The following is a 57,671-nucleotide window of genomic DNA, read 5'->3' as shown; positions in this document are numbered from 1 at the left end:
GGGTCCCAGCGGTGGATCTGGTAGAGGTCGACGTGGTCGACGCCGAGTCGGCGCAGGCTGTTGTCGAGCGCGGTGGTCAGCCAGCGGCGCGAACCGCCGCGATGGTTGCGCTCCTCGCCCATCGGCATGCTCGCCTTCGTGGCCAGCACGATGTCGTCGCGGCGGCCCGCGATGGCCTTACCGACCAGTTCCTCGGATTCGCCCTGGCCGTACATGTCGGCGGTATCGATGAGGTTGATGCCGCCGTCGATGGCGACGTCGATCATGGCGGTGACCTCGTCCTGCGTGGACTTTCCCAGCTTGCCGAAGTTCATCGCGCCGAGCACGAGCGTGCTGACCTGAACGCCGGTACGACCCAGAGTGCGGTACTGCATGGCGGTTCCTCCCAGATGAGCTTGGTTCGGCTCGCCGATTCTGGCATCCTCAACCAAGCGGAACGATGTTCCGCTAATCAACATACGGAACACTGTTCCGTTTGCCAAGAGGGAGGTTTCGCGACCGTGGTCGACAACCCGGCCGAGGCACCGCGCAAACGCGCCGACGCCCGGCGCAATCAGCAAGCGCTACTCGACGCGGCCGCGGCCGCCTTCATCGCCTCGGGCGTCGATGTCCCCGTCCGCGAGATCGCCACCCAGGCAGGCGTCGGTGTAGGCACCATCTACCGCCACTTCCCCACCCGAGCCGACCTCATCGTCGCCGTCTACCGCCACCAGGTCGAAGCGTGCGCCGAAGCGGGCCCCGCCCTCCTGTCCACCCACAGCTCCCCCCACGCCGCACTCGGCGAATGGATAACCCTCTTCGCCGACTTCCTCACCACCAAACACGGCCTGGCAGAAGCACTTCAGTCCGACGCCACCACCTTCGAAACCCTGCACACCTACTTCCTCGACCGCCTGGTCCCCACCTGCGCCGCCCTGCTCACCGCCGCCACCACCGCAGGCGAAATCCACCCCGGCACCGACCCCTACGAACTCCTCCGCGCCGTCGGCAACCTCTGCGTCGGCGGCAACACTCCCCGCTACAACGCGCGCCGCATGGTCGCCCTGCTCATCGCGGGGCTGAGCGCGAAGTAGACGCAACGAAACGAGCCCTGGACCGTCCGCGCTCTTCGCGACTTGCGGTCCACTGTCACAGCTGGGGGTCGGCCGGGCGGGTGATGTCGTCCAGCTCTGCCAAGTCCTCATTTGTGAGAGACAGGCCGGCGCCTGCGACGTTCGCACGCAGGTGAGGCACCTTCGATGTGCCGGGGATGAGCAGAATGTTCGGCGAACGCCGCAGCAGCCAGGCAAGCGCGACCGACATCGACGTCGCCCCCAGGCGGCGGGCGACTGCCGAGAGCGCCGAGGACTGCAGCGGACTGAACCCGCCGAGCGGGAAGAACGGCACGTACGCGATGCCCTCGGTTGCGAGCCGGTCGATGAGCTCATCGTCGTGGCGGTGGGCGAGGTTGTACATGTTCTGCACACACACGATCGGGGCGATGCTCTGCGCTTCGGCGACCTGCTCGGTGGTGATGTTGCTGACCCCGAGGTGGCGGATCAGACCGTCCTGCTGGAGCTCGACGAGAGTCTCGAACGCCTCGGCGAGCGAACCCGGCTGCGGCCCTTCGGCGTCGCCCATCCGCATGTTGACCAGGTCGAGCACCTCGACCCCGAGCGCCTGAAGGTTCTCGTGGACCTGCTTGCGCAGGTCTTCGGGTCGCCGGGCTACCGGCCAGCCACCCTGTGCGTCACGGTTCGCGCCCACCTTGGTCACTATGCGCAGTGACCCGGGATAGGGGTGAAGCGCCTCTCGGATCAGCTCGTTGGTTATCCGCGGCCCGTAGGCGTCGCTGGTGTCGATGTGGGTGATCCCCAGCTCGACCGCCGTACGCAGCACGGCCAGCGCGCCGTCGTGATCGGCCGGCGGGCCCATGACCCACGGGCCAGCGAGCTGCATGGCACCGTAGCCGAACCGGGTGACCGTCAGGTCGCCGAGGGTCCAGGTTCCTCCGGGAAGAAGAGTCGAAGTTGTGCTCAACGTGGTGCCCTTCGTAGGTCGCTGGAGGGTGGCGCTTTCCACCCCCCGTGGACCAGTATCGGAGAGTGACTTCCCGTGAGGAAGTAGGCACTCTAGAGTGCGTAACCCACCAGAAGGAAGGCACGATCCGTGACTACGACGGCGGCTCAGAAGAAGGCGCAGGCAAAGGTGGAGTACAACGCGTTCCTGGCGGTATGCCCCAGCCGCCAACTACTCGACCGAATTTCCGACAAGTGGGTCGTCCTGATCCTCTGCGCGCTCGGCGGCGACGGCTCGCCCGTTCCCGGTACAGCAGGCTCGCCCGAGGCGATGCGCTACTCCGAGATTTCTCGTCTCCTGGTCGGGGTCAGCCAAAAGATGCTGACCCAAACACTGCGATCGCTGGAACGTGACGGCTTACTCACTCGCACCGTGACGCCGACCGTCCCGGTCACCGTCACCTACGAGTTGACCGATCTCGGTCTCTCGCTCCACCACATGACGCGCGGCCTCAGGACCTGGGCCCAGACGCACATGACCGAGGTGCTCGCCAACCGCGAAAACCACGACACTCTGGTCAGGTCGCGATTGCCTGTGGCCGAGTGAACAGCCGCAGTGATTCCTCGACGACGGCGTCGCGGGTTCGACCCTCGGGGTCGGCGTCCGGGCGTAGCCAGATCGAGGCGTGGTTCAAGATGCCGTGCAGGCAGTGCAGCGCGACCGACGGATCCGGGCAATCGAACTCGCCCGACGTAATACCGCCGTCGATGACCTCCCGGAAGATCCGATCGTGGCGCCGACGCATGGTCTTGATGGATTCGCTGTGCTGCTCGGGCCACGGTGCGGGGAACGAGAACAGCTTGCCCACTTCGGGATACAGCACCGTCAGGACACGCAACTGCTCGGCGATGAGCGCGCGTAGCTGCTCGGTCGCGGACAGTGCCGAGGCACTGTCGAGGGCCTCGCCCAGGTGCGTGAGCACGTCGGCGGTCAGTTTCTCCAATGCGGCCGAGACCAGCGCGTCCTTGCTCGGAAAATAGTGGTAGAGAGTGGCTTTCGCGATATCGGAGCGCTCGGCGACGTCCTCGAACCGCATCCCCTGGTAACCGACGCCGGACAGGATCTGCAACGCGGCGACGATCATCTCCGCTTTGCGTCGATCGCGCCGCCGCTCCGCGCGCCCGGCAGGCGCGACGCTCTCGTCCGTGCTCGAAGTCATCACCCGATCCTATCGAGGTGACGTCGAAGGGCCTACCGCGTTTCGCGCAGATAGACCGAGAGGTCGATTGGTCGACCCACTGCAGCCTTCGACCACGGAAGAGCTCGCCTTCCACCAACCGCTTGGACGGCAATTCGACTTGATCGATCAAAACTCGACCGATAGGTTGGGAACCGTGAAGGATATGACTGTTCCCGCGTCCGCCTACTTTCAGCGAGTCGGCGCCCACCGCTTCGTGCCGACAGTTCACGCCAGCGGCGCCTGGGACACCGCCGAGCAGCACTTCAGCCCTCTTGGCGGCCTGATCGTCCACGAGATCCAGCGCACGCGAACACACGAACAACGTCCCCCGCTGGTGATGAGCCGTATCAGCTTCGACATCCTGGGCAGGATCGCGTTCGATGAATTCGAGATCACTGTCCGCACGATCCGCCCCGGGCGCACCATCGAACTGGTCGAGGCGACAGTCGCCATCGCCGGTCGCGACGTCGTCTCCGCGCGTGCCTGGATGCTGAGCAGCCAGGACAGTGACAGTGTCGCGGGCGGGGAGCCTGACCGACTCCCGGCACCCGAGTCGCTGCCGTCGTGGCCGCTGACCTCGATATGGCCCGGCGGGTACATCGCCTCGGTGGATACCCGCCCCGTCGGCGTGCCCCAGCCCGGACGGACCACCGCGTGGGTGCACTCATCGGTGGGCTTGGTCGCCGCGGAATCGGCCGATCCGCTCGCGACGTTCATCGCGCTGGTCGATACCGCCAACGGGATCGCGGTAAGGCAGGAACCCACCAAGTGGATGTTCCCCAACCTGGACCTGACCATCCACCTCTACCGGCAACCCGAAGGCACCTGGACCGGCCTCGATACCACCGTGACGTTCGGCCAGGCGGGGCAAGGATTGACCAGCACGGTCCTGCACGACACCCATGGCCCGGTGGGAGTAGCCCAGCAAATACTGACCGTTCGCCCACAGCAATAACCGCACCGCCAGCGATCCTCGATCTGTCCGGCCCTGGCGGTGACCTGTCCCGAATCCGCTGGAACGACCTGCAATTCGAAGATTCCTACGATCCCGACGAGGTCATGGGCCAGTGCGGCAAACTGAGCGACCTACTGGCAGTCGCTTTCACCCGAAACTACCCCGACAGCAGAATTCGATACATTCTCCTGCACCCGGGCCTGACATCAACCGCCTTCACGGGTGAATACGACGCCGCCAGTGCGGCATTGGTCGCCCGCATGCGAGAACGGGGCCAGCCCGTCGCAGCAGCCCTACACCGAATTCTCCACCACCTCGACAACCGCCCCACTGACCGCGTTCATGCAGGACAACCCGGTAGATATCCACGGCGAGCCCTTCGCCCCCGAGGCCGCCGACCGACTGTCCACCTACACCGAAAAGCTGTTGAACCACGCCCGGCAAATACAGACAAACGGCAGTTCAGAGGGGGTAAGTGGGGCGGGTGGGGCTCGAACCCACGACCAGCGGATTATGAGTCCGCGGCTCTAACCGACTGAGCTACCGCCCCTCGCCGCGGGGGTCTCCGCGGGCGAGTCGCATGGTACCCGGCCGAGTGCGGGGTTGACCACTTGGCGCGGTGGTCGTGTCGCGTCGGCTGGGTGATGTGGGGTGGCTGGGTACAGGAACGGCGATCGGGGTCGCAGCTTCCGAGGAAGACGCGGTGCCCGATCGCCGTTGTGGTGCTACACCCGGGGGTAGGGGTTACGAGCTGTTCGCTCGCTGGCCTCCCCGTGCTCGAACCTCGCGTTCGCGACGTTCGATGCTGCCCCCTGGGTTGCTGGCCAACTTGATCACTCCTATTACCAACAACAGAACCGCAGCGATCACTGCGACGATAATCAGTCCCTGCACGGAACATAACTTAACGTGTATTCCGTTGCGGCGCACAATAAGTTACAATGACGCGCCGACCGTCAATAAGGTACGACCGAGGGCGGAGCGGCTTTCGATAGCGGCATGAGCCTGCCGCACCTGGTCGATCGGGAAGGTTTGCCCGATCACCACTTCCAGCGAACCTTCGACTACCGCCGCCTGAGCGCGGGAAGTGATGCCGACCCAGTCGACATCGTCGCCGACGACGTCGAACAGGCCGAGCACCGTGACAGCGCGTGCTACTGCGGCATCGGTGTCTCCGTCCGCGAATTCTCCTGCGGCAGCACCATATCCGAGGAAGAGTCCGTTGTCGGCGGCGGCGGTCAACGCCGCACCGCCGAGCCGGCCACCCGCTCCGTCGAAGACGATGGCCACTCCCCCACCCGTGATCTCGCGAACTTGCTCCGCCCAGCCCTCGGCGGAGTAGTCGACCACCGCGGTAGCACCCAATCGTGTTGCGAGCGCGAGCTTTTCCGACCCGCGCGCCGCGGCGACAACGTGCGCGCCCGCTGCGATCGACAGCTGGATGAGCAGCGTGCCGAGGCCACCCGCGGCAGCGGTGTTCAGCACCCACGAATTCGGTTGTACCGCAGCCCTGTCGAAGATCGCCAGGGCGGTGCGGCCGTCGTGGGCGAGGCCGACGGCCTGCTCGGTGGTCAATCCGTCGGGGATCTCGGTCAACGTGGCGGCCTTGGCAAGGGATTTCTCGGCATAGCCGCCGATGGGCAGGCCCCCGCCGATGCCGCTGGCCGCGGTCTGGGTGACGACGCGCTTGCCGAGCCAGCTCGGATCGACCTCGGCACCGACCGCGCTGACCACACCGCCGATCGCGCCACCGGGGACGTAGGGCAGGCTCAGCGGGAAGTAGTCCTGACCCCACCCACTACGCAGCCGGGTGTCGAGGAACATCACGTCGGCGACCTCGACGTCGACGACCACTTCGACCGAATCCGGTTGTGGTGTGGGGAATTCCAGCACCTCCATGACTTCTGGCCCACCGAATTCCTTGACCTGCACTGCACGCATGGCGACTCCTTCGTGGCGTTGACCGAACAAAGTCAAGGATGAAACCTCGAGTCGAGTTCAGGTCAAGTGCACTGGGACGTAGATCACGCGATCACGAGCCACCCCCGCGGCTGCTACTGCTCCCACCCACCCCCATCGCCGGTGGCCTTACAGTGAATTGTGGCGTTCTCTTTCCTCCGGCCCGGCAGACGGCAAGTCGACCTCTCCACCGTCGACCGCACCGTCGCCGCCCTGCGTTTCCCCGAAGCGATCTTCAAGACCTCACCCTGGCAACCTCGCGATCTCGTGGAAACCGGTCTGCGCCAATGGTTGCGGTGCTGCGGTGCCGCCATTCGCGACGACCAGGTGATCGGTATGCCCTCGCACGCGGTCGACGAGGCGTGGCACGGCTTCATCCTGTGCACCCAGCTCTACGCGAACTTCTGTGAGCAGGCTTACGGACGGTTTCTGCACCATTTCCCCGAGGGCGTCGGGGAGAGTACACAGAATCACAGCACCATGGCCGAACAACTGGGCCGCACCGTGGTCGCCTGGTCGCTGGTGGCGCAACCGGACGAAGAGTGCGTGCTGTGGGACCTGGACCGGAAGGTCGGCGTCGAGGACCCGTGGGGCGTGGACGCCCGGCACGTTGCCGCCGTGACGGAGCAACTGCGCCGGGCGTAGCCGACTCAGACCAGCTTCATCCGGCGGGCGGCGAACCGCACCGCGCCGGGTGCGATCCGGTTGAACCGGTACTGCACCCACGATTCCGGCGTCACCGGCACGATCTCACGCCCGGTCCGCACGGCCTTCACGATCTGCGCCGCCACCCGGTCGGGGGTGTAGCCGCGGCGCTCGTACAGCTTGTCGAACTTCTGCTGCGCGGCTGCCTCTTCCTGCGCGGAGACACCCGAGATACGGGTGGTGGCAACGATATTCGTGTGCACGATGCCCGGACACACGGTCGACACCGAGACGCCGCGCTCGGCCAGTTCGGCACGCAGGCAGTCGGAGAACATGAACACCGCCGACTTGCTGGTGGCATAGGCCGCCATATCGCGCTGCGGACTGTAGGCGGCCATGCTGGACAGGTTCACGATGTGCCCGCCGAGCCCACGATCGGCCATCGCCGCACCAAATGCCCGGCAGCCGTTGACGACACCGCCGAGGTTGATCCGCAGGACGCGGTCGAACTCCTCCGACGGCGTGTCGAGGAACCCGCCTGCCTGACCGACACCGGCATTGTTGACCAGTACATCGGGCACGCCGTGCGCGGCGATCACCGTGTCGGCATGCGCGCGCACCGCGTCCTCGTTCGACACATCCAGCGGATAGGAGTGCGCCACACCACCTTCCGAGGCCACGAGCTCCGCGGTGGCCTTGGCGGCGAGCTCGTTGACATCGGAGACCACCACTTCGGCACCGAGCCGCGCGAATGCCAGCGCGGTCTCCCGGCCGATGCCACTGCCCGCACCGGTGACGACCACCAGCTTGTTCTCGAATTCCCGCTGCGCGGTACCTACTTCGGCCCTGGCGAGCCCACGCGATACCGCGGCCCCGTCGAGCGCGTCGATCAGCTCGGTGGTCGCGGTGGCGAGGAGTTCCGGGTGGGAGAACGGCATCCAGTGCCCGGCGGGGACGTCGCGACGCCACAGCCGGTCGGTCCACTTGGCCGAATCGTCGTACCCGGCGGGCCGCACGGCGACATCGCGGCCCGCGACGATCAACTGCACCGGCACCTCGGTGCGACGCTCACGCGGCGAGAGCATGCGCGCCACGATGTTGGCGCGATAGATGAGCAGCCCGTCGACCATGTCGCGGCGGAACGTCGGGCCGAGCTTCACATTGGCGGCCGGGGTGTCGTTCATGATGGAAACCGCGCGCTGCCAGACCTTTTCGGTGCCGATGGCGTTGAACGTGGCACGCGGCAGCCCGGGGGTCATGAAGAAGAAGGTGTAGGCCGAGGAGGCGAGCTGGGTCATCGGCTGCCACACATTGCGCAGGGTCGGGCGGGAGAGCCGGTCGCGCACCCAGCTGGACAGGTGGTCGAGGTTGGGGCCGGAAACCGAGGTGAAGGAGGCGACACGCTCGGTGGCCTGCGGCTCGCACACCGCTTCCCACACCTGCACCGAGCCCCAGTCGTGGGCGAGTACGTGCACGGGGCGGTCCGGGCTCACCACGTCGATCACGGCGTAGAAGTCGCGGGCGAGTTCGTCGAGGCGGAAGTCGTCGGTGCGCTGGGTGCGGGTGGATTCACCGTGCCCACGGGTGTCGTAGGCGACCACGTGGAAGCGCTCGGTGAGCAGCGGAACCACCCGGTCCCACAGGTGATGAGTGTCGGGCCAGCCGTGCACGAGCACGATGGTGTCGGCGGCCGGGTCGCCGTATTCGAACACGGCGATGTCGAAATCGCCGTTGCGAACGGTGCGCTGGTTCACGGGCTGCGGGCTGTCGTTCGTCATGATCTGTCGGACTCCCTGTCCACTGAGTTGTCCCCGAGGAAATTCACAGGTCGAGCACCAATCGCTCACCGCGGGAACGCGATACACACGCGAGCATGGCACCTTCGGCATGGTCGGCATCGGAGAGCACGGTCTCGCGATGGTCTGGTTCGCCCGACCTGACCCGCACCACACAGGTGCCGCAGAAGCCCTGCCTGCACGAATAGGGCTGGTCGGGGCGCGAATCGAGAATGGTGTCGAGCACGGTGCGGTCGGCGTCGACGGTGACTACCGCACCGCTGGAGGCGAATTCGATCTCGAACGGTGTGCCGTCGACGACCGGCGGTGGGGAGAACCGCTCGAAATGCAGTTCCACTTCGGGCATCTCGCGCACCGCGGCGACGATCGCCGTGGTCATCGGAGTGGGGCCGCACGCGTAGACGGCGGTGCCAGGGCCGACGCCGCCCAGCAGATCCGCCGCGGCGGGCAGACCGTGTTCGTCATCGGTGCGCACGACGACATTCGCACCGAAACTCTCGATCTCGGCCAGGAACGGGATGGTGTCGCGGCTGCGCCCGCTGTAGACCAGCGTCCACGGCACACCGAGTCGGTGCGCGAGCCTGGCCATCGGCAGGATCGGCGTGATGCCGATGCCACCGGCGACGAAATGCAGTCGCTGCGAAGGTGATCCGTGCCCCGGCACCGCGAACGGGAAGGCATTGCGTGGCCCGCGAACCACCAATCGGCTGCCGACCGGTAGTGCGTCGTGCACCTCGATCGAGCCGCCGCCACCGCCGGGAATGCGACGCACCGCGACCCGGTAGGCGCGCTCGTCGGCGGGGTCGCCGCACAGCGAGTACTGCCGCAACCGGCCCGACGGCAATTCGAGGTCGAGGTGCGCGCCGGCCCACCAGCGCGGCAGGACCCGGCCGTCGGGCGACTCGAGGCGCAGGCTCACCACGTCCTGGTCGTGCGCTTCGATCCGGCGTTCGGTCACCACCACGGGCAGGCGGCGGTCGTCGACGCGCGGTCGCAGATCATTGCGGTTGACCAGCGCGGTCCAGCGCAGCCGCGCGGTCGCGACGGCGTCGAGAATCCTGATCGCCGGGTCGTGCCGCCGCTTTCCGTAGAGGTCGGCCGGGAAGTCGCGAGTGGTCACGACGCGGCCGCGCGGGCACCCGGCGAAGCGGCCAGGTAGGCGATGGCCTGCGCCGTGGAGCCGACGGATTGTGGGTTGTACCCGGGCTGGAAGGTCGACAGCGCACTCGCCAGCAACGACGGAACGCCGGGCAGCGCACCACGCCACATCGCAGCGAACACCCCGGCGAGCACCCGCAGGTAGCCGTGATCGGGCAGCTGCGGATCCTGCCGCACGAGGAACCGCGCCCCACGCACCAGCACGACCAGGAAGATCGGGAACACCAGCGTCATCGCCGCGCAGCGGCGCACGTACCCGACACCGAAGTATTCCGCCACGTCATGGGCGACATTGCGATGCTCGACCTCCTCGGCGCCGTGCCAGCGGAACAGATCGACCATCCGCGGGTCGGCGCCGAACTTCTCCAGGTCGGCATTGAGAATCCAGTCGCCGAGCCAGGCGAAGAAGTGTTCGAGGCAGGCGATGAAGGCGAGCCGTTCCACCAGCATCTGCCGGCCTGCGCGATCGTCGCCGCCGCGCGCGCCGAGCGAGATGCGGAACAGGTATTCCATCTGCCGCAGGTAGGGGCTCGCGTCGACGCCGTGCGCGGTGAAGACGTCGTCGAGCACCTTGCCGTGGGTCTGCGCGTGCATGGACTCCTGGCCGATGAAGCCGAGCATGTCCTCGCGCAGCTTCTCGTCCTTGACGTAGGGCAATGCCTCGCGATAGGTCTCGATGAACATGCGCTCGCCCTCTGGCAGCAGCATGTTCAGCGCACTGATCAGATGACTGGCGAACGGCTCATCGGACATCCACTGCAGCTCTACGCCCGACCAGTCGAAGTCGACATTGCGCGCCTGCAATGCCACCACGCCCGGATCTACGTCCGAACTTTCTCTTCCCCAAGGAAATAACTTCATCGGTACTCCTCGATCAACCGAGCACGATCCTCCGTGCACCAGGCCGCAACGTTGCGTCCTGCTCGGTAGAACCGATGATACAACTAACCATAACTTTACGTAACACCTAAATCTGTCACTTCGCTGCACCGAAGATCGCCAGCGCGACCGGCGCCGCCACCAGCAACGCGCAGATCACGGCATTGACCGCCTTGTACTCGGCCAGAATCCCGACGTATTCGCGCAGGATGGCGCTGGGCAGGTAGTAGCGCGCGGTCGGCGCGCCGACGGCCTGGGCGTCGAGCCCGACCGACCGGGCGAGCAGCGCGGTCCGCAGCACATGAAAATTGCTGGTGACCAGCAGGATGCGGCTCCCGATCCCGCGTCGGGCGAGCAGTTCCCGGCTGAACAGCAGGTTCTCTCGGGTGGTCGTCGAGCGGTCCTCCCGCAGGATCTCTTCGTCGGGGACGCCGTGTTCGACCAGGTAGGCGGCCATCGCGGTGCTTTCGGAGACCTTCTCGTCGGACCCCTTGCCACCGCTGGTGACCAGCAGCTGCGACGGCCCGTGCGCGCGATCGGTGTGCCAGATGCCCAGCGCGCGGTCGAGCCTGCTCGCCAGCAGCGGCGGGACCCGGTCACCGAGCAGGCCGGAGCCGTGCACCACGATCGCGACGGCGTCGTCGGTGCGGGTCACCCAGCTGTAGACGACCGAATAGAGCAGGAACGCGACCAGCACGAAGCCGAGGTAGGCGGCGACGAGCACGACCGCGAGCAGCAACACCCCGAACACCATCCACTCGGCGATCACCGCCATCACCAGCAGCACGTACGGGATCAGCAATGCCACACCGAGCCCGAAGGAGAGCAGGTTCGCCGGGCGCACGCCCTCGCGGCGCAACATCACCACACCGTTGAGCATCAGCAGCCCCGCCAGCACCAGCACCAGCAGCGGCGACAACGCGAGCGCGAAGAAGACCAGAATTTCGGGGCCGGCCCCCTCGGCGCCCGAGCCGATCAGCGCGGCGCCCACACACAGAATTCCGAGCAGCAGCAACACCGCGTTGCCGAATCGGCGCCGCTCCTGACGGAAGCACAGCACGAACACACCGAGCAGAACGACACCGATCGCCAGCAAGATCACCTGGCCCACCCTAACGGCGGCGCCGACGACGTCGCCGCGTCATCCACCGAGCCCTCGGCGGACTCGACGACTTGTCAGGAATGCGCGCCATCGCGTGGTCGGGTTCCAGCCACGGTCCCGCCCTCGGGTCAGCGGGTAACACGCGAAGCCGATCAACGCCGCCCCCGCGTGGCCCACATCGGTGAACGTGCGGTCCAGGAAGACCGGTGGCACACAGACCGCCAGGACGCCGAGGACATACAGCGCGCGCCACGGAAGCAGCACCCGGTAGGCCAGCACGGCCGCGACTCCGGCCAGCCCGTAACTGACGCCCACGTCGAGCGCGAACGCCGCCCGCTCCGGGGCTCTGTCGTGCCGAATCGCCCAGAGCAACACGCCTTGGCTGAGATAGGTGGCGCCGACATGCGCGAGGACTACCACGACCAACCACCGCAGGGAGCCGAGCCATCGTTCGGCGTTCGCGTGCACGAGGCTGAACAGCACGGCGTAGACCAGCCACCCGCCGCCGTCGGTCCAGAACGCGCTGCCGATCAGCACGCGGATCGGGTCGTCACCGAGACGATCGAGGTTGGTGGAGCGATGCCCGAGCCAGATTCTGGCTTCCTCGGGTGAGAGCCGCAGCTGGATCGCGGTGGTCACGCCGAGCGCTGCCAGCCACAGGTACGTCCCCGGGGCGCTGCGGATCCACCGCCACACCGCCGCGGCGGCCGCCCGCACGCTGCCCGAGGCGCTCACCACGCCAGTGTGCCAGTCACCGATCACGGTTCCGGGCATCCTCGCCGGGCGGTTGTTTCCCCGGCCGATCGCCGGGTAGGCGGCAAGCAGAGCCGTCCACCGACCCGGGAACAGGAGCAGGGCTATGCCCCAGCAAGCATGGAGTGCCAAACGCGAACGCCAGTACGAAGACATCAAGAAATCCGAGCGCGACCGTGGCCGTAGCGAGGAAAGGGCCGAGGAGATCGCCGCGCGTACGGTCAACAAGACGCGCGCCGAGCACGGCGAGACGAAGGGGTCGGGCAAGTCATCGCGATCCGGCGGTTCCGCGCAGCGGCGTGGCGGTCAACAAGCCAAGGGCAGCGGCAAGACCCGTGATCAGCTCTACGAGGAAGCCCGTCGCCGCAATATCGACGGCCGCTCCAAGATGAACAAGCAGGAACTGGCGACTGCCCTCGGCCGCGGCTGAACCCACCGCGAAAGGTTCGCCATGCGGCTCGGCAGCAGCGAACTCGAGCCGCGCTCGCAGATCTGAGGAGCAAGTGCGCCGGGCGCGGGTGAGTGGGAGGCCGAAATGACCATGTATGTCGGCACTTCCGGCTGGCAGTACCGCGACTGGCGCGGCGTGCTGTACCCGGCGGGGTTGCCGATCAGGCGGTGGCTCGAGCATTACGCGCAGGGGTTCGCGACCGTCGAGTCGAACAACGCGTTCTATCGATTGCCGAGCCGGGAGAACTTCGCGGCCTGGCGCGAACGCACACCCGACCACTTCGTGATCGCGGTGAAGGCGAGCCGCTATCTCACTCATATCAAGCGGTTACGTGAGCCGGCCGAACCGGTGACGCGGCTGCTCGACCATGCCGCTGGCCTGGGTGATCGGCTCGGCCCGATCCTGCTCCAGTTGCCACCGACCCTGCGCTCGGACCCGGATCTGCTCGACGACTGCCTGCGCTGTTTCCCGGCCTCGGTGCGGGTGACGGTGGAACCGCGCCACGATTCGTGGTGGACCGACGAGGTGCGATCCGTTCTGACGTCTCACAACGCGGCCCTGACCTGGGCTGACCGAGATTCCAGGCCGATCACGCCACTGTGGCGGACCGCCGGCTGGGCGTATCTGCGACTGCACGCGGGCCGCGCCGCTCCCCTGCCGTCCTACGGCAAGCAGGCGTTGAGCGGGTGGGCCCATCGGCTGCTCGACACCTGGTCCGCCGATGACGACAGCTACGTCTACTTCAACAACGACCACGGCGGTGCGGCGGTGGGTGACGCCGTCGCCTTCGCCCATCTCGCGGCGGGCGAAGGCGCCGACGTCACCCGGGTGCCCGACTTACCGATCAGCGAACCGACGGCGTCGTGACCCCACGGTGAGCCGTGATCACCAGCCGGGATCGGTGTCGAGGGGGACGTTGATCCAGCTCGGGCGCGCCGGGTCCAGCTCGAGGTGCTGGGTCCGCAGGCCGCTCTCGTTCAGCAACGGGCGCAAAGGGATTCCGCTGGGGAAGTTGCTCGCGAAGACATCGACGCGCAGGCGGTGACCCGGCAGCAGGACACCGTCGGTGGCACGGATGCCGATGTCGATCGTCGTCGGCTCGCCGGGCACGATCGGCTGACGGGTGTCCAGGGTGAGGTACGGATACGGGTCGGTGTAATCGCCGTTCGGCGAGCGGGTCGCCTTGGGCTCGTCGACCGTGCGCAACGACGCCACCAGCTGGCCCTGCGACCAGACCGTCGAAGTACCGTCGGGTGCTACATCATTGACGGTCACCGTCCAGTAGCCGTCGGTCGCGTCGAGCACGGTGTTCAGATGCGCGGCGATCGACCCGGAGATCCTCGTCGGCTGCGATACCGGCGCCGAGGTGAAGGTGAGCGCGGCACCCTCGCTGATCCGGGCATCCTTCGAACAGACATCGGGAAGCGGAACCAGTCCGGCTGTGCCCTGCGCGGCATCACGCGAGCAGATGGTGGTCAGGCTCGGGTCCACCGAGAGACGCTGTGCGGCACCGGGAGCGGTACGCAGGCTGCCGTCGTGGCGGGCGCCCGGCGCGGTGCCGGAGGAGGCAGCGTCGAGATACATCCGCCGGTGCTGCATGCCCGGTCGAGGGAAGGCGACGTCGGTGGTCCACTGATCACTTCCCTGCTGCCACAACGTGACCGGGTCGTAGCGGTCGATGCCGTTGTCGATCCCCTTGAGCCACTTGTCGAACCACGCGCGTTGCAACGATTCCAGGGGCGCCGGCGCACCCGGCTGCCCCAGGCCCGAGCTCAGCGTCCCGTGATAGACATCGTCCATCACGAGCTTCTTCTGCTCGGCGGGCACGTTCACCGCGTTGTAGATGCGCGGGGTGGAGTAGGTGAAGATGTCGTGCCAGCCGCCGTAGAGGAAGGTCGGCACCTGCACCTGTTCGGGCGAGCCGACCCAGGCAGTCCGCAGTGGGCTCTCGTCGTCGAGGATCGCGGCCATCTCCGGCGGGATCTGGTCGATGCTCGGGGTGGTCAGCGCGGCGATGAGCACGTTGAAGAAGGTGAACGGGTCGCGCACCCGGTCGCGCAGCCAGACCCAGTCGAATTTGCCGGTCAGCATCGACATCACATCGGGCACCAGTTTCGTGCCGTCGACAGCGAGCAGCCAGGTCGGGATGAACCCGATCCCGAGCGCGCCACCGGGGGCGGCGACATCGCGGATCAGGTCGCTACCGGGCACGACCGGGAAGATCGCCTCGAGCGCTTCGGGATGACGCTGCGCGGTGTGCAGCTGGTTGATCCCCGAGTAGGAGACGCCGCTCATCCCGATCTTGCCGTCGGACCAGCCCTGCTTCGCCGCCCAGTCGACGACCTCCACGCCGTCGAGCTGCTCGCGTTCACCGAACACCTGCCAGGTGCCCTGTGAGAAACCTGTGCCGCGCACATCGACGACCACCTGGGTGTAGCCGCCGCGGATCAGGTTCCGGTCGACGCCGAAGGTGCGCGCCGCGCCGCCGGGCAGCGCGTTCATCATGTCGCTGAGGCTGCTGAATCCGAACGGCGAGAAGTCCAGGTTCTGCAGCACCGGCAGCAGCAGGTCCGACAGGCCTGGCACCGCGAGTGCCGAGTCGGCGAGGTTGGTGACCAGCTTGGTGTAGGGCGTCAAGTTGACGATGGTGGGTGTCGGCTCGGAGACCGGCTGACCATCCGCACCGGCTGGGTGATAGACGTTGGCTTTCAATACGGTGCCGTCACTCATCGTGATCGGGACGTCCCACTCGATGAAGACGTTGGGGTATTGCTGCGGACCGTTATGGGTGGCGATGAACTGAGCGTCGAGACCCTCGGCGTTCGGCGATGCCTGTCCGACCGGTGCGGATGCGACCGCGCCTGCCAAGACGACGACGGATGCGACCAGCGCGGCCAGCCGCCCGCGATGTGTGATCATGCTTCGGTTCACCCCTCGACCATCGGGAACCACAACGTTCCCGTACCGGGAAGTAACGTAGCGTGGGTCACGTTCGATCGCAAGAACATGTTCTGGGCAATCCTCGATCAGCGCCCGCGCGCACTCCGCGGCCACCGCCTGACAGAATTGGCACTGTGACAGCGCCCGAACTCGACGACGGCCGTCTGTACCGCGGCGCCGCACCGGGGCAACGTCAGCAGGAACGCCGCACCCGGCTCATCGAAGCGGCTACCGACGCCTTCGGTATCGACGGCTACCGCAACGCCACAGTCACCATGATCTGCGCGGCGGCAGGCGTCGGCAAACGCTACTTCTACGAATCCTTCACCGACAGTGAGGATCTGCTGCTCGAGGTGTATCGCGAGACGGCCGCCAGGATGATCGAGGCGATCCATACCGGCCTTCGCGATGCCGACGCCGATGTCGAGACGCAGGTGCGCGTCGCCCTGACCGCGTACTTCCAGCTCATCCTCGACGACCCACGGGTGCCCAGGATCGCGTTCTTCGAGATCCTCGGTGTGAGCCCCGCCGTCGACCGGGCCTACCACAGCGTTCTCGACGCCTTGGTCGACATCTGCTTCGCCCTGGTCACCCCGCACGTCGACCTGGAAACCCATCCCGCCGTCAGTGTGCGCACCGTGCTGCTCGGACTGGTCGGCGCCATCGTGATCATCGCCCAGAAGTGGGTGCTCGACGAATACCGCCAACCGCTGACCGATGTGGTCGACAGCGCGTGCCTGGTGGTCGACGCGGTGCTGACGCGGATCGGCCCGGCCGGCGGGTGACCCGCCGCGACATCAGCGGTCGAGCAAGGCCCGACGGTCAGACTCCCGCGGTGAATTCGGCGAATCGCCGCGCGATCTGCTCAGGGTATTCACCGTTGATCGCGTGCGACGCGTCCGGCCAGACCTCCACCTGCGCGCCGGGAATCAAGCGTGCGGTGGCGGCGGCCTTCGCCGAGTCGTGCACGATGCTGCGGCCCGCGAACAGCGCGAGCGTCGGCACCGTGATGGCGCGCAACTGGTCCTCGGTCGGGCGCGCCAGCAGCGGCTGCGCGCCCCGGTAGTCCTTCATCCCGGACGCGATCAGCCGACCTTCCGGCACCGACTCGTCGACCGGGACACCACCGGAGATCCAGCTCAGGAGCTTGTTGCGCAGGCTCGCGGGCATCATCGGGATCGCGCTGCCGAGCGAGACGACGATCATCTTCCAGCTCAACGGCGCGAAGGTATTCGCCGGATCGAGCAAGGTGATCGAAGCGGCGCACTCGGGCCGGTGCAGCGCGGTCTGCACGGCCAGGTTCGCGCCGATGCTCACGCCGAGCAGATGCGCGCGCGGAACACCCAGTCCCGCAATTGTTTCCGTCACCCAGGTCGCCTGGTCGGTACCGTCGGTCAGCTCGCGCCGCTGGGTGCTCGCGCCCGGCTCGCCGATGCTGTCGACCGACCACACCGTGCGCTGCGCCATCAGGCTCGGCAGGTTCGACCTCCACATCGGTGTCGAGGCCTGGCGCCCCGACAGGAGCACGACGGGAATGTCGCCGCCGGGTCCGAATCGATACGCGCGGACCGGCCCGAAGGAGGTCGAGATCGCGCCCATCGCGTCAGGTTTCGGCAGCAGCGCCATGCCGTCCACGTAGGCGGCGGCGAATCGATCGAAGCCCGGCCGATCGGCGAAGTAGCCGATCTTGCCCGTGGGTCGACCGATCTTGGGATCCAGGAACAACGAGTCCTCGGCCATCGGGCGAGGATAACCCGCGCGACCGACCGCGTTCCCCGACATCGCTGCCTATCTCGCGCATGCCCGCCGGGCCGTCGACGAAGTCGCCGCGGCACAGCGGGCCGTGCACGACGTCACCGATCTCAGCCGCGACTCGCTTGAATACCTTTGCAGCCCAGTATGCCTCGGCGAACCGTCGCCGTAGACGATCGCCTCCTGCAGTGCGGTCCACCGAGGTGTGTTCACATCGTCGACCTCGACTCCCGCGGCGATCAGCATCCGCACGGTGCTCACATGCGCGTGCTCGCTCGCCGGGATGAGCGCCGTACCGCCGTAGCGGTTCACACTGCGCAGGTCCGCGCCGTGGCGCAGGGTCGCCGCGAGGATCTGGTCGAGGCCCTCGGCGCCGGCGTAGAGGTAAGCGGAGTCCTGGAGGTCGTCCTTGGCGTTCACGTCGGCGCCCGCCTCGATCAGCGCCACCGCGGCCTCGCTCGCCTTGTTCTTGGTGGCGGCGACCAGTGGTGTGCGCCCGTTGTCGCCACGTGTCTCCAGGTCGGCGCCGCGGGCGATCAGGTCGCGGACCAGGGCGGTGTCATCGGCGACTGCCGCGTCGTAGAGGTCGTCGTCCAGTGTGTGATCGAGCTGCCGAGTCGGCGGTGCGGCGGACCCGTCCGGAGTGACGACGGGTGAGGTTGCGGTCGCGGCCGGTGGTGCGGCGGTTTCCGGTGTTCCCGGGTCGGCGGAGCAGGCACCGATACCCACCGCGAGAACCGCGAGCGCGAGCACGGCCGCGCGGGGGCCACGAGCTGTCGGGCGAGCCGTGTGCATAGGTGTCTCCTCTGGTCAGGTCACCCTCCACCGTGCCCACCCGGTCGCGCCACGTCCAGGACGCAGCGCCGATCACCACCATCGACACCGTCTATGTGCCGTGGTGCGGCGAGCTCCACCCGCCGTATCGGAAGCGAGCGGGATCGCGGTAACCGCCGGGTGAACAGCGCAGAACCATCGCCGGTGCGTATTGCCCTGTGCGACAACCGTGCCCAGACTGGGTGTCTGTTACAGAACGAGCCGAAGGATGCGCGATGCCGTTTCTGCTGATCTCCGGAGTCTTCGTCGCCAAAGGCGCACAGCCCGATGGTGATTCGGTGCGTTTCCGGCCCGACGACCCCGCCCTGTGGGACCGGGTGGGCGGTCCGCATCGGGTCAAGCGCAATGCCTCGGGGGCCGCGCAATTGCGCCTGGACGGTATCGATTCGCTCGAAACGCACTACACGCCCCGGCACGGCACCCGCATGCATCAGCCGCTGCCGCTGGCCCGTGCCGCCGCCGAGGAATTGCTGGCATGGCTGGGATTCACCGGTGTGGTGCGCAATGCGAGTGAGACGGTGACCAGCACCGACCAGGCCGACGTCCCCGGTTTCATCCTCACCCGCGGCGCCGACCTGCACGGGCGATGCGTCGCGTTCGCCGGTCGGGGGCCCGCACCCGGCGCCTCGGGCAGCGAGACCTTCGTCGACGTCGCACTCCTGCGGCTCACCCTCAACCACCATCAGCTGGCGACCGGCCTCGCCTACCCCACGTTCTATCGCAGCCTGTTCCCCGCCTTGCGCGAGGAATTCGCCGCCGTCGCGAGTGCCGCCGCCGCTGCGGGGCTCGGGGTCTGGCCCGCCGACGCGACAACGACCGGCGCCACCCTGACCTCACCGACTTCGCTGACCGACGACATCGTCCTGCTTCCGAAACTGTTCCGCCGCCTCGCCGACTATCTCGAACTCGGCGACGGCGACCTGTCGCTGGACGGCTTCCCCGCCTTCCTCGCCCAGGCGGCCGACCGGTTCTTCATCCTCTCGACCGGGCACTCCACCACCGGCCTGGACGTGATCACGGTGATCGACGGCGCGACGGTCCGCCTCACGCACCCGCCGACCGATCTGGTTTTCGACGAAAAGTAGGCGCCGACCCGTTGATCGGCGCCATCTCCGGGTAACCCCGGAACATGACTACTCACGAGAACCGACAACTCGACGAGGTCATCGAGCGGTTGATCATCCGGTACCCGACCATCGCACCCGCTGAGCTCGCCAATATCGTGCACAACGTCTATGACGCGTTCGGCAAGGTGCACATCCGCGACTATGTTCCGTTGCTCGTCGAGCACCACGTGAAGGAAGAACTCGGCAGTCCGACAGGAGAGATCCCACCCATCCCGGATTGATCGGGCGGGCGGTCCCGCTAGCGTTGACGTAGACCACGCCAACCATGAGGAGGTCCGCATGCCAGACACCGTCCGCGGAGTCATCGCCCGCGCGAAGAACGCGCCGGTCGAAACCGTCGACATCGTGATTCCCGATCCGGGACCCCACGATGTGGTCGTCCGCGTCCAGGCTTGCGGGGTGTGCCACACCGACCTGCACTATCGCGAGGGCGGGATCAACGACGAGTTCCCGTTCCTGCTCGGTCACGAGGCCGCCGGTGTGGTCGAGTCCGTCGGCGCCGCCGTGACCCATGTGGCCGAGGGTGACTTCGTCGTCCTCAACTGGCGCGCGGTCTGCGGCGAATGCCGAGCGTGTCGGCGCGGGCGCCCCTGGTACTGCTTCGACACCCACAACGCCAGCGTCCCGATGACGCTCACCGACGGCACACCGCTCACCCCGGCCCTCGGGGTCGGCGCGTTCGCCGACAAGACCCTCGTGCACGAAAAGCAGTGCACCAAGGTCGATTCCGAGACCGACCCGGCCGTCGCGGGTCTGCTCGGCTGTGGCGTGATGGCCGGGATCGGTGCCGCCATGAACACCGGGAATGTCTCGCGCGGTGACAGCGTCGCGGTGATCGGCTGTGGTGGCGTGGGCGACGCGGCCATCGCCGGTGCGCGCCTGGCCGGGGCCTCTACGATCATCGCCATCGACCGCGATCAGCGAAAGCTGGACTGGGCCAAAGACTTCGGTGCCACGCACACCATCGACGCGACCAGCGAAGACGTGGTCGAGCGAATCAAGGAACTCACCGGCGATTTCGGTGCCGATGTGGTGATCGACGCGGTCGGCCGCCCGGAAACCTGGCAGCAGGCGTTCTACGGGCGCGACCTGGCGGGCACGGTCGTCCTCGTCGGTGTCCCGACACCCGACATGAAGCTGGAGATGCCGCTCATCGACCTGTTCTCGCACGGTGGCGCGCTGAAATCCTCCTGGTACGGCGACTGCCTGCCCGAACGTGACTTCCCGATGCTCATCGATCTCTTCCGTCAGGGCCGACTACCGCTCGACCGGTTCGTCACCGAACGGATCGACATCGACGGGGTCGAGCAGGCGTTCACCGCGATGGCCGAGGGCAAGGTGCTGCGTTCGGTGGTGGTCTGGTGACCCGCATCGAAAGAGTCGTCACCTCGGGCACTTTCGCGCTCGACGGTGGCACCTGGGATGTCGACAACAATGTGTGGCTCATCGGTGACGACGACGAGGTGCTCGTCATCGACGCCGCCCATGACGCCGACGCCATCGCCGCGGCGGTCGGCGACCGTCGGGTCACCGCCATCCTGTGCACCCACGGCCACAACGACCATGTGACCGTCGCCCCGGAACTGGCGCAGCGCCTCGACGCGCCCGTCCTGCTCCACCCCGGCGACGAGCCACTCTGGCGCATGACTCACCCGAACGCCGACTACCACTCCCTGGCGGACACCGCGCGAATCACGGTGGCGGGCACCGATATCGACATCCTGCACACCCCCGGCCACTCCCCAGGCTCGGTCTCCCTGCACGTCCCCGACCTCGCGGCCCTGTTCACCGGCGACACCCTGTTCGCGGGTGGCCCCGGCGCCACTGGCCGTTCGTTCTCCGACTTCGACACGATCATCGATTCGATCCGGGACCGCCTGCTAACACTCCCCGAGGAGACAACGGTCCACACCGGCCACGGCGACACCACCACCATCGGCACGGAGCGGCCCGCGCTCGCGGACTGGATCGCCCGCGGACACTGACCGCGCCGGGAACGGCTTCTCGCGCGTGGCTCGCTGATCAGCGGTGGGCGCGCGTGTAGGCGCGGGCGCCGAGCGCGATGGCCACCAGGCCGAGGAAGATCGCGATCGCCGCGCCGACGATGCCGTTTCCGGTGCCAGGGCCGCCGCCCGCGGTCGCGAAGCCGATCGCGCCGACGACAGCCGCGACCGCGCCCGCGCCGATCGCGATGAACGATCGAGCTGGATTTCCGGCGCGGACCACTGCCCAAATACCCACGAGCACGGCGGCCAGGCCGAGGAACGCGGCCGAAGTCGCGAAGAAACGGTCGGTCGTCATGCCGTAGGAGTCGGCGAGGGTGGTTGTCGCCGCGGCGGCGGGCGCGGCGGACAGCAGGATGAGTGCCGCGGTGACAGCGGCTGCGGTGAGCGGGCGAATGGACATGGGTGCTCCTCGTGGTGCATAGACCTGATGCGGTCGTCGGTGAACCTGGCAGCCGATGGTGGCGGGCCTGCTGTGCTCAGACCTGGTGCGGTCGGTTCTGGCAGGCCGACCGATGGTGGCGGCCGGTTCTGGTAGGACGGGTTCCATCGTCGACGGGAAAGCAGGTTGGGTCATCGTGCGGCGGTGGACAATTCGAGGTGACGCGGCCGCGGTATCGACTACCGCGAGTGGGGCAGGAGCTGCGCGGATACCGCAGCCGTGGTAGTCGGTGGATCATCCGTGCGCGGGATTCGCCCCGGAGGCGAGCGGGCTAGGGTTTCCGCATGGGCAGAACCGTCGACTGGGTGATCGCCGTCGGCGTGGGCGCGGTGCTACTCGTCTCCGGGCTGAGCCGCGCGCATTCGCCCACCGATCTCGACTGGCTCGGCTACGGGCTGCTGGTCGCGGGCGGGCTCGCACTTGCCGCGCAACGCCGGGCACCGGTAGCGGTGCTGGTCGTGACCGGATTGTGCGCGCTGGGCTACCAGGCGCTCGGTTTCGATGTGCCCGCCGTCGCCTTCCTGTTCGCGGTGTATTTCGCGGTCCGCGCGGGCCATCGAATGGTTGCCGTGCTGGTCTCGGTGGCCGTGCTCGCCGCCCTGCCCCTCGCGGCGCTGGTCTCCCTGCACGACACCACCCAAGCGCTCGCCCGCGCCCGCGACGCACTCGAGATCGCGTGGCTCATCGCGGCGGGCGCCGCCGGTGAAGCGCTACGCCAAGCCGAGCGGCGCGCCGACGAGGCCGAACGCACCAGGGAGGAGACCGCGCGACGGCGGGCCGACGAGGAACGCCTGCACATCGCGCGCGAGCTGCACGATTCACTCACCCACCAGATCTCGGTGATCAAGGTGCAGTCCGAAGCCGCCGTCCACGTGGCACGCAAGCGGGGCGAAGAGGTCCCGGAAGCACTGCTGGCCATCCGCGAAGCCGGTCGCGAGGCGGCCCGCGAGCTGCGCGCGACCTTGGAAGCCCTGCGTGACGACGACACCTCGCCGCGTCCGGGCCTTGCCGACGTCCCCGATCTGGTGGAGCGCGTCCGCACCACGGGTTTGGCGGCGACTCTCACGATCGAGGGCACGCGCCAGAACGTGCCCATCGCTGTCGACCGGACCGTCTACCGGATCGTGCAGGAGTCACTCACCAACATCACCCGCCATGCCGCCGCCGCGACCGCCACGGTCCGAATCGATTACCGCACAGACAGTCTCGTCGTCGATATCGAAGACGACGGCACCGCGAAGCCCACGACCGCTCCGGTTCCGGGCGTCGGGCTCCTCGGCATGCGCGAACGGGTCACCGCTCTCGGCGGCCACCTCCACGCCGCACCACGAACCCGGGGCGGCTTCGCCGTGCACGCCGAATTACCGGTGGACAGAACATGATTCGTGTCCTACTTGTCGACGACCAGCCCCTCATCCGCAGCGGCTTCCGCGCGCTCCTCGACATCGAGGACGACATCGAAGTGGTCGCCGAAGCCGCCGACGGCCGCGAAGGTGTCGAGCTGGCCCGAACGCATCTGCCCGACATCGCTCTCATCGATATCCAGATGCCGGTGGTCGACGGCATCGAAGCCACCCGCCGCATCGCCGCCGACCCCGCCCTGTCCGGCGTTCACGTCGTCATCCTGACCAATTACGGTCTCGACGAGTACGTCTTCGACGCGTTACGAGCTGGTGCCGCAGGCTTTCTCGTCAAAGACATCGAACCGGAGGACTTCCTCCACGCCATCCGTGTAGCCGCCCGCGGCGACGCCCTGCTCGCACCTTCGATCACCCGCAGGCTGATCCACCGCTACGTCACCCAGCCCCGCACACCGAGCCCCGGCACCGCCCTCGACGAACTGACCACCCGCGAACGCGAGGCCGTCGTTCTCGTCGCGCAGGGCCTGTCCAACGACGAGATCGCCCGCCACATGGTGATCAGCCCGCACACCGCGAAAACCCATATCAACCGAGCGATGACCAAGCTCCACGCCCGCGACCGAGCCCAATTGGTCGTTCTCGCTTATGAATCCGGTCTGGTCGTCCCTCGAACCCCGTGAACCTCAGTCACGAAGTTCGGCCACGGACTCCTGGTACGCCACGGCCGCGCGCACGAAATAGTCGAAGAGCACTTCGCGCTGCGCCGGCGTATAGCTCGCGATGATCTCGCCGACCCGGCGCCGAGCGGGGGCCAGCACCTTGTCCAGCTCGGAAGGCTGATCGATCGGTTGGACGATGACCTTGCGCCGGTCGCTCGGGTCGGCACCGCGGCGCACGTATCCGGCCTGCTCGAGGCGGTCGACGAGACGGGTGGTCGGGCCGGTGGTGAGTCCGGTGCGAGTGCCGAGTTCCCCCGGTGTCATCGCGCCGTTCAGCTCGAGGATGTTCAGCGCGTAGAGGTCGGTCGCGTGCAGATCGACCGCCTTGGCGCCCGCCTGAGCATGCAGCACAACCGAACTCAGGTACCGGCGGAAGATCGCGCTCGGGTCGTCGTCGGGTGTCGACATACTTGCCTCTCACTTCGTCCACGCAGACACTTCGTCGTCAATGATAGATCTTGTCCCCACCTGCATCAGGGCGACAAGACCGTCCCGCGTCTGTTGTGATCGCGTTGCGCGCAACCCGTGAATCCGGCATCCTCCTGCGCGATCGTGGGTGGATGACTTCCACCGCCGCGCCATCGACCACCGATTCCGAGCTGGACGCCATCTTCGCCCCGATCTTCGACCGGATCGCCGCGGGCGCGGTCGAGCGGGAGGTCGACCGGCGGCTGCCGTTCGACGAGGTGGGCTGGCTGAAGCAGGCCAGGTTCGGGTCGTTGCGGGTGCCGGTCGAGTTCGGCGGGTACGGCGTGAGCGTGCGGCAGCTGTTCCGGCTGCTCGTCGACTTGGCCGCGGCCGAGTCGAATCTGCCGCAGGCGCTGCGGGTGCACTGGTCGTTCGTCGAAGATCAGGTCCTGGCGGAGGCGGGGCCGCAGCGGGAGCGGTGGTTGCGGGCCGTGGCGGCGGGCACGCTCGTCGGCAATGCGATCACCGAACCGGGGGTCGGTGCGGTGGACCGGTATCGCACCCGGCTGACCCGCGACGGTGACCGGCTGCTGCTCAACGGGGTGAAGTACTACAGCACCGGATCGCTGTTCGCCGATCACATCCTGGTCGCCGCCGACAGTGCCGGTGAGCGGCTCGGCGTGCTGGTCGACGCGGATGCCGAAGGGGTTGTGCAACACGATGACTGGGACGGTTTCGGCCAGCGGCTCACCGCGAGCGGCACCACCGAGTTCACCGATGTCGTCGTGGCCGAGGACCGCGTCCTCGGCCCCGGTTACGGGGTCGCCGGCCCCACCTACGGCACCGCCTACCTGCAATTGGTGCAGCTCGCGGTGCTCGCGGGGATCGCCGCACGCGCCGAACGCGATGCCAGGGAATGGGTGAGCGCGCGCACCCGCACCTACACCCACGCCGCCGCCGATCTGCCGCGCGAAGACCCCCTCGTCCAGCAGGTGATCGGCAAGTTGTCGGCGGCGGCGTTCACCGCGCGTGCGGCGGTGCTCGCCGTGGCGGATGTGCTCGACCGGGTACTCGACGCCGGGGCGAAGGACGAGAAGGATCTCGTGGCCGCCGAATTGGCTGCCGCGCAAGCACAACTCGGGGTGATCGACATCGTGCTCGGCGCCACGACCCAACTGTTCGAACTCGGCGGAGCCTCGATCGTGTCCGAACAGCTGCGCCTGGATCGGCATTGGCGCAACGCCCGCACCATCTCGGTGCACAATCCCGCCATCTTCAAAGCTCGTGCGGTCGGCGACTACCTGCTCAACGGCACCGACCTGCCGTTCGGCTGGAGCGCGGGCGAGCGGAGCACCGGCACAACAGCTTCCGCGAATCCGGAGCCCGAGGATTCGAGCACCGCGCGTCCCGAGGCGGCGTCGCGATGAGCAGGCCGATCCGGTTCAACGCCTTCGACATGAACTGCGTCGCCCACCAGTCGCCGGGGCTGTGGCGTCATCCCGAGGATCAGTCGCACCGCTACACCGACATCAGCTACTGGACCGAGCTGGCGAAACTCCTCGAGCGCGGGCGGTTCGACGGGATCTTCATCGCCGATGTCCTCGGCACCTACGACGTGTACGGCGGCAACGACATCGCCGCGCTGCGCCAAGGCGCGCAGACACCGGTCGCCGATCCGCTGCTGCTGGTGTCGGCGATGGCGGCGGTGACCGAGCACCTCGGTTTCGGGATCACCACCGGCACCGGTTTCGAGCATCCGTTTCCCTTCGCCCGCCGCCTGTCCACCCTCGACCACCTCACCAACGGCAGGCTCGGCTGGAACGTGGTGACCGGCTACTTACCCTCCGCGGCAAGAAATTTCGGTGACGACGACCAACTCGACCACGACGAACGCTACAACCGGGCCGACGAATACCTCGAGGTGCTCTACAAGCTCTGGGAAGGTTCGTGGGAGGACGACGCGGTGGTGCGGGATGCCGAGCGCGGCATCTACACCGATCCGTCGAAGGTGCACCACATCGGCCACTACGGCGAGCATTACACCGTGCCGGGGATCCATGTATCCGAACCTTCACCGCAGCGGACGCCGGTGATCTACCAGGCGGGCGCCTCACCGCGCGGGGTGAAGTTCGCGGCCGAGAACGCCGAGGCGATCTTCATCGCCGGTCCATCGAAACGGATACTGGCGCAGACGGTCTCGCGCGTCCGCGACGCGCTCGAGGCCGCCGGACGTGACCGGCACGCGGCCAGGATCTACGCGCTGGCCACCATCGTCACCGACGAGTCGGACGAGGCGGCGCGGGCCAAACGCGAGGAGTACCTGTCCTATGCGAGCGTCGAAGGCGGGCTCGTGTTCATGTCCGGGTGGATGGGAATCGACCTGTCGCAGTACGACCTCGACGACCCGATCGGCGACGTGCGCAGCAACGCCATCCAATCGGCGGTCGCGGCATTCCAGGAATTCGACGACGACGGCCGCGAATGGACGGTGCGCGATATCGGGCGCTGGGCGGGTATCGGCGGCATGGGCCCGGTGTTCACCGGCTCCGGCGAGACAGTCGCCGACCTGTTGCAGGAGTGGGTGGCCGACACCGACCTGGACGGGTTCAACCTCGCCTACGCGATCACGCCGGGGACCTTCGAAGACATTGTGCGCCATGTTGTTCCGGTGCTGACCGAACGTGGTGTCTACCGCACCGAGTACGAGCCGGGCACGTTGCGCAACGCCCTGTTCGGGGCCGGTGATCGGCTCCCGCCGGAACATCGCGGCACCAGCTATCGCCTCGGCGGTTCCCGTTCCACCGTGCTGCCACACTCGCAGTCGCGTCCCGAACCGGTGGTACAGGCTATTCGGATCGATTCCCGCTGATCGCAACACTCATCATCGCGCGAACACAAGCGCACCATTCCGATATGACATCGCAGACTCCCGTTTCCCGCTCCACTCGTTCGGCCGCGGTAATCGGCGCCGGCCAAGCCGGCGTCACTGCGGCGCTAGGACTTCTCGACGCCGGTTTCACCGTCACCCTCTACAGCGACCGAGATCAACGCTCACTCCGCAACGACGTACCCGCCACCGGCACCGCCCTGGAATTCGGCGAGACCCAGCAGGCCGAGGCCGCGCTCGGACTCGACAGCTACACCGGCCGCGCACCCCGCCACACCGGGCTCAGCGTGCGCATCGCCGGACCGGAGAACGCCGAACTGATCGCCTTCGACGGCACCTTCGACGGGTACGTCGGCGTCGCCGTCGACACCCGTCTCAAGGCCGACGAACGCCTCACCGCGTTCATCGAACGCGGCGGCGATTTCGTCGTCGGACCGGTCACCGCCGAATCCCTCGACACCATCGCCGCCGCCGACGAGCTCACCCTGGTCGCTACCGGCCGAGGTGGGCTGGCCGACCTGTTCCCGATCGACGAAGAGCGCACTGTCTACGACAAGCCGCAGCGCTCGCTGCTCACGGTCACCGTGACCGGCCTCGACTTCGACTCCGGGGTGTTCGCCCACCGCGGCCCCGCGGGAGGGGCGCACAGCCTGTTCTCCATCCTCGCCGAACAGGGCGAGGCCTGGTGGGGTCCGTACCTGCACAAGGACGTGGGCCCCAGCTGGGCGTTCCTGGGCTGGGCTCGGCCCGGCAGCGACTGGGAAACCCGTTTCGCCGCAGCCGATTCCGCCGAATCCGCGCTGCGGATCGTGAAAGACCTCTACCGCGACTACATCGACTGGGACCTGCCGGAAGTGCAGGCCACCCAGGTGATCGCCGAAGACCCCCACTCCTGGCTCAAAGGCGCGGTCCGACCGGTCGTGCGCGCCGGCGTGGGACGCACCGCGGGCGGCCATCTCGTCGCCGCCCTCGGTGACACCGCGATCGCCTACGACCCGGTCGCGGGCCAGGGCGCGCAGAGCGGGCTGATCCAAGCACAGCGTCTGGTCGCGGCCGCCGCCGTGCACGACGGGCCGTTCGACGAGCAGTGGATCACCGACCGGTACGCCGCGTTCCTCGCCGCTCGCGGCGACGCCGCCGCCAAGGTGACCCGGCTGTTCCTCAGCGACCCCGAGTTCGCCGACATCGGCGGCCAGTTCTTCGCCACCGCCGCCGTCGACCCGAAGTTCGCCTCGGCATTGGTCGGCCTGCTGCACCGTCCACAGCCGTTCCTGCCGATCGGCTCCCCCGCCGAGGCCGCTGCCTACATCACCGAGGTCACCGGGGTGGACGCGGCCGAGTTGCTGGCGAAGTTCGCCCCGGCGGGCCGCTTCGAACGCTCGACATTCGCCCCGGCCACGGTCGGGTAAGGGCACCGGACCCGGTCGGCCGCGGCATCCACGCCCGCGGTCGGCCGGGCGCTCGGGCTTCCACCAAGGGTGTACAGCGGCCACCCCCTGGTTAGCTGGGTGATACCCGCGGGCACTATCCCCACCGGCACAGAGAGCGGATAGTCATAGTCATCCCCTATGGCTTTCTCCCCTGTGAAGGAACGGCCGCATGCAGCCCAGTTACGTGCACCACGTCAGGCACCAGGTTCACACCTACGGGGAGACCCGCTCCTACACCTACCTGCGTGAGGAAGCGCGCGACCTCGTCGAGGAGATCGCCACCTACCGCGCACTCGATCGTGACGCCAGGGCGCTCGCCGCGTGGCTGGCCGACCGCCCGGAATCGGCGGAACCCGTCGTCCTGCTCTACCTCGACGGCATGGCTTTCCTGCGGGCCTTCCTCGGCTGCCTCTACGCGGGCGTCATCGCGGTTCCCGCGCCGCTGCCCCACGACGAGCGCAGCACCCGACGTGTCGCGGGCATCATCGCCGACTCCGGCGCCCGATTGGTTCTCACCACCGCCAACTTCCAGCCGATGATCGCGGCAGCGACCACCGCCGTCGTCGCGGCGACCGACGAAGAATACGGCGACCCCGACGCATGGCGGATGCCCGATATCGACACCGGGACCATCGCGTTCCTGCAGTACACGTCCGGCTCGACCGGCACGCCGAAGGGCGTCGTCGTCACCCACGGCAACCTCCTGCACAACGAAGCCGCGATCTCCACCTCGATCGGGATCAGCGACGCCTCGACCGGCGTCACCTGGATCCCGCAATTTCACGACATGGGCCTGATCGGATCGCTGCTCGCCTCGATCTACGCCGGCGCGAACCTGGTGTTCATGTCGCCGACCACCTTCCTCAAGCGCCCCGTGCGCTGGCTACAGACGATCGACAAGTACCGCGCCACCTGCACCGCCGCCCCGAACTTCGCCTATGAACTGATCACCAAACGCGTCACCGACGAGCAATTGGCCGCCCTCGACCTGTCCACCCTCGAAGTGGCGTTGTGCGGCGCCGAGCCGGTCCGCGAACGAACCATCGCCGCGGTGCGCGAACGGTTCGCACCCGCGGGGTGGCGCCCGACCGCTCTGCTGCCCGCCTACGGCCTTGCCGAAGCGACGCTGCTCGTCACCGCCGGACCGGTCGACGCACAGCCTGTCGTCACCGATGGGCCCGACAGCTTGCTGGTCGGTTGCGGACAACCGGCGCCCGGTCTCACCGTCCGCATCGTCGACCCGCACACCGGGCAGCAGGCCGTCGACGACACCGTCGGCGAGATCTGGGTCCAGGGCGACAGCGTTGCCGCGGGCTACTGGAACCGGCCCGAGGAGACCCGCCACACCTTCGACGCGTACCTCGGCACCGAAGGGCCGTTCCTGCGCACCGGCGACCTCGGCATGCTGCGCGACGGCGAGCTGTTCGTCACCGGTCGGCTCAAGGACCTGCTGATCATCAACGGCCGAAACCTCTACCCGCAGGATGTCGAGGAAATGGTGGAGCAGTCGCACCCCGCGCTCACCACCGGCGTCGCCGTGTCCGTCGAGGCCGGTGGCCGGGAACGGCTCGTCGTCGTGCAGGGCATCAAGACAGCGCTGCTGCGCGGCACCACCCTCGCCGAACTGACCTCGACGATCAAGCTCGCGGTCGCCCGCGGTTTCGATGTCCCCGCGCCGAGCGTCGTCCTCATCGAGAGCCGCTCCGTGCACCGCACCACCAGCGGCAAAGTCCAACGGGCCTCGATGCGCGAGGCCTTCCTCGACGACAGCATCGGGACCGTCCTGCACGAAGATCTCGAACCCGCCCTGAGCCGATCATCGACCGCCACCCGCTGAGGAGCCGAACCATGTTCGCCACCATCATCACCCATTCCACGACGATCCAGGACTGGCTCATCGAGCGCGTCGCCGACTACACCGAACGCGCACCGCACCAGGTGGACCCGACCATCCCGCTCGCCGAACTCGGCATGGACTCGGTGTCGGCGGTGGCCCTGTGCGGCGAGATCGAAGACCGGTGGATGCTCGACATCGACCCGACCCTGGTCTTCGAATACCCCACCATCGCGGCCATCTCCGCCCACCTCACCGCCGAAACCGCCGTCGCGGCATGACCGACATCGCTGTCGTCGGCCTCGACTGCCGCTTCCCCCACGCCGCCGACCCGGCGCAGTTGTGGCAGCTGTTGATCGACGGTCGCGACGCGATCTCGGAAGTACCGTCGAGCCGCTGGAACGCCGACGACTTCCACGACCCGACCGGCGCGCCCGGCACCATCAACACCCGCAGCGGCGGATTCATCGACGACGCCGACGCGTTCGACCACGAATTCTTCGGCATCACCTCCCACGAGGCCGAGGCGATGGACCCGCAACAACGCCTGCTGCTGCAGGCCACCTGGCGGGCCTTCGAGGACGCCACGCTCGATCCCCGCGCGCAATCCGGCTCGCGGACAGGGGTTTACGTCGGCGTGATGGCCAACGAATGGGCAAACCTGCAGATGAGCGACTACGCCGCGATCACCCCGCAGCACGGATCCGGCAACGGCTACTTCATGACCGCGAACCGGCTTTCCTATCAGTTCGACCTCGCGGGGCCGAGTATCGCGGTCGACACGGCCTGCTCGTCGTCACTGGTCGCGGTCCATCTCGCGTGCGCTGCCCTGACGGCGGGCGATTGCGACCAGGCCGTCGCCGGCGGCGTGAATCTCGTGCTGACCCCGGCCGTCGGCGTGTTCTACACCCAGGCTGGGCTGTCGGCGCCGGACGCGCGGTGTAAACCGTTCAGCGGCAACGCCGACGGGATCGTGCGTGGGGAAGGCGTCGCGGTGCTCGTCCTGCGGCGCCTGGCCGACGCCGAGGCCGCGGGGCTGCCGATCTACGCGGTGATCAAGGGCAGCGCGGTCAATTCCGACGGGCGCAGCAATGGCATCACCGCGCCGAACCGGTGGGCCCAGCAGAAAGTGATCGGCGAGGCGTATCAGCGGGCTGGAGTACGTGCCGACGACATCGACTTCATCGAGGCGCACGGCACCGGAACAGTTCTCGGCGACATGATCGAGGTCAAGGCGCTCGGCAAGCTGCATGCGAACAACCGGGCACGGCCCTGCGGGATCGGATCCATCAAGGGCAATCTCGGCCACACCGAGGGTGCGGCGGGCGTCGCCGGGCTCATCAAAGCCGTCCTCAGCCTGCATCACGGTGTGGTCCCGCCGTCGAGGTTCGCCGACCAGGAGAATCCGCGCCTGCAGATGGCGCAGCAAGGTCTGTGCCTGCTCGCCGACCCCATGTCCCTCGACGGACCCGCGCTCGGTGGGGTGAGCAGCTTCGGCCTCGGCGGCACGAATGTGCACATGGTGCTGGCGAGCGCCCGCGCCACCGAGGCACCCGCGACGGCAGGGGCGGGGGTGCTCACCATGTCTTCGGACAGCGAGGAAGGATTGCGGCGCAACGCGATTCGGCTTTCTGAATCATTGAAGTCGTTGCAGCACAATCACTTCGACCAACTCTGCTGGACGAGCAATCAGGTCAAGTCGTCGGGCCGCCACCGGCTCGCCGTCGTCGCGCACGATCGCGACGAGGCAATCGCGCAGCTGAGCAACGGTCCGCTGTCGGGTGTCGCGCGGCCGGTGCGCGTCGGCTGGATGTTCACCGGCCAGGGGTCGCAATTCCCCGGTATGGGGCGGACTCTGTACGCGGCGAGCCACGGGTTCCGGCGCGCGCTCGAGCTGGTCGATGCCACGATGGCCGTCCACCTCGGCCGGTCGGTCCGGGAGCTGCTGCTCGACGAGCACGCCGACCTCGACCCCACCGCGCTCGCCCAACCGGCGATCTTCGCGATGGAATACGCCATCGCCAAGACGCTCGCCGACCTGGGCGTGCGGCCCGCGTGGCTGATCGGGCACAGCATCGGCGAATTCGCGGCCGCCGCGGTGGCGGGAGTCTTCGATCTCGACGACGCCTGCAAACTGGTCACCGCGCGCGGGCGGCTGATGCAGCGTCTGCCCGCGGGTGGCGCGATGCTGGCCGTGCGCTCCACCCCGGAGTCGATCGCGGACCTGCTCACCGCCGAACCCGCTGTGGTGCTCGCCGCCGTCAACGGCCCGCACGATCTCGTCCTCTCCGGCGACGCGGAGGCGCTCACCCGCATCCATTCGGCGCTGCGCACGCGTTCGGTGACCGCGAAGCCGCTCACCGTGTCACACGCGTTCCACAGTCCGCTGATGGCGCCGATGCTGGCCGAGTTCGAGGCCGTGGCCAGTACCTGCGCCTATCGCGCCGCCGCCCTGCCGATCTACTCGACCGTGCACGGCCGACCGCTCGAACCCGACGAGGTGATGGATGCCGAATACTGGACCGAACACGTCCGCGCCACAGTCCGTTTCGGCGAGGCGGTGCACGCCGCGCTCGGCACTGACCCGACGCATCTCGTCGAGGTCGGGCCCCGCCGTGTACTCGCCGCGTCGGTGCGCCGGATCAACCCCGAACTCGACGCCCGCTACCTGTCGCCGAGCCCCGGCCCGAGTGCGACCGGCGAGGAACTCGCCGCGACCGTCGCCGCGCTCTACTGCGACGGTCTGGACCCCGAATGGAACGAACTCTACGAACCCGCACAGCGCGTGCGTCGGCGTTTGCCGGTCTACGAGTTCTCTGTCGCACACCGATTCTGGGTGGAGCCACCCGCTGTCGGCGAAGTCGGTGCCTCGGCACTCACACCGAGATCCACACCGGCGCAAGCAGATACCGAGGGAACAATGATCGACCCACTGATCGCACTATTTCGTGAACAGAACGCGGTGCTGGCAAGCCTGCTGGCAGCTCCCGCCGAGGCACGCACCGCACACCTCGACACCGGCACCGCGCGCCACGATCTCGCCCCGGACGCGGTCGCGGGCATCGTCCGCGCGGAACTGGCCAGGGTGAGCGGATTTCCCGCCGACCGGCTCCACGACACCCGGACACTCGGTGACGGCCTCGGACTCGATTCGCTCATGCTGACCGACCTGTTCGCCGGTCTGACACGCAAACTCCCCGGCACGACCATCGACCCGGCCCACATCACGGGGACAACGACACTGGGCGACATCATCGCCCACCTCACCGGTCAGCTCACCGACTCGCCCACCGAGGCAACCGCGTCAGTGGCCTCTACGCCCGAAAACATCACTCCCACAGCCGAAGCCAGGCCGACCACCGTCACGCCCGAATATCGGATCGCCGACTTCGCCGAGGTGCGGGCAATCGCCGACCGGCTCGAAGGCGGCGAAGCGCTCGGCCTTGCCAATCCGTACTTCCTGATCAACGACGGCGTCACCAGGGATACCTCGTTCATCGGCGGCACCGAGGTCGTCAACTTCGCCAGCTACAACTACCTGGGGATGTCCGGTCACCCCGCGGTCGTCGCCGCCGTGCAAGACGCCGTGGCCCGCTACGGCAGCTCGGTCTCGGCCAGCCGCCTTCTCTCCGGTGAGAAGCCGATCCATCGTGAACTCGAGGCCGAACTGGCCGCCCTGCTCGGTACCGAGGACGCGATCGCGCTGGTCGGCGGCCACTCGACGAACGTGACCATCATCGGCCACCTCGTCGACGGGCAGGACCTGGTGATCCACGACAGCCTGGCCCACGACAGCATCCTGCAGGGCTGTCGGCTCTCCGGGGCGACCCGCAGACCGTTCCCCCACAACGACCACGCCGCCCTCGACGCGTTGCTGACCGAAATCCGCCACCAGTACCGCCGCGTCCTGATCCTCATCGAAGGCGTCTACAGCCAGGACGGTGACATCCCCGATCTGCCCGCGATCATCGAGATCAAGAAGAAGCACCGCGCGCTGCTGATGATCGACGAGGCGCACAGCGTGGGTGTGCTCGGCGAGACCGGCGGTGGCATCGGCGAATACTTCGGTGTCGACCGCGGCGATGTCGAACTGTGGTCCGGCACGATGTCGAAAGCGCTCGCGGGCTGCGGCGGCTACGTGGCGGGCAGCGCGGACCTGATCCGGTTTCTGAAATACACCACCCCCGGCTTCGTCTACAGCGTCGGAATGACACCGATGAACGCCGCCGCGTCCTTGGCCGCGATGCGGCTGTTGCGTGCCGACCGCGAGCCACTCGACCGCCTGCGACGCAACTCGGAGCTCTTCCTTCGCCTTGCCCGCGAGGCGGGCATCAATACCGGCGACAGCCGCAACACCCCGATCATCCCGTGCATCGTCGGCGACTCGATGAAGACGCTGAAACTGTCCACCGCGCTGCTGCGCCGCGGGATCAACGTCAATCCGATTCTGTACCCGGCCGTCCCGGAAGACCTGGCCCGGCTCCGCTTCTTCGTCACGGCCTGTCACACCGAGGATCAGATCCGCGACACCGTCACCGCCCTCGCCGAAGAACTCGCCCTGCTTTCCTCGCACGACCTCGTCGACCACTAGCACCCCGAAGCGGTCAGCTGGTCCAGTCGACTCGATCGGCCCGTCGCACCGGACCACGGTAGCCACACCACGGCGAACATCCGACCAGCCTCACCGACCGCCGAGCTATGACTCAGGGGCGCGCCCTGTGCGCCGTTTGCCACAGCCGGGCCCAGTCGAATGCCGCGGCGGCGGGGCGCACTCCCGGTCTGTTCCTGGGTACTCGCACTCGCAAAGCCGCCGGTCGGATAGCGCACCGCACCGGAGTTTCGAGGAGCATGGATTCGCCGTCGACGCCGACCGGGATCTCGGGGGCGTCGGCGTCGACGGTCAGCTCGGTCGCCGTGTCCTGCGACAGGCCGCGCACGCTGGTCCGGCGCAACAAACCGACCGCTTCCCTGGTGCTGGTGACCGACAGCGTGACCGCGCCGAGGACACCGCGATCGAGCCGGACGCGATGGCTCAGTCCCGCCAGATCATTGCTGCCGTACGGGTTGTTGCTCACCAGGATCGCCTGTGGTCCCGCCACCGCGATCGCACCGATCCGGGCGACCAGTCTCGGGCCGCTGTGCCCGTTGAGCAGATCGGGAAGCAGCGCCAGCACCGTCGCGGTCTTGTCATCGCGGTAGGCCGGACTGCGCACGATCTCCGCGTACACCCCGAACGAGGCGTTGTTGACGAAGGGACGCCCATTGACGGTGCCGAGGTCGACGCGCAACTCCACGCCGTCGCGCAGTGCGTCGAGAGACCGGGTGGGATCGGCGCGATCGAGTCCGAGGTCCATGGCGAAGTGGTTGCGGGTTCCGGCGCTGATCACCAGGAACGGCAGGTCGTGTTCGACCGCCACCGCCGCCACGAGGGCCTGGGTCCCGTCGCCGCCCGCGACCCCGAGCAGATCGGCCCCGTCCGCGACCGCCTCTTGGGCCAATGCGGTGACATCGATATCCTCTGGCCCTTCGAGTAGCGCGACCCGGGCCCCCAGTTCCTCGGCCTTGCGCACGAGGTCGTACTTCGACACCTTCCCGCCACCGGAACGCGGATTCATGATCAGGAACGGGCGCTGCGGTGGTGGAACGGAGTATTCGGGCATCGTCGAGTCCGAATCGCTGCCGCGCAGAGCGATCCGGGCGGCGCCGACGGTCACCACCGCGAGCACACCCGAAACCACAACGACCCACAGCAGATTCGCACGAACGAACGAGACCACGACGATGATCGGCGCCAGCAGCGCAACGGCGAGGGAGATCCATCTGAGGATTCCGAACCGGGTGACAAACGAGTAGAGCGCCGCCACCGCGACCACGACGCCGCCGGTACCGACGATGAGCAACGCCACGACACCGACGAAGCCCGCGGCGAGCACCGGCACCGCCGCCGCGACGGCCGCGGACACGAACGCCAGCCACGCCCACCAGCGTCGAGCGCGGCTACCGGTATCCGGGGTGTTCACGGAGGCCGATCACTTGGCGGTCGTCTTCGGCACGACATCTCCTGACTGGATTCAGCGTGGACGTCCACTCACCGTAGCCGCGTCGGCGAGCCGGACGGATCATCCTTTTCGGATGAGCCGCGCCGCCTACCCCGAGACGTAGCTCAGCCTGCCCGGTCGATGCTGGATATGCAGAAACCGTTCGCGGCATGGTCGAGGGTGAGGTCGACCGCCGACGTCGCACCGTCGGCACCGGTGACCGGTGCGCTGACGGTCACGACCGACCCGGTGGAGCCGCGGACCGTGAGCGCCTTGTCCTCGAAGCGCCGCACCCCGGACAGCGTGGTGCCCGGCTGAGCGCCGCTGCACAGCAGCGGGTAGTCCGGTTCGATGTCGGCCGGGTTCACCGGATCACCGACCACCCGGCTCAGATAGCGCTCGACGGTGTAGCGGGCCTGCTCGTCGGTGAGCCGGGTCGCCGATGGTTCGCCGACGATCGGGCAGCCGTAGACGGACCGTAACTCGCTGGGGCGCAAGCTGACCTGAAGCGTGTCGTTGCGCCAGTACGGGCCGAACTCGCCGAGGGTGCCAGGGCGGCGCACCGCGTCGGTGATCTGCTCGACGTCGCCGTACATCCGGGGGATCTCGGCGGGCGACTGGGTCCAGCACTTGCGGATCAGCGCGCTCGTATCACCGGCGAGGACATCGTCGAGCCAGGGACGCAAGACCGACGCCGCCTTCGGGCTGTTCGGGACGGCACCGATCTGCGCGACCTGCGTGGTCATCGGCGCATCCACCCCGCCCCGATCCTTGGCGGTCAGCACGGCGAACGCGGTCACCCCGGCCACCACCGCCGCGCCACCGACCCCGAGCAGAACTTTCTTCGTTCGCGAGGTGCCGGGAGCACGCGGTTGCGGCGTTCGCGTCTCTCGATGCAGCACAGCGGTATCCCCCACCACCGCCCTGCCGGTGAGAGCAGCGATCGCCGCGTCCGCGAGCTCACCGCAGCCGGCATACCGGTCGTCCGGGTTCTTCGCCATCGCTCGCGCGATCACCGCGTCCAGCGCGAACGGCAGTGCCGGATTACCGGCCGACGGGCGCGGCGGCGGTTCGATCAGATGCGCGCTGATCAACGCGGCCGGACTCTCCCGCTGGAACGGAACGAACCCGGTGAGCAGCTCGTAGAGGGTGCCGCCGAGGGCGTACACATCGGTGCGCACGTCGAGCGGCTGCCCCTCGAGCTGTTCAGGCGCCGCGTACGCGAGCGTGCCGAGCACCGATCCCGCGGAGGTGAGACTGGTGGTCTCCCCCATACTGCGAGCGATCCCGAAGTCGGTGACCAATACTTCGTCGGTGCCGTCGTCGGCACGCGCGATCAGCAGGTTCGCCGGTTTGATATCGCGATGCAACAGCCCCTGCCGATGCGCGTAATCCAGCCCCTTGGCCGCCTCGGCGACGATGCGAACCGCTCGCTCCGGCGTGAGCACCGACAACCCCTGACGCAGCAACTGCGCCGCGTCGAGCCCGTCCACGAACTGCATCGCGATCCACAACCGATCGCCATCGACCCCCCGATCGAAGATCTGCACAACATTCGGATGCCGCAGCCGCGCAGCCAGATCAGCCTCCCGCTCGAACCGCGCCCGAAACGTCGGCTCCACCGCGAGCCGCGCATCGAGCACCTTCAGCGCGTCCCGGCGCGGCAACCGCGGATGCTGAGCCAGATACACCGCCCCCATCCCGCCACCACCGACCCTGCGCTCGATGCGGTACCCCGCAAGGATCGCCCCCGGTCCGAACTCCATCACAGCTCCTTCGCACCACCCACGTGACTGCGATCAGGCTATCCGCCCCTGCCCACCCCTGCCGCAACTCGGATTCGCGTGCGCCGGTTCAGCGATGGCGTCGAACGACCGGCGCCGTCAGACCTCGGTGCGCTCGCCCCATTTCGCCATCCAGCTCGCGTTCTCCAGCGAGATGGTGTTCTCACAGTCCGCGACGAACTCCGCCCACCGGACCCGGTCGGTCGGTGAGCCGTCGGTGCGCCACCGATCGAGCCGCCGTTGCAGGCGATCCGCGGTGGCGAGATAGGCCATCACCAGGAAGTCGTAGCGCTTGCCCGCGAGGTAGGCCAGCAACGATCCGCTCAGCGTGGTCATGACCGCGACCCATGGCGCGATCCGGCCCGCCGCTTCCACACCGAGGCCGGTGTTGATCGCGGCGACGATCGTGGCCGCGAGGCCGAGGCCGACGGCGCCGCGGCGCAGCCGGGTCGCACGGGTGCGGTAGCAGCGGGCAGCAGGCAGGTAGTAGTCGTCGATCTGGGCCCGAACCCGGTCGCGGATGTACTCGTCGGGGCGCATCGATCGTGGCGCCTGAACGGCCTCGTCGCTGGGCTCGAGCAGCGGCAGCAAGTCCTCGGCCGTCTTCTCGATGCCATCGATATCGGCCAGCAATTGCCCGGACTGTTCTGGATCGCCGGTGGCACGGAAGGTGATGATTCGTTGCTTGACTCCCTCGGAGACCGCCCGGGCCCTGACCCAGCGGCGGGTCGATTCCGCGGTCAGGTACTGGGCGGTGAGGTACGTCGCCACCGCCAGCGCCACCGCACCCGACAGCGCCACAATGCGGGTCGGCGTGCCCGCCGAGCGGAGGATCGTCGTGGTCGCGGCCGTGGCGATCGCACCCCAGCTGCCGAGGAGGAGAACCGCCAGCCGCGTTCGATCCAATCGGCGCTTCATCCGGGTAGCGGTGACCGACCAGCGAGTTCGCCGCTGCCAGAGGGTATTCAGAATGTCGTCGTCGGCCGTCATCGGCTACTCCTCCTCGTCGGCGATCGGTAGCCCCTCGCACAGCTCGATGTAGTCGATCTCCGAGGAGACCCAGTCCCGCCACGTCTCCCGGCTCATATTGTGGGTCATCTTGGCGCAGAGTTGCTCGGGCGAGGCGGTCGGCACGGGCCATACCCGGATGGTCTCGTCAATGCTGGCCGAGATGACCCGAGAACCATCGGGCGTGAAGTCGACAGCGGTGACGATCGCGCCGTGACCGACCAGAGCCGGACCGATCTGACTGTTTGTCTCCACATCCCACAGCCGCAACACATTATCGGTGCCGACGGTGACGAGCGTGCGGCCGTCCGGCGAGAATTGGACTCTGATGGCCGGGCCGTCCTGCACCATGGGAACGTCGACTTCCTGGCCGGTATCGGTGTTCCAGATGCGAACTAGTTTGTCTTCGTAGCCGACGGCGAGTAAGTGGCCGTCCGGGCTGAAGCTGGTGCTCCTGATCCACCCCTTCCCAACCATCGGCTGGCCGATCGGCCGGCCGGTGTCTGCGTCCCACAACCGCACCGAGTAGTCGGAGGCGCCGGTAGCGACGCGCCTACCGTCGTTGTCGATGGATACCGTCTGCACGGAGCCGTCGTCATGACTCAGTTCCGGTCCGATCGGCCGCATACTGGCCATGTCAAGAATCTGAGTAATACCTTCGGCTTTGATCACCATCCGGCGCCGCCCGGGATCGTGTGCGAGGTTGGTCGTTTCGGGCGGCAGGGCGATCGGCCGCCCGATCGCCGCGCCCGATGTGGCATCCCAGAACCGAATTTCGGTCCAGGCGAGGGCTTGGGGGCTGAACCCGAGGGACTCCACCTGTGTGCCTTCGATTGTGTATTCGGTGGACTGGAAATTGCCGTGTTCGCCGCGGATCAGGGGACCGATCTGTGCCCCGGTGGCGATATCCCATTGCCGGACAGTGCCGTCCGCACCGCCAGAGACGATATGACTGCCGTTCGGGCTCACGTCCGCGCCCAACACCTTGGCGCCGTGGTGCATTGTTCGCCCGCCGCCTACCTCCCACTCGCGGAGGGTGGAGTCCAGACTGCCGGACAGGATTCGACCTGAGTCGGGGTGAAATGCGACGCTGGACACGACGAGTTCGTGCCCTTCCAGCGGCTCTCCGAGTTGCCGACCCGTCGTGGCATCCCACAGCCGGATCGTTTTGTCATCGCTTGCCGAGGCGATCTCAGTGCCGTCGCGACTGTAGGTCACTTGTTCTACAGCTGCGGTATGGCCGCGTAGCGGCTCCCCGATCGGCCGGTGGGTCCTGGTATCCCATTGCTGGAGATCGAATCCCGCGACCACGAGCCGGTCACCGCTCCGGTCGAAGGCAATGCTGTTCACCGCACTATCGGTGTACGCGGTCAACGGCTCGCCCGAGGGCAGTCCAGACTGAGCGTCCCACAGACGGACGGTGCCGCCGATGTCGCCCGAGGCGATCAGCCCGCCCTCGCCGAACGCCACCGATGTCACCGGGCTGGTGTGCCCGGTCATCTCACCGACCTGCTGGTGCGTCTCGGTATCCCAGAGCAGGAGGGTTTTGTCCCAGCTTGCCGACACGATGTGGCGGCCGTCCGGGCTGAATGCGGCGCCGACGATCGCTTCGGTGTGGCCGCGCATTTCGGCACCGATCTGCTGCTGGGACCCGGTGTCCCACAACCTCACTGTTCCATCGCGGCCCGCGGACACGAGGCGAGCACCGTCCGGACTGAACGCGATGCGTGTCACCTCGGACGCGTGACCCGTCAGCAGAGCACCAATCGGCTTCCAGGTAGTGGCGTCGAGCAGCTGGATCGCGGTACCACGGGTGGCCGCGATCCGTGTCCCGTCCGGACTGTAGGTGACACTGGCGACGTCGGCCTCGTTCATGTGGACGATTTTTCGGAGTTTTCCTTGCTGGTGAACAGCGTTGAGCAGAGCGAACTCCCGCTTGGTTTCCGTAGGAATGCGATACGCGGCCATGGCCATCTGCATTCCCAGAATGTCGTTGCTCTTGCCCGGCCACCTTCCCGAGAGCATGAGCTGCGAATTCGCCGACAACGCCAGCACTGTCGCGTGGCGGCTCTCCGCTACAGCGCGCTCCTGCGCCCGATCGGCACGCACCCACAGGAACCCCGCGACCAGCGCGGCAACCATGGTCAACGCCAGCGCCGCCCGCAGAATCCGCGACCGCCGCCGCAATGCCCGCGCGCTGCGCTGCGCGTCCTCCTTGGCCCGGCTCTCCGTGGCCGCCAACGTTTCCGCCGCCTGCTGGCGTTCCCTGGCGGCCCGCAGCTCGTCCTCCCGGTGCCTGCGTTCCTCATCGAATCGCTGGTCCTCGGCACGTCGCGAGGCCAGCAACAGACCGCTGACGGGGTTGAGCCGCTCCCGAAAGCCCGGCGTGGCGGCGAGCGCTTCGGCGTCGGTGAGCCGTGATCCCGACAGCAGCCATTCGCCGCGCCGCCCGTTCTGCTCCCACGCCTGCGCGGCCCGCTCGATGTTGTCGGCGGCCTCCAGATCGGCAGCCTCCACCCGCAGCCAGTCGGCGAGCGTATCCCATTGGCGCAGCAGGCTTTCCAACGCGACCTCGACGACAACCGCCCCGTCACGCTCGTCCTTGACCAGCAGCCTGCGCGCGACGAACTCCTCGAGCAGCGGATGACTCTCCGGCGGCAGATCGAACCAGCGGGCCGGTCGGCGCATCGGCTGGTCGTTGCCGGAGTTGATCGTCGCCAGCCATGGCACGAATGCCCGTCGCAAGATCGCCAGCTGACCGGCACGGACCTCGGGATCGGTGTCGAGGAGCTCGTCGACCTCACGCTGCACGACCCGCCGCAACCCACCGAGGGATTCGTAGTGCGCGAGGGTGATCTCCCCGTCCCCGTAGTCCCGATACAGCCGGGCGAGGGTGAGCGAGAGCAGCGGCAGGGTGTCGGCGCCGCGGGACCAGTCGTCGAGCAGACGTTCCACCAGGTCAGGGGCGAACGACAATGCCGCGCCCGCTTCCCTCGCCCGCCGCACCGGCCCGACGATGACCTCCTTGAACTGCGCCTGCGGCATCGGTTTCAGATCGTCGAACGGCCGCACCGCGACCGAGGCCAGCATGGGTGCGGTCTGCAGCGGTTCGTAGCGGTCGGAGCGGATGGTGGCGATCGCGACCATCGCGATCCCGCGCTCGCGGTCGAGCAGGCCGCCGAGCAGGGTGAGCAGCACCCCCGCCTGTTCACCCGCCTCGGGGCCGAACAGCTCCTCGGCCTGGTCGATCGGCAGGATCAGCGTCGGCGCCGGGTCCTCGGCCGAGTCGAGGAGGCGCTCCCGTGCGGCCTGCTGGGCTTCGATCAGCCAGGCCCGCACCTGTTCGATGTCTCGGACGCCGTCCTCGATCTCGGTGAGACCGGGCCGGCGCAGCCCGACGCCCACGCGCAGCGCGTGGACAGACCGTGCGAATCCGGCGTCGCCGGTGAGCGCTTTGCGGTGTGGCCGAACGATTTCCATGGTGAGGAAGTGGCGATCGTCGCGGGCCAGGCGCGGCAGCAACCCGGCTCGTACGAACGACGACTTGCCCACCCCGGACGGACCGAGCACGACGAACAGGTGGCCGCCACCGACGTTGCGCAGCCCGCGCACCGTGTCGATCGCCCGCCCGATCTGCGCGTCGCGGCCGAAATAGACTGCGGCGTCGACGGATTCGAGCGGTTCCCATCCGCGGTAAGGTGCGCGGCCCGGGTCGCCCGGCGGTGGCCAGCCGAAGGTGTCGGCGCCGATGCCCGCGGCCCGCAGGCCGTGCCGGAGCCGCTGCAACCCCTCGGTCAGGAACTCGACCGTTTCCCCGTCCACCGATATCGCCGTCTTCGGCCCGTCCCCGAACAGGTCGCAACGCTGCCATTCACTGGTCATGTCGCGCCCGGTCAACGGTTCGAGGCGGGCGGTGAAGATCGGCTTGTTCAGGGTCTCGGCATGGCGGTATTCGACCTTGCACTCATGAGAACTGTCCCAATTGTTCGACAACAGGCAGATGACCGCCTCGCAGCGGTCGCCCGCCCGGCGCAAGGCGTCCTTCCATCGGACGCCGCCCGGAATCCCGGTATCCGGGTCGAGATCGAGGAAGATCTCGCCTGCCAGACCCGGCTCCGCCTCGATCAGCCACGCCCGCAGCGCGACCGCTTCGCGGCTGTCCCGGCTCGAATGACTGAGGAACAGCCTGGCCGACCGCCCGGCGTTCATCGCAACTACACCCGCGACCGGTCGATGCCCGCTTCGATCAGCGCCGACCTCGCGACATCCTTCGCGCAGGCGGTGAGCGCACCGAACGCGCTGATCCGGCTGAACGTCTGCCCGGTGTGAACGACATTGTCGTGCTCGTCGTCGCCATCCACGATCGGCACGGCGCCCGCCAGCAGCCACTTGCGCACCTGCGCGACCGACGGCATCGTCCCCGCCACCCGCAGATGGAATTGCTGAATCAGCAACACGACGCCGGCGACCACGGGCGTGGCCTGACTGGTGCCGTGCTGGATCGACTCGCCGCTGTCGTTGCGGATTCCCGACGAGGTCGTCGGGGCGCCGGGCGCGAAGATATCGGTCGCGCAATCGCCACCCACGTTCGAGTGCAGGCGCTGCGAGAACGGCGTGATCCGGTCCGGAGCCGTCGACAGGGCGGTCGCCCCGGAGCCGTAGCTGAACGATCCTTCGTCGGCGTCGTAGACCGCGCCGACACTGATCGTCTCGCGGAAGATCGCCGGGTAACTCATGCCTTGGCCACTGTTGTGGCCGAAGTAGTCGTTGCCCGCCGCGACACAGCAGGCGACCCCGGCGTCGGTGAGTTCTCGGATGGCGTCGCCGATGCCGTCACCCGCGAATTTCGCGTCCGAGGTGTTGTTGTCCGAGGCGCCGAGGGACATGCACACGACCGAAATGCCGAGCGATGTTCGATTGGCCAGCACCCAGAGCAGTGCGTCGCGGATCGCGAGGAAACTGCCACCGCCGGTGTTGCCGAGGACTTTGACGGGCACGATATGCGCGCGCGGTGCCATCCCGGTGTGCACGCCGCCGGCGCAGATGATGCCCGCGACGTTGGTTCCATGGCCCTGACCGTCGCCCGGATCGTCGGGCGAACCGTTGTTGTCCGAGGTGAAGTTCCGGCCCGCACGTACCCGGCCGGCGAAATCGACGTGTGTTGTGCGGAGCCCGGTGTCGAGAACAGCAACGGTCATACCGGACCCGTCGACATTGAACTTGGCGCGAGCCTCCGCCGCACGCACCAGCAGATCGACCTCGAGCAGTTCCGGCATGAACGACAGGTCGGTCTGCAACGGCTTCTCGACGGGTACCACCGATTCGAACGCGACGCCGGCCGCCCGCTCGGCAGAGATGGTGTCGGACATGATGATTCCTTTCCTACAGAGCCGTGGCTACTCCTACAGACCAGTGGCTGCCGAAGGGCATCGATGTCGAGTCCTCGCGATCGGTGCGGGGTGCGACAGATGCGGTGGACATCCGTGCTCCTCGATTCCCGAGCGGCTCCGAATGCCGACGTCAGCCGCAGATTTTCTGTCCACTCCGAACGTACGAGGATGTGTGCGCGCCCGACGCGAGTACCCGGCTACCCCAATTTCCGGGGCGGTACTACGTCCTCCGATACACGGAACTGCCGGGGAGCCGATTCGCCATCAACGAACCGGTCGCACCGTCGAGTCGGGCGATGAACGCCACGAGTTCGGAAAGTTCAGTAGTGGTACCTGGCCTGCACGACCGTGACAGTCTCCCCCGAGACCGAATAGACCAACCTGTGTTCACTGTCGATGCGACGTGACCAGTAGTCCGACTTGTCGCCTCGCAGCGACTCAGGCTTGCCGAGACCGTTGAACGGATCGCGGGCGATGTCGTCGATCAGGCGGTTGATGCGGATAGCGACCTTGCGGTCGGTACTGACCCAATGTGTGTAATCTTCCCAAGCGACCTTGACGAAGACGACTCTCACTGGTCCCCTTCTGGCTGGAATTCCACAACATCGCCCGACTCCGCCTGCGCGATTCCCTGCGCCAACCGGGCCGCATTGGCAGGCGAGCGCAGCAGATACAGGGTTTCCTGCATCGAGTTGAACTCCTCTTCACTCAGCAGGACGGCGTTGCCCTTCTTGCTGGTGATGTGGATTGCGGTGCGGTCGTTGTTGACCTCTTCGATGAGCGGGAACAGCCTGTTCCGCGCTTCACTGGCAGACACGGTATCTGTCATTGGATTCCCATCCTTGTACGAGATACCTGTACTGTACCGCTTTTCCGTACAACTTGAGATGCCCAGAACAGAAAACAGCCGCGCCTCATCACCGCCCAGCCCGCAGCAGGAGAGGGCTCAGCGCCGAAGCTGGTTGTGCGGGATCAGTACCGTGGTGCGCTCGTCGATCGGCTCCATCGGCTCCAGCTTCGGCTGCGTGCTCAACTTGTCCGACAGCTTCTGCCGACCCACCGACACCAGCTTGCGCGTCACCGGACTACCCGCGACCGCTCTCGAGGCCGCGGTGATCTGTTCGTAGCGCGCCCGACCGGCCTTCGTGCCAAGCACATAACCGGCCGCTACGCCGATGATCAACCGCAGCATCTCCTGGAGCTCCTCCCACGTCTGTGTGCGGGCTCCATCCTGCCCCAGCGGCCCCACCCCTGTCGATCCGGCCACCGTTCGACAGCACATCGTTATACGCCGCATGTCCGCAGGTAGCGCCCCGATTTGGGTTCCCGCGACACGATGCGCTAAAGTTTCATCTCGGTCAGCCCGCCAAGGCCGACCGCCTGAGTCTAACCACTCAGGGCAATCCCCTATAGCTCAATTGGCAGAGCAGCCGACTGTTAATCGGCAGGTTTCTGGTTCGAGTCCAGATGGGGGAGCATCTACCAGGGCAAACGTCATCGTTTGACCCTGGTTTTTGACTATTCTGGGCCCTCACTACACGAAAACAACATCTTTTCACCGTTTCAGTCGCAAAGTGGCGGTGAAGTCGGGTGCCTGCGTCGGTTGATCGATGTAGTGGCGGCGGGTCACCGCATCGCCTGCGTGGCCGAGTTGACGGGCCGCGTCCTCGGGGCTGTGCACGGTCGCGATCATCGTGGCGAACGGTCTTGCGGAAGGTCTTGGCGGTGATCCAGGCGAACTTGTCTCCCCTCGCCTGCTTCCCAGAGGCGGTTGAGATTGTTCGGGTCCCAGATTCCGCCGTCGCGGTTCGGGAAGACCAAATCCAGCTCGTTGGGAGTGGCTTCGGCGTGCACCCGACGCAGGGTCTCGACGACAAACGGCGGGATCAACACGGTGCGATACCCGAGTCGGATTTCGTTCGTGGCTGACCATGATCCGCGCATCACCAGTACCGGCCCCGACGACATCGAGCGCGACCTGTTGTTCTCCAGCCAAGACTGCGGTCACAGTCGTCACAACACCGGCTTGACGGTCTAACGGCGGCCGACGAACCTGACCAACCGGTGTGATGATGGGCGATTGAGTGGTTGCCATAACTGGGTTCCGTTCTGGTGGGGGGCGCAGAAATCGAGACACGTTCTGTAGGGTTGGTCAACAGGTGTTGTGGTGCGCCGTATCGACCGACGCGATGCCTGCGATTGCGGCATCCAGGCGGTAGGAGGGCGCAAACGCCCGTCCGGCCAGGTGAGGTTCGGCCGTGATCCGCAAAGTCGGCTGAGCTACCCCAATGGCTTCAGTCATTCGACCGCAAGGGCCATGAAAGTCCCAGCCCGCTAGGCGGTGGCGCGCTTGTCACCACGAGTCGCTACCCCACGCCACCCGACGAAGGGTGGCGTCGCGGCAGGCCACCGGACAGCCTCAGCCTCGGCGACCGCGTCGGGCACTGCGGCCATCATCGGACAATCACTGGGCTGGCCCGCAGTAATCAACACCGCCTGACCGCGACCGTTGCGCTGCGCGACTTCGCGGTCGGTTCCGAGACCCGCAGCCAGGAGTCCCCCCAGTCCGTATGAAGGGGCAGTAGTTCGCAGCCATCATCGATCGGTGACCGACCCGACGGAGCGGAAACGACCTGTTCGGCCAACTGAGTCGTAACCACCTGCGATGTGCCGGACAGGTGGCACAGAGGCGCACTGGCCGTCTTAGTGCCAGACCTGCCCGAGCCTGACGTGCAAGGCACAAATTTCTGGGCGAAAGTGTATCCTTACTCGGCCAGCGCTGAGTAGCGGCGTGCGGAAAAGCGGAGGGTTGTTTTGAGCGCGAAGCGTATCTCGTTGAGGTACTGGGGTGTCGACATACAGCAGTTCCTCTTTTGGATTTTAGCTGCATTTGTCGCTGGCGCAGGCCCGAATATTGCGGGAGCGCTAGGGCTAGCACCTCTAATCGGTGTCACGGTTGCCGCAGCGCTAATCGTTCTCCTGATTTGGCTTAAGAACAAGCGTAAGAAGGGGATCGGAGTTTTTATTCATCTCCCTCGGGCAAATGACCGGCCCTTGCCGGACGATTTCGTACCACAACTCATAAAATATATGAGCAAGCGGCATCTGGATTGGTTCCAGGCCGGTCCCGACGATGAGTCACGTAGTGTACGAGATCGAGTCGACTACCTCTTGAAGTCGATTTTGCATCGTCTTGATGAAGCCCGACTTCGGCTCGAAAATATTCCGCAAGTATCCGTGTATCTTTACTCTCGACAAGAAGAAGCCTTCGAGCTTGGCGGGCAGCTGTCCGGCCAATGGCAGCGACCTAGCCTCGACGGCTCATCAAGCCTGGAGCCTCTTCGTTCAAGCGTAAATTGGAAAGTTTCGTACCGCTCTATGCACGACAATGTGGTTAACAACTATCACATCAACTTGGGGAAGATCATCAACGGGGGTGCGCCCGACCCAGAAGACTGCACAGTTGAATCCAGGGCGGACATTTACGCCGGCCATGGCATGCCCGAGCCGCTGGTGCCGAGGTTCGGGGTCATAATATTCGCAACCTCCGGCGGCGAATCTGCATACAATGCATTCACGAAGCTTGCCTTGAAGTCTGCCGCCGGAAAGGCGGGAACTGGCTACATCACTTCCGATGATGACCGCTGCGAGAGCGCGGTCCTAATACATATTCCAGGAGAAGAACTGATCCACGAGCTGAAATCCGGTCGTGCCGATAAGCGTATTCACTCAGCCCTAAAATTCTGCCAACAAGAGTGTATCCACGCTTATGGCCGGGACGATATTCCGATGAGGGTTTATATCAAAGGACCTGCGCTGCTAGCCTTTGCTGCAGGAGCAATTCTTAACTCGAACAGCAAAGTGATCGAGTTCGATCCGAATTTGCAACTCTTATCGGAAGAAACTTCCCACGGCACCGAAAGGGTGGTCTATGCCCTTCTCGATGGCGACGACGTGGGTGTCGGCATGGAGAAGAATTTGCTTTCCAACCAACTCGACAGTGCCATAGCCTACAGCGCCTGGGTCGATGAGTCGATAACTACTCTGATCAACAAATTGGAAAGCATCGAAGGCGTTCGACTTCGATCCAAAGGCGGAGATAGTGCAATATTTGAGATGCCTGATCGTATTCAGGCTAGTTTCGAGGCGACCATAGCGCGATTCCGCAATGAATCAGATTTTCGCGTCTCATGTGGCTACGGATCCGATTGCGACAAAGCATATGCGGCTCTTCGTCTCGCGAAGAGCTCGGGCAAGAATTTGAGCTCGGGCGCCGCACAGTAGTTCCCCTTCGAGCGTGTCGCCGTCGCAGCGACTGTCGGTGGTCGGCGCCAGGTGGGACGTGGAGCCCCGGTTCCTTTAGCTCTCCAAAGACCGAAGTGCTGGGGATACCTGGAGCAGACCCAAAGACCTCAGTATGCGTCCGGTATCGGCCCCGTCAATGATCATGTAGAAGCGGGGGTGCCGGGCGTCGTGAGCGTACGCGGCCATCATGCCAACCACGCTCGGCTTAATCTGATGACAGTGCTGCAGAACGAGTAGCTCCGCGGGCTCGGTGAACAGCCGGTCGATCTGGTCACCGTTCTTCCCCAGGGCCTTGACGTCCATCGCGCGAGGGAAGCCCGGCCCCTTGAACAGCCACGCGGCCGACACCTGGCGCCCACAGGCGAACACTCGTGACGTGTAGAGATCGGAGCGCTCGCCACCCCAGTCCTTCGGAACGTACGACTCGCCGATCAGCCCGGCAAAGGCGCGCTTCACCGTGTCCTCTGGCACACGCAACACCGCTTCACCCTCGGCTTCGGCGAGGGGAGATGCGAAGTCGATCCCGCTGAACTGGCCGATATCGCTGGGGTAAATTCGCGCTCCCGGCATTGGAATTCCGGTGGCAGGGTCGTCATCGACGAACGACCTGATTCCGATGAAGACCGGCCTGAGCTCAACTTGCTTCGCGCTGAGATCGGTGACCGTCCCGATCACGTAGACCCGCCTGTTCCCGATGAGACTGCCGGACGCGGAGGAACTCGCCATTCTTGCCGCGTTGAATGTCCCAGTGACGCGCACCTGCTCACCCACGTCGAGCACAGCCGTGAAGCTTGCAGGCTTGTAGCCTGGAGCGTCGCGGTCCCGGTCTCGCTGGAATGCAAACTCCAGCTCGGTGCCGACGACTTGCCCCACACGTAGGTCCCGCTCCAAGACACTCCTCGCCAGTTCGCCGACTCCCAGCAAGGAGAGCGCCTCGGCGAATTCTGCAGCGAGCACATAGGGCAGCGCTGCTTCGGGATCGCTCCTGCGGGCCGCTCGCGCGCGTGCGCGCTCCGTCCGCTGCTCTCCGAGGAAGGAATGAACCTGGTCCTGGTGCAGGAAGTACGGTTCGAGCGCAATGCGGGTCATTGAAAACATGATCCTTTTCAGCTTGACGGCGAGGGAACGCTCACGGGATGTCCTTGAGCAGGCAGAGGAATTCGTCCACGTCTTGTGGCCGGTCAGTGGGCGTGTGGTGGGTTACCTCCGCTACTACGCCAACCCATGGTCCGCTCGCAGGCAGCAATGGGAGATTCTGCTCCGGTCGTTCCCCGGTCAGGATGGCTGCGATGAGCCGCCCGATGCTGTAGATATCAGCGGCTGCCGTCACATTGTGAGGGTTTCCGGACGACAGCTCCGGCGCGGCGAATCCCTCGGAGCCGAAACCGGTGCCGGTCCGAGTTCGGCGCGAAATACTGGTTTCACCGCGAGGCTGTCGGCCTAGCCCCCAGTCCGCTACGACCCACTTGCCATCGAGGAGCAGGACGTTGGCTGGCTTAATATCGCGGTGGATCCTGTCGTCGGTGTGTGGGCGGCGCAGTCCTTCGCAGACCGCTGCGACGAGGTCCCGGAGGGCTCCTGATTCTCGCCGTAGGCGTTCCGCGTGGCTGGCGGCGCTGCCGTCCGCGAGCGGCATGACGAACCACCGCCCGTCTGAGTCGGAGTCCAGGACCGGCATAACGTTCGGGTGCTCTCCGTAGAGGTGCCCAATGGAGATCTCGCGGCGCATGCGGTGTAGCGCGTCTTCATCGCCGTAGCGAAGTTGCTTCAGCGCAATAGGGATGCGGGTGTGTTTGTGCGTGCCGCTGTAGACAGCGCCCTGACCACCTTCCGCGAGTGGCTCCTGATCCCTGTCGTAATCCGACTTCGTTCCGCGTTTGAGCCAGCGCACAGCGGCCCACGGCGCGGCCCTATCTGTGTCCGTCATGGTGCCGTCGGTGAGGAAGGCGCGGGCGGCCTCGATGACGTGGTCACGGTATGGCCCGCCCATTTGTGCTCTAAGGATGGCTACAAGTGGTCTGGCGGTCGGATAGTGAGCGAGCTCGGAAGCGAGATGGCGCGCCTCGTCGTCCTGAGCAGCCCGGCGGGCGGCGCGCTGACTGTTTTGCTCTTGCCGGGCCGCGTGCAGGTCAGGATGGGGAGCCCAGCCACGAGGTGGATGGCAGATCGTGCCGGATCGGTAGTCGTGTTCGAGGCCAACGCATCCTGCTCGGGCCAAAGCGAGCGCTACGTCATCGGCACGATCACCGATTTTGCTCGTGATGGTGTTCCATCGACGAGGCGCGCTGGTGGCCCAGTTCCAGTCGCCGTCGTTGACGAGTCCGTCTGGCCGCTGCGGTGGGGTGGGTGGATGCGCGCGTAGGTGTACTCGCCGTACTTTGGGTCGGCCGGCGCGGTCGTGGTCGAAGGTGCCGTCGGCGTGTGTTGGCTGCGCAAAGGCACGGAGTCCCTCTGGCACGCCGGGGTGGTCGGGCATGGGGAATTCCCCCGTTGGTTGAGAAGATTCGATCACGCCGCACCCTCATCCGAGCTGTCCTCATCGGACTCATCGTTGGCGATGTCGGCGGCGGGGCGGTAGGAGGTCATCCATTCGCGGAGCAGTTCGACGCGGACACGGTTGGTTTCGTCTCCGACGATGACAGGTGCTTCGTTGTAGGCCATGTTGTCGGAGCGGCGGCGGAGTTTGATGTAGAGCCCAGATGCCTCGATGGCATAGCGCTCCATGTCGTCCTGTAGCGCACCGATCACGGTAATATTGCGATCCTTTCCGATTTGCTCGAACAGCGCGACCGCCTCACGGCGATGCTGCTTGCCGAGGTTGCGGCCGAGTTCGTCGAGGACGAGCAGCAAAGGGCGATTGCCTCCTCCAGCAAGCGCGGCGGCGCACACCAGTTTGACGGCCTTCTCGTCCATTTGGGCGGTGTTGCTACGGAGGTTGTAGCCCGACATCCGTTGTCCCTCGGCGCGCCGCCACTTGGGTGTGACGGTCCACCGCCACGGCCGATCAGGTTCCGCGGGTGGCTCGGGCTCCGGGTAGTCCAGGCTCGCCCCGTAACCGCCGTACCGTTGATCCAGGCGGTCGAATTCTTCGCTGACCTTCTTGAGCCTGTCCTTGACTCCCAGGGCAAGCGATGCTCGGTGGGCTCGCGAGGTCTGCTCGGCCTCACTCAAGCCTTGCCGAGCCGCCTGCAGGTCGCCAGTGCGCTGCGCACGCTGGGCGGCGATTTGCTGCTGCTCGTAGAGGTCGTGTTGTTCAGTCTGGGTCAGATGAGTAAGCAGCGCGCGGATGAGCGCGGGAACCAGGCCGACACGAGTGTCCAGTCCGCCACGTTGCCAGCGTTGTTCGATGAGCAGTTCCCGGATCTCGGCGGGCATCTCGTCGTTTGGTGTGCCCTCAGGAAAACACCGCCGCACAACCTCGTTGACTTGATAGCAGGTTTCCTCGTTCCACCCGGGGGCGGCGCGGGCCTGCTGCTCGGCATCCAGGGCCAGCAGGAACCGGTTCGCGGACTCGGGTGAGTCTCCCCAGGCCGCCTCGCGGCCGGGCAGGTCCAGAGCCAGCCGCTCATCGGTGAGCTTCGTCTTGGTTTTGTCCTGCTCGGTCAGCTCGCCGTCAAAGCGACGTTTGGTACGGCGCAGGTTCTCAATCCGTTCCTCGCGTGCTTTCCCCGTGCCGAGCGCATCGGTGTAGGCCACGCGGGCCGCGTCCAGCACCGGCTTCAGCGCATCGCGTTGTTCCTCTCGCTCCTGGTTGGCCGCTCGCAGTTCGGACATCTTCCGCGCGGTCGCGTTCGCTTCCGCAACGGCAGTAGCCGCTTCGGTGCGGGTTGTGGCTCGGGACAGCGTGTGCCTGACCGCGGCGAGGAGCCTATTGGCTTCGGTGAGAAGCTTGGCTTTCGCGCGATGTTCAGCGCGGGCCGCCGCGATACGCGAGGCTCGGCCGGTGAGCGGTTCTGCGAACCCGCCCACCGCGATTACCCCGGCGGCCACGTCGATCTCCGCAGGCTGGGTGCCTGCCCGGGCGCCGATCGCAGTGAAGAACGTGGTGAGGTCGAACCTCGTATCGGCGCTCACGGGCAGGCTGGTGCTGTAGGTGGGCGCATGCGTTCGAGGCGGGTCTGCGATTATCACCAGCGCCCCTGGCCGCCCCCGGAGTTTCTCCTGGACTTGCTCAGCGTGCCCGCGTGTGACCACGACGGCACCGCTGTAGGGCACGAGGCGTGGCTCCCAGCTGGGTCGCTGGTCGGGGCTGAGCTGGACGACGTCCAACAACGCGGCAGCTGGGATACCCTCCTCGCGCAGCACCTGTAGCTCGTCCGCGGCGACGTCCTCACCGGATTCCGCGGCGGCCAGCATCGTGCTCGCTCGTTTCTCGGCTTCTTCGGCGACTCCCTTGGACCCGAGAGCTCGTTCCACGGCCGTGCGCGCGGCGGATTCCTCAGCCTGCGCGGTCTCGACGCTGCGTCCGTCAGCGGCGCGAGCCTTGTCCATGAGCTTGCGGTGTTGTGTAGCCAGGTCCTCCAAATTCTGGGCGGCGACCCGATGTTCGGTGTCCAGGCTCTTATCACGCTCGCTGACTTCGTTCCAGCGCCCTTCGACTTCGCGGAAGTTGCGGTTGAACTCCTCGTCGTCGGTCAACTCTGAAAGTTGGTCTTCCACGATCGACAACTTTGCCTGCAGTTCCGTGGCGCGATCGTCCAGTGCGCTGAGTTCGAGGCGGATCTCGTCGGTGCGTGCGACACCGTCGAGGAGGCATCGAGCACAGCGGGCTTGCCACAATGCCTTCGCATTACCCAACAGTTCGCGAGCTTCACCACGCTGCGCAATGCCAGCCTCAACGACTGCCATTTCATGTTCCCAGCCATCGAGATCTCCGACGGCGTTGCGGACGTTGTCGCGGTGGGTGTGCTCAGCCGACCGGAGGGCCTGCTCTTGTTCGAGTTCCCGGTCCAACCCGGTCAGTGTGGCGATCGCGTCGAAGATCCTCCGTGGGTCCAGGTCGTTGAGAGGCTGGGCGAGCAGGTTGGCCGCCGGGCTGGAACGCACCGAGGTCGACAGGAACGACACGCACCGCACGTGGCGGCCATATAGGACGGACGCGAGCCGGTTCGCGTGGAAGTCGGTACGCCCGTTGCTGGTAGGGAGCGCGTCCCACAACGTGTCGACTCCTGCAGCACGTTCGGACTCGGTCGCCCCATAGGGAACATGGAGCCCGTCCTTCCAGCGCAGGTGTACGTGCGATGCCTTGCGGTTGATCCGCACCCATACGGTCAGGGCGCTGGCCGACAGCTCATCGGACGTATCGGCACGGGGGTCCGCGAACACACCGATCACATACCCCCAGTCGACGTTGGACCAGCGGCCTTCTTGCGCGGCGAGTTCGGCGGTGAACAGTAGCTCCGCAGCGCCGGCTGCCCCACTGGCCAGCCGCCATTGCTCATCCGCGTGCAGCAGGCTCACTGCGGCGATCAGTGAGGACTTCCCAGCGCCGTTGGAGTCCTTCGGGCCTTGACCCGCGACTGTGACCAGGCCGTGGCTAATCATCGGTATTGGGTGCGTGGACAGCCGAGAAATATTGACCACTTGGATGCCGACCAGCACCCGCTCGCCGACAACGTCGAACTGGCCGGAATCATCGCCCGGCGTCGACCAGGTTCGGACTACGCTCACTGTTCTCCTCGGGGATGCGCGCGGCGTGCTCGTATCGCGGCAGCCAGCGGACTGTGCGGAGCGGCGGCCAGAATCAACTCGTGCTGCAACGCCTTACGTGCCAGGGGCGTCAGCCGCTGAAGTTGGGGACCAGGTAAGTAGGCAGTCCCACCGACGGAGCCTCGGCCACGAGTGGGCGCGAGCTGTACGAGTCCAGCAGCACGCAACCTCTGCAGAGCGACACGAACGTCACCTTTCCCTGGCTGTGCGTAGCGAAGAAACTCATCGACTGGCGTCGGCTGCGCGGAGGTCCAAGAGTCGCCGGACAGCATTCCCTGGCTACGGGGAATCGCGACCGAGTGGATCAACACCAACACCAGCACGGCCCGATCGATGACTGGAAGGGCGTTCCAGCCTTCGTCGGTCAGTTCGGCAGCGATATCGTCGCGGTACCCCGAGGTCCATTGCGCGCCGCCCACCGAAACCAGCGTCCGTCCCACTCGATACAAGAGCCGCTGAAGGTCCCTGCGTAGCGTGGCATCCCGCAACGCCAACATCTGCACCTCGGGGACCGGGTGGGCGCTGTGCTCCAGCGCCGCGAATGCGGCAAGGACCTCGTCGCGGTGCAGCTCGCTCAGCTCTGCGAGGATCGGCGCGAACACCGGATGCGGCGCCTTCGCGCTGCTCATCGCAGACCTTCCGCGTCGGTTCGGCCGATGGCGACGGAAGAGGGCAACATCCGCCACAGCTCTCGCAGGGCGCTCAGATCCGCTGATTCCCATGCGGCAACCCGCGGACCTAGCCGCACCATCTGGCCGGGCTCGTCCCACAGCAGCCAACCGGCGCCAGCCAGGCGCCGGATCGCCGCGAGTAAGGCTCGGTTGGAGGCAGCCTCGTCCCGGTTGGTGATCTCCCCGAACACCGCGCCCACCTCATCCCTGGACGCGGACGTCCCTGGCCACATCGGCCCTGTCGGTTCCGCCCAGCAGCAGCGTAGGCACGCAGCGAGCACGCGCGCGGTGTCGTTGGGCTGTTCGACGGCGAGCGCGGGCAATCCCAACTCTTCTAACACGCTGGGCATCGCTCCCCCAGGAACCACCGTCAGGAGCCACACCGCAGTGACGTCGGGCTCAATCAGGCGCAGCATTCCCGCGGGGAAGGCGCTGCTTGGTGCCACGCGCTGCGGGCCGGCGGCACGGACACGCGCCCACCAGAGTGCCGTTTCCGACTCGTTCACCGCTCCTCTCCGCCCGCCCGGCTCGCGCGCCGAAAGCGCCCATGCGACGTCCAGGACGGGCTGGCGGCGACCTCGATACGTACGCCGTCGCGCCACACGAGTTCGTAGTCAAGGTCAGGGTGGTGATGGATGGCGGTGACCTCGGCGAGCACGCGACGTGCCGAAATCCAGTCACCGGCGTCACCCAGCACATCGACAACGCTCACCGAGTCCGAGTCCGACAGCAGCCGCTCCGCGATGGACCTGAGCTCCTCAATGTCATCGGCGATAACAGCATCAGCCTCTGGTGCTGGCTCGGCGTGATCCGAGCGGGGAGGCGGAACCCTCGCCGTGCTGATCTGGCGGCCCGCTTCCACTGCCTCGATTAGCACTTGCGGTGAGAACCACGGCGCGGGCGCGTCAAAGACGAAGCGATCGAGCACCGCGGCCAGCACTTCCGGACTCGACTCGCGGCCGAAGGTACGCCAAGCCTCCACAGGGAGCAGTCCCAACGCGCGAGTGGTACCCGCCTGCGCGATCAGGCGGCCCGCCGCGGCATCGATCGCGTCCCCGTAGGCGGCGAGCGCGACCCGGAGCTCCGCGCAGTCGCGATCGAGTTCGGGCCACCTACCCAGCACAACAGCGTGGACGTCCTTGGCCTGGTCAATCAGCGACTCGTTACCCCACAAGAGCTGAGCGTTGTTGCCGAGCGTCTCGGCCGTGCTGCCCGCTGCCAGAATGGCCAGTTCATTGCCCAGTAACCGGAATACCTTGGTCAACCGGCGAACCGAGGCCACGCCCTCGACTGCCGTAGCGTTGACGCTCTTGACGTTCAACTGCTCCAAGCTCAGCAGCTGGTGCAGTTCCGACTGACCGCCCTGCTCGGCCATGCGCCGCAAGAACAGCAGCATCACGTAGGGCGCGAACGCGGCCCTGTGGTAGAGCTCATTCGGCCGATCATTGACCCGACTGATCGCGCCGTAGTTGCGTAAAACGTCGAACCGCCGCCTCACGGTCGGAGCATCCCATTGTCGGCACTCGGCAACAGCCTGTTCAACTTTCAGCCCCTCGCTGCCTGCCTCGGCGAAGGCTTCCAAAATCGATTCATCAACATCGATCGTGGTCGGATCTACTATCATCGCCCCGGCCTCGCGAGCGAGCACCGCGAAGACCTGGCGGTAGACCCTCAGCACTGCGGCCTCCCCGGCGAGATCGTCCAAGGTCAGCTCTGGCGGGTCGGCCAACGCGATCGCTCCTGTCTCCAGGCGGCTACGGACACCAATCCGATCGCGCGCCCGACATGGGCGCGGCGTCCCGAGTTCGGGCACAAGCCAGCTGTCTCGCGATCGACTATAGGCACGTACCCGACAATCCGGCGACGCGAACAAATGTTCGAGTTACTGCACGTGCCAAAGCCATCAGGCCATTCGACTTGTGCACACCCACCGCTTGCTGCACCAATTCGGTTGTGCCGAACCAGCAAGCAGCCGACCCGTCTCCAACACACGAGAGCGGTCAAGTCCAAATGCGTGGTGTAACGGGATGATCCCCGCGTGACCGCAGTTGGTCAGGCGGTCAAAGCTTCAACCGAGTCTCCTTCCTGCCCGT

General features: G+C 66.7%; 49 protein-coding genes and 2 tRNA genes (1 of these 51 running past the window's edge). 21 read left to right on the top strand and 30 right to left on the bottom strand.

Annotated features, from left to right (window positions below; translation table 11 throughout):
* Positions 1–374 carry the start of an aldo/keto reductase gene (locus ACFWPK_RS29300; RefSeq protein ID WP_378921202.1) on the bottom strand. It extends 646 nt beyond the left edge of the window, so only the first 374 of its 1,020 coding nucleotides appear in the window; the start codon lies at positions 372–374; its stop codon lies off the left edge, out of view.
* 126 nt (positions 375–500) lie between these two features.
* Here ACFWPK_RS29300 and ACFWPK_RS29295 point away from each other — a divergent pair, with 126 nt between their 5' ends.
* Positions 501–1,073 carry a TetR/AcrR family transcriptional regulator gene (locus ACFWPK_RS29295; RefSeq protein ID WP_378921200.1) on the top strand — a complete coding sequence of 191 codons (573 nt, stop codon included), beginning with the start codon at positions 501–503 and terminating at the stop codon, positions 1,071–1,073.
* 55 nt (positions 1,074–1,128) lie between these two features.
* Here ACFWPK_RS29295 and ACFWPK_RS29290 read toward each other — a convergent pair whose 3' ends face one another.
* Positions 1,129–2,019 carry an aldo/keto reductase family oxidoreductase gene (locus ACFWPK_RS29290; RefSeq protein ID WP_378921198.1) on the bottom strand — a complete coding sequence of 297 codons (891 nt, stop codon included), beginning with the start codon at positions 2,017–2,019 and terminating at the stop codon, positions 1,129–1,131.
* A gap of 129 nt (positions 2,020–2,148) precedes the next feature.
* Between ACFWPK_RS29290 and ACFWPK_RS29285 the strand changes: the two genes are divergently transcribed.
* Entirely contained in the window at positions 2,149–2,604 is a 456-nt protein-coding gene (locus tag ACFWPK_RS29285; RefSeq protein WP_378921196.1) for a winged helix-turn-helix transcriptional regulator, read from the top strand.
* Here the strand turns inward: ACFWPK_RS29285 and ACFWPK_RS29280 are convergent.
* Entirely contained in the window at positions 2,576–3,217 is a 642-nt protein-coding gene (locus ACFWPK_RS29280; RefSeq protein ID WP_378921194.1) for a TetR/AcrR family transcriptional regulator, read from the bottom strand. The two genes, ACFWPK_RS29285 and ACFWPK_RS29280, sit on opposite strands and share 29 nt — an antisense overlap.
* Before the next feature lie 184 nt (positions 3,218–3,401).
* On the opposite strand from ACFWPK_RS29280, the gene ACFWPK_RS29275 reads away from it, so the two are divergent.
* Complete coding sequence (locus ACFWPK_RS29275; RefSeq protein ID WP_378921192.1) at positions 3,402–4,193, top strand: thioesterase family protein; 792 nt, start codon at positions 3,402–3,404, stop codon at positions 4,191–4,193.
* A gap of 476 nt (positions 4,194–4,669) precedes the next feature.
* Here ACFWPK_RS29275 and ACFWPK_RS29270 read toward each other — a convergent pair.
* A tRNA-Ile gene (locus ACFWPK_RS29270) sits at positions 4,670–4,743 on the bottom strand.
* Between the two features lie 386 nt (positions 4,744–5,129).
* Positions 5,130–6,134, bottom strand: a complete 1,005-nt coding sequence (locus ACFWPK_RS29265; protein WP_378921190.1) for a zinc-binding dehydrogenase — start codon at positions 6,132–6,134, stop codon at positions 5,130–5,132.
* A gap of 159 nt (positions 6,135–6,293) precedes the next feature.
* Between ACFWPK_RS29265 and ACFWPK_RS29260 the strand changes: the two genes are divergently transcribed.
* Entirely contained in the window at positions 6,294–6,797 is a 504-nt protein-coding gene (locus tag ACFWPK_RS29260) for a hypothetical protein (protein WP_378921188.1), read from the top strand.
* Positions 6,798–6,802: 5 nt separating this feature from the next.
* On the opposite strand, the gene ACFWPK_RS29255 is transcribed toward ACFWPK_RS29260, so the two are convergent.
* The 5 genes from ACFWPK_RS29255 to ACFWPK_RS29235 form a co-directional block, all read right to left on the bottom strand.
* On the bottom strand, positions 6,803–8,575 hold the full coding sequence (locus tag ACFWPK_RS29255) for an SDR family oxidoreductase (protein WP_378921186.1): 1,773 nt from the start codon (positions 8,573–8,575) through the stop codon (positions 6,803–6,805).
* A gap of 43 nt (positions 8,576–8,618) precedes the next feature.
* On the bottom strand, positions 8,619–9,713 hold the full coding sequence (locus ACFWPK_RS29250; protein ID WP_378921184.1) for a PDR/VanB family oxidoreductase: 1,095 nt from the start codon (positions 9,711–9,713) through the stop codon (positions 8,619–8,621).
* Positions 9,710–10,612 (bottom strand): metal-dependent hydrolase, encoded by a 903-nt coding sequence (locus ACFWPK_RS29245; protein ID WP_378921182.1) that lies wholly within the window; start codon positions 10,610–10,612, stop codon positions 9,710–9,712. The genes ACFWPK_RS29250 and ACFWPK_RS29245 overlap by 4 nt, the downstream gene beginning before the upstream one ends.
* 115 nt (positions 10,613–10,727) lie before the next feature.
* Positions 10,728–11,732: a YdcF family protein gene (locus ACFWPK_RS29240; RefSeq protein WP_378921180.1), complete on the bottom strand. Its 1,005-nt coding sequence runs from the start codon at positions 11,730–11,732 to the stop codon at positions 10,728–10,730.
* A gap of 39 nt (positions 11,733–11,771) precedes the next feature.
* A complete protein-coding gene (locus ACFWPK_RS29235; protein WP_378921178.1) occupies positions 11,772–12,467 on the bottom strand; it encodes a rhomboid-like protein in 696 nt (231 codons plus the stop codon).
* Between the two features lie 124 nt (positions 12,468–12,591).
* On the opposite strand from ACFWPK_RS29235, the gene ACFWPK_RS29230 reads away from it, so the two are divergent.
* On the top strand, positions 12,592–12,915 hold the full coding sequence (locus ACFWPK_RS29230) for a plasmid stabilization protein (RefSeq protein WP_378921176.1): 324 nt from the start codon (positions 12,592–12,594) through the stop codon (positions 12,913–12,915).
* A 105-nt stretch (positions 12,916–13,020) separates the two neighbouring features.
* Entirely contained in the window at positions 13,021–13,803 is a 783-nt protein-coding gene (locus ACFWPK_RS29225) for a DUF72 domain-containing protein (protein WP_378921174.1), read from the top strand.
* Between the two features lie 18 nt (positions 13,804–13,821).
* Here the strand turns inward: ACFWPK_RS29225 and ACFWPK_RS29220 are convergent, their stop codons facing one another.
* The gene (locus ACFWPK_RS29220) at positions 13,822–15,855 is read right to left on the bottom strand and encodes a CocE/NonD family hydrolase (protein ID WP_378921172.1); all 2,034 of its coding nucleotides are present in this window, start codon (positions 15,853–15,855) and stop codon (positions 13,822–13,824) included.
* Between the two features lie 155 nt (positions 15,856–16,010).
* Here ACFWPK_RS29220 and ACFWPK_RS29215 point away from each other — a divergent pair, with 155 nt between their 5' ends.
* Complete coding sequence (locus ACFWPK_RS29215; protein WP_378921170.1) at positions 16,011–16,661, top strand: TetR/AcrR family transcriptional regulator; 651 nt, start codon at positions 16,011–16,013, stop codon at positions 16,659–16,661.
* Positions 16,662–16,698: 37 nt separating this feature from the next.
* Here the strand turns inward: ACFWPK_RS29215 and ACFWPK_RS29210 are convergent, their stop codons facing one another.
* Both ACFWPK_RS29210 and ACFWPK_RS29205 read right to left on the bottom strand, forming a co-directional pair.
* Positions 16,699–17,616, bottom strand: a complete 918-nt coding sequence (locus tag ACFWPK_RS29210; protein ID WP_378921168.1) for an alpha/beta fold hydrolase — start codon at positions 17,614–17,616, stop codon at positions 16,699–16,701.
* Between the two features lie 48 nt (positions 17,617–17,664).
* Positions 17,665–18,423 (bottom strand): ankyrin repeat domain-containing protein, encoded by a 759-nt coding sequence (locus ACFWPK_RS29205; protein WP_378921166.1) that lies wholly within the window; start codon positions 18,421–18,423, stop codon positions 17,665–17,667.
* Between the two features lie 254 nt (positions 18,424–18,677).
* On the opposite strand from ACFWPK_RS29205, the gene ACFWPK_RS29200 reads away from it, so the two are divergent.
* Genes ACFWPK_RS29200 through ACFWPK_RS29185 form a run of 4 tightly spaced genes read left to right on the top strand, consistent with a single transcriptional unit; the run spans position 18,678 to position 21,574 of the window.
* Entirely contained in the window at positions 18,678–19,547 is an 870-nt protein-coding gene (locus tag ACFWPK_RS29200) for a hypothetical protein (protein WP_378921165.1), read from the top strand.
* Positions 19,548–19,591: 44 nt separating this feature from the next.
* Positions 19,592–19,810 carry a three-helix bundle dimerization domain-containing protein gene (locus ACFWPK_RS29195; protein ID WP_378921163.1) on the top strand — a complete coding sequence of 73 codons (219 nt, stop codon included), beginning with the start codon at positions 19,592–19,594 and terminating at the stop codon, positions 19,808–19,810.
* Positions 19,811–19,868: 58 nt separating this feature from the next.
* Positions 19,869–20,954: an S-(hydroxymethyl)mycothiol dehydrogenase gene (locus tag ACFWPK_RS29190; protein WP_378921161.1), complete on the top strand. Its 1,086-nt coding sequence runs from the start codon at positions 19,869–19,871 to the stop codon at positions 20,952–20,954.
* A complete protein-coding gene (locus tag ACFWPK_RS29185; RefSeq protein ID WP_378921235.1) occupies positions 20,948–21,574 on the top strand; it encodes an MBL fold metallo-hydrolase in 627 nt (208 codons plus the stop codon). The genes ACFWPK_RS29190 and ACFWPK_RS29185 overlap by 7 nt, the downstream gene beginning before the upstream one ends.
* Positions 21,575–21,611: 37 nt before the next feature.
* Here ACFWPK_RS29185 and ACFWPK_RS29180 read toward each other — a convergent pair whose 3' ends face one another.
* Positions 21,612–21,995: a DUF6223 family protein gene (locus ACFWPK_RS29180; protein ID WP_378921159.1), complete on the bottom strand. Its 384-nt coding sequence runs from the start codon at positions 21,993–21,995 to the stop codon at positions 21,612–21,614.
* Positions 21,996–22,318: 323 nt separating this feature from the next.
* On the opposite strand from ACFWPK_RS29180, the gene ACFWPK_RS29175 reads away from it, so the two are divergent.
* Together ACFWPK_RS29175 and ACFWPK_RS29170 are read left to right on the top strand one after the other, a co-directional pair.
* Positions 22,319–23,416, top strand: a complete 1,098-nt coding sequence (locus ACFWPK_RS29175) for a sensor histidine kinase (RefSeq protein ID WP_378921157.1) — start codon at positions 22,319–22,321, stop codon at positions 23,414–23,416.
* The gene (locus ACFWPK_RS29170; protein WP_378921155.1) at positions 23,413–24,075 is read left to right on the top strand and encodes a response regulator; all 663 of its coding nucleotides are present in this window, start codon (positions 23,413–23,415) and stop codon (positions 24,073–24,075) included. Before ACFWPK_RS29175 ends, ACFWPK_RS29170 begins: the two co-directional genes overlap by 4 nt.
* Before the next feature lie 3 nt (positions 24,076–24,078).
* Here ACFWPK_RS29170 and ACFWPK_RS29165 read toward each other — a convergent pair whose 3' ends face one another.
* Complete coding sequence (locus tag ACFWPK_RS29165; RefSeq protein ID WP_378921153.1) at positions 24,079–24,522, bottom strand: MarR family winged helix-turn-helix transcriptional regulator; 444 nt, start codon at positions 24,520–24,522, stop codon at positions 24,079–24,081.
* Between the two features lie 152 nt (positions 24,523–24,674).
* Here ACFWPK_RS29165 and ACFWPK_RS29160 point away from each other — a divergent pair, with 152 nt between their 5' ends.
* The 6 genes from ACFWPK_RS29160 to ACFWPK_RS29135 all read left to right on the top strand — a co-directional run bounded on the left by ACFWPK_RS29160 (position 24,675) and on the right by ACFWPK_RS29135 (position 35,264).
* On the top strand, positions 24,675–25,949 hold the full coding sequence (locus ACFWPK_RS29160) for an acyl-CoA dehydrogenase family protein (protein WP_378921152.1): 1,275 nt from the start codon (positions 24,675–24,677) through the stop codon (positions 25,947–25,949).
* Positions 25,946–27,391 (top strand): LLM class flavin-dependent oxidoreductase, encoded by a 1,446-nt coding sequence (locus ACFWPK_RS29155; RefSeq protein ID WP_378921150.1) that lies wholly within the window; start codon positions 25,946–25,948, stop codon positions 27,389–27,391. Before ACFWPK_RS29160 ends, ACFWPK_RS29155 begins: the two co-directional genes overlap by 4 nt.
* A 44-nt stretch (positions 27,392–27,435) precedes the next feature.
* On the top strand, positions 27,436–28,818 hold the full coding sequence (locus ACFWPK_RS29150; RefSeq protein WP_378921148.1) for a styrene monooxygenase/indole monooxygenase family protein: 1,383 nt from the start codon (positions 27,436–27,438) through the stop codon (positions 28,816–28,818).
* Between the two features lie 190 nt (positions 28,819–29,008).
* Positions 29,009–30,676 carry a fatty acyl-AMP ligase gene (locus tag ACFWPK_RS29145; RefSeq protein WP_378921146.1) on the top strand — a complete coding sequence of 556 codons (1,668 nt, stop codon included), beginning with the start codon at positions 29,009–29,011 and terminating at the stop codon, positions 30,674–30,676.
* Between the two features lie 11 nt (positions 30,677–30,687).
* The gene (locus tag ACFWPK_RS29140; RefSeq protein WP_378921144.1) at positions 30,688–30,954 is read left to right on the top strand and encodes an acyl carrier protein; all 267 of its coding nucleotides are present in this window, start codon (positions 30,688–30,690) and stop codon (positions 30,952–30,954) included.
* On the top strand, positions 30,951–35,264 hold the full coding sequence (locus tag ACFWPK_RS29135) for a type I polyketide synthase (protein WP_378921142.1): 4,314 nt from the start codon (positions 30,951–30,953) through the stop codon (positions 35,262–35,264). Before ACFWPK_RS29140 ends, ACFWPK_RS29135 begins: the two co-directional genes overlap by 4 nt.
* Positions 35,265–35,376: 112 nt before the next feature.
* On the opposite strand, the gene ACFWPK_RS29130 is transcribed toward ACFWPK_RS29135, so the two are convergent.
* The 8 genes from ACFWPK_RS29130 to ACFWPK_RS29095 all read right to left on the bottom strand — a co-directional run bounded on the left by ACFWPK_RS29130 (position 35,377) and on the right by ACFWPK_RS29095 (position 46,085).
* Complete coding sequence (locus tag ACFWPK_RS29130; protein WP_378921233.1) at positions 35,377–36,645, bottom strand: diacylglycerol/lipid kinase family protein; 1,269 nt, start codon at positions 36,643–36,645, stop codon at positions 35,377–35,379.
* 191 nt (positions 36,646–36,836) lie between these two features.
* The gene (locus ACFWPK_RS29125; RefSeq protein WP_378921140.1) at positions 36,837–38,477 is read right to left on the bottom strand and encodes a serine/threonine-protein kinase; all 1,641 of its coding nucleotides are present in this window, start codon (positions 38,475–38,477) and stop codon (positions 36,837–36,839) included.
* Positions 38,478–38,594: 117 nt separating this feature from the next.
* A complete protein-coding gene (locus ACFWPK_RS29120; RefSeq protein WP_378921138.1) occupies positions 38,595–39,485 on the bottom strand; it encodes a DUF4231 domain-containing protein in 891 nt (296 codons plus the stop codon).
* A 3-nt stretch (positions 39,486–39,488) separates the two neighbouring features.
* A complete protein-coding gene (locus ACFWPK_RS29115) occupies positions 39,489–43,712 on the bottom strand; it encodes a TIR domain-containing protein (RefSeq protein WP_378921136.1) in 4,224 nt (1,407 codons plus the stop codon).
* A 5-nt stretch (positions 43,713–43,717) separates the two neighbouring features.
* Positions 43,718–44,872, bottom strand: coding sequence for a S8 family serine peptidase (locus ACFWPK_RS29110; RefSeq protein ID WP_378921134.1), 1,155 nt, complete (start codon positions 44,870–44,872; stop codon positions 43,718–43,720).
* A 341-nt stretch (positions 44,873–45,213) separates the two neighbouring features.
* On the bottom strand, positions 45,214–45,468 hold the full coding sequence (locus ACFWPK_RS29105) for a Txe/YoeB family addiction module toxin (RefSeq protein ID WP_378921132.1): 255 nt from the start codon (positions 45,466–45,468) through the stop codon (positions 45,214–45,216).
* Positions 45,465–45,722, bottom strand: coding sequence for a type II toxin-antitoxin system Phd/YefM family antitoxin (locus ACFWPK_RS29100; RefSeq protein ID WP_378921130.1), 258 nt, complete (start codon positions 45,720–45,722; stop codon positions 45,465–45,467). Before ACFWPK_RS29100 ends, ACFWPK_RS29105 begins: the two co-directional genes overlap by 4 nt.
* Before the next feature lie 117 nt (positions 45,723–45,839).
* On the bottom strand, positions 45,840–46,085 hold the full coding sequence (locus ACFWPK_RS29095) for a hypothetical protein (RefSeq protein ID WP_194828634.1): 246 nt from the start codon (positions 46,083–46,085) through the stop codon (positions 45,840–45,842).
* 211 nt (positions 46,086–46,296) lie between these two features.
* Between ACFWPK_RS29095 and ACFWPK_RS29090 the strand changes: the two genes are divergently transcribed.
* Positions 46,297–46,369, top strand: a tRNA-Asn gene (locus ACFWPK_RS29090).
* A 79-nt stretch (positions 46,370–46,448) separates the two neighbouring features.
* On the opposite strand, the gene ACFWPK_RS29085 is transcribed toward ACFWPK_RS29090, so the two are convergent.
* A complete protein-coding gene (locus ACFWPK_RS29085; protein ID WP_378921128.1) occupies positions 46,449–46,586 on the bottom strand; it encodes a hypothetical protein in 138 nt (45 codons plus the stop codon).
* A gap of 1,121 nt (positions 46,587–47,707) precedes the next feature.
* On the opposite strand from ACFWPK_RS29085, the gene ACFWPK_RS29080 reads away from it, so the two are divergent.
* Positions 47,708–49,177: a mCpol domain-containing protein gene (locus ACFWPK_RS29080; protein ID WP_378921126.1), complete on the top strand. Its 1,470-nt coding sequence runs from the start codon at positions 47,708–47,710 to the stop codon at positions 49,175–49,177.
* 75 nt (positions 49,178–49,252) lie between these two features.
* On the opposite strand, the gene ACFWPK_RS29075 is transcribed toward ACFWPK_RS29080, so the two are convergent.
* The 6 genes from ACFWPK_RS29075 to ACFWPK_RS29050 all read right to left on the bottom strand — a co-directional run bounded on the left by ACFWPK_RS29075 (position 49,253) and on the right by ACFWPK_RS29050 (position 57,307).
* Entirely contained in the window at positions 49,253–50,287 is a 1,035-nt protein-coding gene (locus tag ACFWPK_RS29075) for a hypothetical protein (protein ID WP_378921124.1), read from the bottom strand.
* A 40-nt stretch (positions 50,288–50,327) separates the two neighbouring features.
* Positions 50,328–51,674, bottom strand: coding sequence for a protein kinase (locus ACFWPK_RS29070; protein WP_378921122.1), 1,347 nt, complete (start codon positions 51,672–51,674; stop codon positions 50,328–50,330).
* Positions 51,675–51,706: 32 nt separating this feature from the next.
* Positions 51,707–54,799, bottom strand: a complete 3,093-nt coding sequence (locus ACFWPK_RS29065; protein WP_378921120.1) for a hypothetical protein — start codon at positions 54,797–54,799, stop codon at positions 51,707–51,709.
* 65 nt (positions 54,800–54,864) lie between these two features.
* Positions 54,865–55,536, bottom strand: coding sequence for a hypothetical protein (locus tag ACFWPK_RS29060; protein ID WP_378921118.1), 672 nt, complete (start codon positions 55,534–55,536; stop codon positions 54,865–54,867).
* Positions 55,533–56,084 (bottom strand): hypothetical protein, encoded by a 552-nt coding sequence (locus tag ACFWPK_RS29055; RefSeq protein ID WP_378921116.1) that lies wholly within the window; start codon positions 56,082–56,084, stop codon positions 55,533–55,535. Before ACFWPK_RS29055 ends, ACFWPK_RS29060 begins: the two co-directional genes overlap by 4 nt.
* A complete protein-coding gene (locus tag ACFWPK_RS29050) occupies positions 56,081–57,307 on the bottom strand; it encodes a hypothetical protein (RefSeq protein WP_378921115.1) in 1,227 nt (408 codons plus the stop codon). The genes ACFWPK_RS29055 and ACFWPK_RS29050 overlap by 4 nt, the downstream gene beginning before the upstream one ends.
* Positions 57,308–57,671: the final 364 nt, after the last annotated feature.

Origin of the sequence: Nocardia sp. NPDC058519, from assembly GCF_042719755.1 — a bacterium.
In the GTDB taxonomy this organism is placed as follows: Bacteria; Actinomycetota; Actinomycetes; order Mycobacteriales; family Mycobacteriaceae; genus Nocardia.
Note: the sequence above shows the minus strand (reverse complement) of the source record. Positions and strands in the feature narration are given on the sequence as shown.

Bases quoted from the DNA above. Each gene is read 5' to 3' on its own strand.
- ACFWPK_RS29060 (WP_378921118.1), bottom strand. From the start codon at position 55,536: ATGAGCAGCGCGAAGGCGCCGCATCCGGTGTTCGCGCCGATCCTCGCA.
- ACFWPK_RS29165 (WP_378921153.1), bottom strand. From the start codon at position 24,522: ATGTCGACACCCGACGACGACCCGAGCGCGATCTTCCGCCGGTACCTG.
- ACFWPK_RS29075 (WP_378921124.1), bottom strand. From the start codon at position 50,287: ATGACCCGCATTGCGCTCGAACCGTACTTCCTGCACCAGGACCAGGTT.
- ACFWPK_RS29070 (WP_378921122.1), bottom strand. From the start codon at position 51,674: ATGCCCGACCACCCCGGCGTGCCAGAGGGACTCCGTGCCTTTGCGCAG.
- ACFWPK_RS29085 (WP_378921128.1), bottom strand. From the start codon at position 46,586: ATGATCGCGACCGTGCACAGCCCCGAGGACGCGGCCCGTCAACTCGGC.
- ACFWPK_RS29145 (WP_378921146.1), top strand. From the start codon at position 29,009: ATGCAGCCCAGTTACGTGCACCACGTCAGGCACCAGGTTCACACCTAC.
- ACFWPK_RS29205 (WP_378921166.1), bottom strand. From the start codon at position 18,423: ATGCACACGGCTCGCCCGACAGCTCGTGGCCCCCGCGCGGCCGTGCTC.
- ACFWPK_RS29155 (WP_378921150.1), top strand. From the start codon at position 25,946: ATGAGCAGGCCGATCCGGTTCAACGCCTTCGACATGAACTGCGTCGCC.
- ACFWPK_RS29110 (WP_378921134.1), bottom strand. From the start codon at position 44,872: ATGTCCGACACCATCTCTGCCGAGCGGGCGGCCGGCGTCGCGTTCGAA.
- ACFWPK_RS29150 (WP_378921148.1), top strand. From the start codon at position 27,436: ATGACATCGCAGACTCCCGTTTCCCGCTCCACTCGTTCGGCCGCGGTA.
- ACFWPK_RS29245 (WP_378921182.1), bottom strand. From the start codon at position 10,612: ATGAAGTTATTTCCTTGGGGAAGAGAAAGTTCGGACGTAGATCCGGGC.
- ACFWPK_RS29225 (WP_378921174.1), top strand. From the start codon at position 13,021: ATGACCATGTATGTCGGCACTTCCGGCTGGCAGTACCGCGACTGGCGC.
- ACFWPK_RS29100 (WP_378921130.1), bottom strand. From the start codon at position 45,722: ATGACAGATACCGTGTCTGCCAGTGAAGCGCGGAACAGGCTGTTCCCG.
- ACFWPK_RS29265 (WP_378921190.1), bottom strand. From the start codon at position 6,134: ATGCGTGCAGTGCAGGTCAAGGAATTCGGTGGGCCAGAAGTCATGGAG.
- ACFWPK_RS29180 (WP_378921159.1), bottom strand. From the start codon at position 21,995: ATGTCCATTCGCCCGCTCACCGCAGCCGCTGTCACCGCGGCACTCATC.
- ACFWPK_RS29095 (WP_194828634.1), bottom strand. From the start codon at position 46,085: ATGCTGCGGTTGATCATCGGCGTAGCGGCCGGTTATGTGCTTGGCACG.
- ACFWPK_RS29175 (WP_378921157.1), top strand. From the start codon at position 22,319: ATGGGCAGAACCGTCGACTGGGTGATCGCCGTCGGCGTGGGCGCGGTG.
- ACFWPK_RS29140 (WP_378921144.1), top strand. From the start codon at position 30,688: ATGTTCGCCACCATCATCACCCATTCCACGACGATCCAGGACTGGCTC.
- ACFWPK_RS29190 (WP_378921161.1), top strand. From the start codon at position 19,869: ATGCCAGACACCGTCCGCGGAGTCATCGCCCGCGCGAAGAACGCGCCG.
- ACFWPK_RS29210 (WP_378921168.1), bottom strand. From the start codon at position 17,616: ATGGCCGAGGACTCGTTGTTCCTGGATCCCAAGATCGGTCGACCCACG.
- ACFWPK_RS29160 (WP_378921152.1), top strand. From the start codon at position 24,675: ATGACTTCCACCGCCGCGCCATCGACCACCGATTCCGAGCTGGACGCC.
- ACFWPK_RS29195 (WP_378921163.1), top strand. From the start codon at position 19,592: ATGACTACTCACGAGAACCGACAACTCGACGAGGTCATCGAGCGGTTG.
- ACFWPK_RS29125 (WP_378921140.1), bottom strand. From the start codon at position 38,477: ATGGAGTTCGGACCGGGGGCGATCCTTGCGGGGTACCGCATCGAGCGC.
- ACFWPK_RS29120 (WP_378921138.1), bottom strand. From the start codon at position 39,485: ATGACGGCCGACGACGACATTCTGAATACCCTCTGGCAGCGGCGAACT.
- ACFWPK_RS29220 (WP_378921172.1), bottom strand. From the start codon at position 15,855: ATGATCACACATCGCGGGCGGCTGGCCGCGCTGGTCGCATCCGTCGTC.
- ACFWPK_RS29200 (WP_378921165.1), top strand. From the start codon at position 18,678: ATGCCGTTTCTGCTGATCTCCGGAGTCTTCGTCGCCAAAGGCGCACAG.
- ACFWPK_RS29280 (WP_378921194.1), bottom strand. From the start codon at position 3,217: ATGACTTCGAGCACGGACGAGAGCGTCGCGCCTGCCGGGCGCGCGGAG.
- ACFWPK_RS29275 (WP_378921192.1), top strand. From the start codon at position 3,402: ATGACTGTTCCCGCGTCCGCCTACTTTCAGCGAGTCGGCGCCCACCGC.
- ACFWPK_RS29115 (WP_378921136.1), bottom strand. From the start codon at position 43,712: ATGAACGCCGGGCGGTCGGCCAGGCTGTTCCTCAGTCATTCGAGCCGG.
- ACFWPK_RS29170 (WP_378921155.1), top strand. From the start codon at position 23,413: ATGATTCGTGTCCTACTTGTCGACGACCAGCCCCTCATCCGCAGCGGC.
- ACFWPK_RS29135 (WP_378921142.1), top strand. From the start codon at position 30,951: ATGACCGACATCGCTGTCGTCGGCCTCGACTGCCGCTTCCCCCACGCC.
- ACFWPK_RS29230 (WP_378921176.1), top strand. From the start codon at position 12,592: ATGCCCCAGCAAGCATGGAGTGCCAAACGCGAACGCCAGTACGAAGAC.
- ACFWPK_RS29255 (WP_378921186.1), bottom strand. From the start codon at position 8,575: ATGACGAACGACAGCCCGCAGCCCGTGAACCAGCGCACCGTTCGCAAC.